The 55,715-nt window shown below is 67.8% G+C and carries 64 protein-coding genes and 2 riboswitches (1 of these 66 running past the window's edge); of the genes, 59 read left to right on the top strand and 5 right to left on the bottom strand.

Annotated elements, in window-relative coordinates; translation table 11 throughout:
• The 46 genes from rplA to truA form a co-directional block, all read left to right on the top strand.
• Positions 1-324, top strand: partial view of a 50S ribosomal protein L1 gene (rplA, locus tag ACFQV6_RS17525; protein WP_378028547.1) — the final stretch only. The gene continues 396 nt to the left of window position 1, outside the view; the window shows 324 of its 720 coding nt (coding positions 397-720); its start codon lies off the left edge, out of view; its stop codon occupies positions 322-324.
• Between the two features lie 71 nt (positions 325-395).
• Positions 396-1,208, top strand: coding sequence for an ATP-binding cassette domain-containing protein (locus ACFQV6_RS17520; protein WP_378028546.1), 813 nt, complete (start codon positions 396-398; stop codon positions 1,206-1,208).
• Complete coding sequence (locus ACFQV6_RS17515; RefSeq protein WP_378028545.1) at positions 1,205-1,876, top strand: hypothetical protein; 672 nt, start codon at positions 1,205-1,207, stop codon at positions 1,874-1,876. Before ACFQV6_RS17520 ends, ACFQV6_RS17515 begins: the two co-directional genes overlap by 4 nt.
• A 276-nt stretch (positions 1,877-2,152) precedes the next feature.
• Entirely contained in the window at positions 2,153-2,701 is a 549-nt protein-coding gene (rplJ, locus tag ACFQV6_RS17510; protein ID WP_378028544.1) for a 50S ribosomal protein L10, read from the top strand.
• Between the two features lie 54 nt (positions 2,702-2,755).
• Positions 2,756-3,139 carry a 50S ribosomal protein L7/L12 gene (gene rplL / locus ACFQV6_RS17505; protein WP_378028543.1) on the top strand — a complete coding sequence of 128 codons (384 nt, stop codon included), beginning with the start codon at positions 2,756-2,758 and terminating at the stop codon, positions 3,137-3,139.
• Positions 3,140-3,746: 607 nt separating this feature from the next.
• Complete coding sequence (locus ACFQV6_RS17500) at positions 3,747-7,187, top strand: DNA-directed RNA polymerase subunit beta (protein ID WP_378028542.1); 3,441 nt, start codon at positions 3,747-3,749, stop codon at positions 7,185-7,187.
• A gap of 90 nt (positions 7,188-7,277) precedes the next feature.
• A complete protein-coding gene (locus tag ACFQV6_RS17495) occupies positions 7,278-11,171 on the top strand; it encodes a DNA-directed RNA polymerase subunit beta' (protein ID WP_378028541.1) in 3,894 nt (1,297 codons plus the stop codon).
• Between the two features lie 99 nt (positions 11,172-11,270).
• Positions 11,271-11,585, top strand: a complete 315-nt coding sequence (locus ACFQV6_RS17490; protein ID WP_378028685.1) for a hypothetical protein — start codon at positions 11,271-11,273, stop codon at positions 11,583-11,585.
• A gap of 67 nt (positions 11,586-11,652) precedes the next feature.
• Positions 11,653-12,312 carry a hypothetical protein gene (locus ACFQV6_RS17485; protein WP_378028540.1) on the top strand — a complete coding sequence of 220 codons (660 nt, stop codon included), beginning with the start codon at positions 11,653-11,655 and terminating at the stop codon, positions 12,310-12,312.
• Between the two features lie 466 nt (positions 12,313-12,778).
• Positions 12,779-13,153, top strand: a complete 375-nt coding sequence (gene rpsL, locus ACFQV6_RS17480; RefSeq protein ID WP_014440718.1) for a 30S ribosomal protein S12 — start codon at positions 12,779-12,781, stop codon at positions 13,151-13,153.
• Position 13,154: 1 nt separating this feature from the next.
• Positions 13,155-13,625, top strand: coding sequence for a 30S ribosomal protein S7 (rpsG, locus tag ACFQV6_RS17475; RefSeq protein ID WP_045745030.1), 471 nt, complete (start codon positions 13,155-13,157; stop codon positions 13,623-13,625).
• A gap of 84 nt (positions 13,626-13,709) precedes the next feature.
• Positions 13,710-15,806 (top strand): elongation factor G, encoded by a 2,097-nt coding sequence (gene fusA / locus ACFQV6_RS17470; protein ID WP_378028539.1) that lies wholly within the window; start codon positions 13,710-13,712, stop codon positions 15,804-15,806.
• 131 nt (positions 15,807-15,937) lie between these two features.
• On the top strand, positions 15,938-17,131 hold the full coding sequence (gene tuf / locus ACFQV6_RS17465; protein WP_378028538.1) for an elongation factor Tu: 1,194 nt from the start codon (positions 15,938-15,940) through the stop codon (positions 17,129-17,131).
• 421 nt (positions 17,132-17,552) lie between these two features.
• On the top strand, positions 17,553-17,861 hold the full coding sequence (rpsJ, locus tag ACFQV6_RS17460) for a 30S ribosomal protein S10 (protein ID WP_007073037.1): 309 nt from the start codon (positions 17,553-17,555) through the stop codon (positions 17,859-17,861).
• 10 nt (positions 17,862-17,871) lie between these two features.
• Positions 17,872-18,525, top strand: coding sequence for a 50S ribosomal protein L3 (gene rplC, locus ACFQV6_RS17455; protein ID WP_378028537.1), 654 nt, complete (start codon positions 17,872-17,874; stop codon positions 18,523-18,525).
• Entirely contained in the window at positions 18,522-19,169 is a 648-nt protein-coding gene (gene rplD / locus ACFQV6_RS17450; RefSeq protein ID WP_378028536.1) for a 50S ribosomal protein L4, read from the top strand. Before rplC ends, rplD begins: the two co-directional genes overlap by 4 nt.
• On the top strand, positions 19,166-19,468 hold the full coding sequence (rplW, locus tag ACFQV6_RS17445; RefSeq protein ID WP_378028535.1) for a 50S ribosomal protein L23: 303 nt from the start codon (positions 19,166-19,168) through the stop codon (positions 19,466-19,468). Before rplD ends, rplW begins: the two co-directional genes overlap by 4 nt.
• 14 nt (positions 19,469-19,482) lie before the next feature.
• Positions 19,483-20,322: a 50S ribosomal protein L2 gene (gene rplB, locus ACFQV6_RS17440; RefSeq protein ID WP_378028534.1), complete on the top strand. Its 840-nt coding sequence runs from the start codon at positions 19,483-19,485 to the stop codon at positions 20,320-20,322.
• A 12-nt stretch (positions 20,323-20,334) separates the two neighbouring features.
• Positions 20,335-20,616 (top strand): 30S ribosomal protein S19, encoded by a 282-nt coding sequence (gene rpsS, locus ACFQV6_RS17435; RefSeq protein WP_014440726.1) that lies wholly within the window; start codon positions 20,335-20,337, stop codon positions 20,614-20,616.
• A 37-nt stretch (positions 20,617-20,653) separates the two neighbouring features.
• Entirely contained in the window at positions 20,654-21,124 is a 471-nt protein-coding gene (gene rplV, locus ACFQV6_RS17430) for a 50S ribosomal protein L22 (protein ID WP_378028533.1), read from the top strand.
• Positions 21,124-21,981 (top strand): 30S ribosomal protein S3, encoded by an 858-nt coding sequence (gene rpsC / locus ACFQV6_RS17425; protein ID WP_378028532.1) that lies wholly within the window; start codon positions 21,124-21,126, stop codon positions 21,979-21,981. Before rplV ends, rpsC begins: the two co-directional genes overlap by 1 nt.
• A gap of 3 nt (positions 21,982-21,984) precedes the next feature.
• A complete protein-coding gene (rplP, locus tag ACFQV6_RS17420) occupies positions 21,985-22,410 on the top strand; it encodes a 50S ribosomal protein L16 (RefSeq protein WP_378028531.1) in 426 nt (141 codons plus the stop codon).
• Complete coding sequence (rpmC, locus tag ACFQV6_RS17415) at positions 22,410-22,643, top strand: 50S ribosomal protein L29 (RefSeq protein WP_378028530.1); 234 nt, start codon at positions 22,410-22,412, stop codon at positions 22,641-22,643. The genes rplP and rpmC overlap by 1 nt, the downstream gene beginning before the upstream one ends.
• Entirely contained in the window at positions 22,640-22,915 is a 276-nt protein-coding gene (rpsQ, locus tag ACFQV6_RS17410; protein ID WP_378028529.1) for a 30S ribosomal protein S17, read from the top strand. The genes rpmC and rpsQ overlap by 4 nt, the downstream gene beginning before the upstream one ends.
• 94 nt (positions 22,916-23,009) lie before the next feature.
• Positions 23,010-23,378, top strand: coding sequence for a 50S ribosomal protein L14 (gene rplN, locus ACFQV6_RS17405; protein ID WP_023358185.1), 369 nt, complete (start codon positions 23,010-23,012; stop codon positions 23,376-23,378).
• Entirely contained in the window at positions 23,375-23,695 is a 321-nt protein-coding gene (gene rplX / locus ACFQV6_RS17400) for a 50S ribosomal protein L24 (protein ID WP_157441595.1), read from the top strand. Before rplN ends, rplX begins: the two co-directional genes overlap by 4 nt.
• The gene (gene rplE, locus ACFQV6_RS17395; protein ID WP_378028528.1) at positions 23,695-24,264 is read left to right on the top strand and encodes a 50S ribosomal protein L5; all 570 of its coding nucleotides are present in this window, start codon (positions 23,695-23,697) and stop codon (positions 24,262-24,264) included. Before rplX ends, rplE begins: the two co-directional genes overlap by 1 nt.
• 2 nt (positions 24,265-24,266) lie before the next feature.
• Positions 24,267-24,452 carry a type Z 30S ribosomal protein S14 gene (locus tag ACFQV6_RS17390; RefSeq protein WP_014440734.1) on the top strand — a complete coding sequence of 62 codons (186 nt, stop codon included), beginning with the start codon at positions 24,267-24,269 and terminating at the stop codon, positions 24,450-24,452.
• A 121-nt stretch (positions 24,453-24,573) separates the two neighbouring features.
• The gene (gene rpsH / locus ACFQV6_RS17385) at positions 24,574-24,981 is read left to right on the top strand and encodes a 30S ribosomal protein S8 (protein WP_364223289.1); all 408 of its coding nucleotides are present in this window, start codon (positions 24,574-24,576) and stop codon (positions 24,979-24,981) included.
• Positions 24,982-24,995: 14 nt separating this feature from the next.
• On the top strand, positions 24,996-25,535 hold the full coding sequence (gene rplF, locus ACFQV6_RS17380) for a 50S ribosomal protein L6 (RefSeq protein WP_378028527.1): 540 nt from the start codon (positions 24,996-24,998) through the stop codon (positions 25,533-25,535).
• Between the two features lie 8 nt (positions 25,536-25,543).
• Positions 25,544-25,927, top strand: a complete 384-nt coding sequence (gene rplR / locus ACFQV6_RS17375; RefSeq protein ID WP_378028684.1) for a 50S ribosomal protein L18 — start codon at positions 25,544-25,546, stop codon at positions 25,925-25,927.
• A 13-nt stretch (positions 25,928-25,940) separates the two neighbouring features.
• Positions 25,941-26,564, top strand: coding sequence for a 30S ribosomal protein S5 (gene rpsE, locus ACFQV6_RS17370; protein ID WP_378028526.1), 624 nt, complete (start codon positions 25,941-25,943; stop codon positions 26,562-26,564).
• The gene (gene rpmD, locus ACFQV6_RS17365; RefSeq protein ID WP_014687772.1) at positions 26,564-26,746 is read left to right on the top strand and encodes a 50S ribosomal protein L30; all 183 of its coding nucleotides are present in this window, start codon (positions 26,564-26,566) and stop codon (positions 26,744-26,746) included. The genes rpsE and rpmD overlap by 1 nt, the downstream gene beginning before the upstream one ends.
• On the top strand, positions 26,747-27,196 hold the full coding sequence (gene rplO, locus ACFQV6_RS17360; RefSeq protein ID WP_378028525.1) for a 50S ribosomal protein L15: 450 nt from the start codon (positions 26,747-26,749) through the stop codon (positions 27,194-27,196).
• Positions 27,197-27,834: 638 nt separating this feature from the next.
• A complete protein-coding gene (gene secY / locus ACFQV6_RS17355) occupies positions 27,835-29,175 on the top strand; it encodes a preprotein translocase subunit SecY (RefSeq protein ID WP_378028524.1) in 1,341 nt (446 codons plus the stop codon).
• Between the two features lie 74 nt (positions 29,176-29,249).
• A complete protein-coding gene (locus ACFQV6_RS17350; protein WP_378028523.1) occupies positions 29,250-29,903 on the top strand; it encodes an adenylate kinase in 654 nt (217 codons plus the stop codon).
• 1 nt (position 29,904) lies between these two features.
• Positions 29,905-30,735: a type I methionyl aminopeptidase gene (gene map, locus ACFQV6_RS17345; protein ID WP_378028522.1), complete on the top strand. Its 831-nt coding sequence runs from the start codon at positions 29,905-29,907 to the stop codon at positions 30,733-30,735.
• 33 nt (positions 30,736-30,768) lie between these two features.
• On the top strand, positions 30,769-31,206 hold the full coding sequence (locus ACFQV6_RS17340; protein WP_378028521.1) for a DUF1707 domain-containing protein: 438 nt from the start codon (positions 30,769-30,771) through the stop codon (positions 31,204-31,206).
• 236 nt (positions 31,207-31,442) lie between these two features.
• Positions 31,443-31,664 carry a translation initiation factor IF-1 gene (gene infA / locus ACFQV6_RS17335; RefSeq protein ID WP_007073013.1) on the top strand — a complete coding sequence of 74 codons (222 nt, stop codon included), beginning with the start codon at positions 31,443-31,445 and terminating at the stop codon, positions 31,662-31,664.
• Between the two features lie 112 nt (positions 31,665-31,776).
• Positions 31,777-31,893: a 50S ribosomal protein L36 gene (gene rpmJ / locus ACFQV6_RS17330; protein ID WP_014440745.1), complete on the top strand. Its 117-nt coding sequence runs from the start codon at positions 31,777-31,779 to the stop codon at positions 31,891-31,893.
• A 172-nt stretch (positions 31,894-32,065) separates the two neighbouring features.
• Complete coding sequence (gene rpsM / locus ACFQV6_RS17325) at positions 32,066-32,446, top strand: 30S ribosomal protein S13 (RefSeq protein WP_378028520.1); 381 nt, start codon at positions 32,066-32,068, stop codon at positions 32,444-32,446.
• Positions 32,447-32,463: 17 nt separating this feature from the next.
• Positions 32,464-32,871 carry a 30S ribosomal protein S11 gene (gene rpsK / locus ACFQV6_RS17320; protein ID WP_014440747.1) on the top strand — a complete coding sequence of 136 codons (408 nt, stop codon included), beginning with the start codon at positions 32,464-32,466 and terminating at the stop codon, positions 32,869-32,871.
• A gap of 13 nt (positions 32,872-32,884) precedes the next feature.
• Positions 32,885-33,511 carry a 30S ribosomal protein S4 gene (rpsD, locus tag ACFQV6_RS17315; RefSeq protein ID WP_378028519.1) on the top strand — a complete coding sequence of 209 codons (627 nt, stop codon included), beginning with the start codon at positions 32,885-32,887 and terminating at the stop codon, positions 33,509-33,511.
• Between the two features lie 95 nt (positions 33,512-33,606).
• A complete protein-coding gene (locus tag ACFQV6_RS17310; protein ID WP_014440749.1) occupies positions 33,607-34,629 on the top strand; it encodes a DNA-directed RNA polymerase subunit alpha in 1,023 nt (340 codons plus the stop codon).
• Positions 34,630-34,665: 36 nt separating this feature from the next.
• Positions 34,666-35,262 (top strand): 50S ribosomal protein L17, encoded by a 597-nt coding sequence (gene rplQ / locus ACFQV6_RS17305; protein ID WP_378028518.1) that lies wholly within the window; start codon positions 34,666-34,668, stop codon positions 35,260-35,262.
• Between the two features lie 92 nt (positions 35,263-35,354).
• A complete protein-coding gene (gene truA / locus ACFQV6_RS17300) occupies positions 35,355-36,170 on the top strand; it encodes a tRNA pseudouridine(38-40) synthase TruA (protein WP_378028517.1) in 816 nt (271 codons plus the stop codon).
• Positions 36,171-36,237: 67 nt separating this feature from the next.
• On the opposite strand, the gene ACFQV6_RS17295 is transcribed toward truA, so the two are convergent.
• Positions 36,238-37,029, bottom strand: coding sequence for a hypothetical protein (locus ACFQV6_RS17295; RefSeq protein ID WP_378028516.1), 792 nt, complete (start codon positions 37,027-37,029; stop codon positions 36,238-36,240).
• Between the two features lie 96 nt (positions 37,030-37,125).
• Here ACFQV6_RS17295 and ACFQV6_RS17290 point away from each other — a divergent pair, with 96 nt between their 5' ends.
• The 9 genes from ACFQV6_RS17290 (at position 37,126) to thiC (ending at position 45,133) form a co-directional block, all read left to right on the top strand.
• On the top strand, positions 37,126-37,743 hold the full coding sequence (locus ACFQV6_RS17290) for a class I SAM-dependent methyltransferase (RefSeq protein WP_378028515.1): 618 nt from the start codon (positions 37,126-37,128) through the stop codon (positions 37,741-37,743).
• A gap of 29 nt (positions 37,744-37,772) precedes the next feature.
• On the top strand, positions 37,773-39,419 hold the full coding sequence (locus tag ACFQV6_RS17285; RefSeq protein ID WP_378028514.1) for an ABC-F family ATP-binding cassette domain-containing protein: 1,647 nt from the start codon (positions 37,773-37,775) through the stop codon (positions 39,417-39,419).
• Between the two features lie 34 nt (positions 39,420-39,453).
• Positions 39,454-39,564, top strand: a riboswitch (TPP riboswitch).
• Complete coding sequence (locus ACFQV6_RS17280; RefSeq protein ID WP_378028513.1) at positions 39,551-40,132, top strand: thiamine phosphate synthase; 582 nt, start codon at positions 39,551-39,553, stop codon at positions 40,130-40,132. (Overlaps the previous riboswitch by 14 nt.)
• Complete coding sequence (thiO, locus tag ACFQV6_RS17275; protein ID WP_378028512.1) at positions 40,129-41,154, top strand: glycine oxidase ThiO; 1,026 nt, start codon at positions 40,129-40,131, stop codon at positions 41,152-41,154. The genes ACFQV6_RS17280 and thiO overlap by 4 nt, the downstream gene beginning before the upstream one ends.
• Positions 41,145-41,345, top strand: a complete 201-nt coding sequence (gene thiS / locus ACFQV6_RS17270; RefSeq protein ID WP_378028511.1) for a sulfur carrier protein ThiS — start codon at positions 41,145-41,147, stop codon at positions 41,343-41,345. Before thiO ends, thiS begins: the two co-directional genes overlap by 10 nt.
• Positions 41,342-42,091 carry a thiazole synthase gene (locus ACFQV6_RS17265; RefSeq protein ID WP_378028510.1) on the top strand — a complete coding sequence of 250 codons (750 nt, stop codon included), beginning with the start codon at positions 41,342-41,344 and terminating at the stop codon, positions 42,089-42,091. Before thiS ends, ACFQV6_RS17265 begins: the two co-directional genes overlap by 4 nt.
• The gene (locus tag ACFQV6_RS17260) at positions 42,085-42,789 is read left to right on the top strand and encodes a thiamine phosphate synthase (RefSeq protein WP_378028509.1); all 705 of its coding nucleotides are present in this window, start codon (positions 42,085-42,087) and stop codon (positions 42,787-42,789) included. The genes ACFQV6_RS17265 and ACFQV6_RS17260 overlap by 7 nt, the downstream gene beginning before the upstream one ends.
• Positions 42,786-43,553 (top strand): bifunctional hydroxymethylpyrimidine kinase/phosphomethylpyrimidine kinase, encoded by a 768-nt coding sequence (gene thiD, locus ACFQV6_RS17255; RefSeq protein ID WP_378028508.1) that lies wholly within the window; start codon positions 42,786-42,788, stop codon positions 43,551-43,553. Before ACFQV6_RS17260 ends, thiD begins: the two co-directional genes overlap by 4 nt.
• 77 nt (positions 43,554-43,630) lie before the next feature.
• Positions 43,631-45,133 (top strand): phosphomethylpyrimidine synthase ThiC, encoded by a 1,503-nt coding sequence (gene thiC, locus ACFQV6_RS17250; protein ID WP_378028683.1) that lies wholly within the window; start codon positions 43,631-43,633, stop codon positions 45,131-45,133.
• 8 nt (positions 45,134-45,141) lie between these two features.
• On the opposite strand, the gene ACFQV6_RS17245 is transcribed toward thiC, so the two are convergent.
• From ACFQV6_RS17245 to ACFQV6_RS17230, 4 genes are all read right to left on the bottom strand, one after another.
• The gene (locus ACFQV6_RS17245; protein WP_378028507.1) at positions 45,142-47,685 is read right to left on the bottom strand and encodes a hypothetical protein; all 2,544 of its coding nucleotides are present in this window, start codon (positions 47,683-47,685) and stop codon (positions 45,142-45,144) included.
• 92 nt (positions 47,686-47,777) lie between these two features.
• Complete coding sequence (locus ACFQV6_RS17240; protein WP_378028506.1) at positions 47,778-48,203, bottom strand: hypothetical protein; 426 nt, start codon at positions 48,201-48,203, stop codon at positions 47,778-47,780.
• A gap of 29 nt (positions 48,204-48,232) precedes the next feature.
• Positions 48,233-48,307, bottom strand: a riboswitch (cyclic di-GMP riboswitch).
• Positions 48,308-48,517: 210 nt separating this feature from the next.
• Complete coding sequence (locus ACFQV6_RS17235; protein ID WP_378028505.1) at positions 48,518-48,937, bottom strand: ribonuclease domain-containing protein; 420 nt, start codon at positions 48,935-48,937, stop codon at positions 48,518-48,520.
• Positions 48,938-49,052: 115 nt separating this feature from the next.
• Positions 49,053-50,483 carry a hypothetical protein gene (locus ACFQV6_RS17230; RefSeq protein ID WP_378028504.1) on the bottom strand — a complete coding sequence of 477 codons (1,431 nt, stop codon included), beginning with the start codon at positions 50,481-50,483 and terminating at the stop codon, positions 49,053-49,055.
• Positions 50,484-51,059: 576 nt separating this feature from the next.
• Between ACFQV6_RS17230 and ACFQV6_RS17225 the strand changes: the two genes are divergently transcribed.
• From ACFQV6_RS17225 to ACFQV6_RS17210, 4 genes are read left to right on the top strand one after another with little or no spacing between them, the layout of a single operon-like run.
• Positions 51,060-54,107 (top strand): nitrate- and nitrite sensing domain-containing protein, encoded by a 3,048-nt coding sequence (locus tag ACFQV6_RS17225; protein WP_378028503.1) that lies wholly within the window; start codon positions 51,060-51,062, stop codon positions 54,105-54,107.
• Positions 54,104-54,511: a roadblock/LC7 domain-containing protein gene (locus tag ACFQV6_RS17220; RefSeq protein ID WP_378028502.1), complete on the top strand. Its 408-nt coding sequence runs from the start codon at positions 54,104-54,106 to the stop codon at positions 54,509-54,511. The genes ACFQV6_RS17225 and ACFQV6_RS17220 overlap by 4 nt, the downstream gene beginning before the upstream one ends.
• 43 nt (positions 54,512-54,554) lie before the next feature.
• Positions 54,555-54,917, top strand: coding sequence for a DUF742 domain-containing protein (locus ACFQV6_RS17215; protein WP_378028501.1), 363 nt, complete (start codon positions 54,555-54,557; stop codon positions 54,915-54,917).
• On the top strand, positions 54,898-55,530 hold the full coding sequence (locus ACFQV6_RS17210) for an ATP/GTP-binding protein (protein WP_378028500.1): 633 nt from the start codon (positions 54,898-54,900) through the stop codon (positions 55,528-55,530). Before ACFQV6_RS17215 ends, ACFQV6_RS17210 begins: the two co-directional genes overlap by 20 nt.
• Positions 55,531-55,715: the final 185 nt, after the last annotated feature.

Genomic DNA, 55,715 nt, shown 5'->3' with positions numbered 1-55,715 from the left:
CCGCGTGGCCTCATGCCGAACCCGAAGACCGGCACCGTCACCATGGACGTGACGAAGGCGATCAACGAGATCAAGGGCGGCAAGATCACCTTCCGGGTGGACAAGCACTCCAACCTGCACCTGATCATCGGCAAGGCGTCCTTCTCGCCGGAGCAGCTGCTCGACAACTACGCCTCGGTGCTCGACGAGGTCCTCCGGGCCAAGCCGTCCGCCGCCAAGGGCAAGTACCTCAAGAAGGTCACCATCGCCACCACGATGGGCCCCGGCGTCCAGGTCGACCCGAACGCCATCAAGAACCTCCGCACCGAGAACGCCGACGCCTGACGGTCCGGCACAGCAGCGATCGAAGCCCCCGGGGATTCCCCCGGGGGCTTTCGCATGGAAGGCTTCCGGCCGTGCGTTTGGATGCGATCTGGTTCCGGTACGCCCGCCGCGCCCCCTGGACCCTGCGCGGCGTCGACGCCGTCGCCGAACCCGGGCAGACCGTCGTGGTGCTCGGCCCCAACGGTGCCGGCAAGTCCACCCTGCTGCAGGTGGCCGCCGGAATCCTGCGGCCGGTCCGCGGCGCGGTCCGGGACCGTCCGGCCGTCGTCGGCTGGGTTCCGGAACGCTTCCCGGCCGCGCAGCCGTTCACCGCGAGCGGCTATCTGAGGTCCATGGCGGCTCTGCGCGGTCTTCCCGAGAGCAGCGCCGACCGCTGGATCGAGCGACTCGGCCTCGCCGGGCACGCCGGCACCCCGCTCGGCGATCTCTCCAAGGGCACCGCGCAGAAGGTCGGCCTCGCCCAGGCCCTGCTCGTGCCGCCCGGCCTGCTGGTCCTCGACGAGCCCTGGGAGGGTCTGGACGCGGCCTCCCGCAGCCTGATCCCGGAGATCGTCGCCGAGGTCACCGAGGCCGGGGGAGTGGTCCTGGTGAGCGATCACCGCGGCGAGATCGCCAACCTGCCGGGCGCGCTGCACTGGACCGTCACCGCCGGCGAGCTCCAGGTCGCCGAGCCGTCGCTGGTCACCGCCGGCGAGTTCGAGGTCGCCGAGCCGTCGCTGGTCACCGCCGCGGCTGCGCCGCATCCACCGGGAGCGGACGAAGTGATCGTGGAGGTCGCGGTGCGACGGCAGGAGGCCGAGGCGGCGGTGGTCCGGCTGCGTGCCTCCGGTCACCGTGTTTTGGGGGTACGCGAGAAGCGCGCCCGCGTTGAGGAGGGCCGATGACCGCGCTGGTCCGGATGCGGCTCGCCGGCTTCGTCCGCAGCGGCCGTGCGCTGGCGCCCTTGGTCGCGTTCCTGGCCATCCTCGGCATCCTGCACGGCGGCGGCGTCTCCCCGGCCGCCCCCGCGTTCGGATACTCGGCTGTGGCGCTGTTCGCGGTGCTGGCGTGGCTCACCAAGCTCGTGCTGGACACCGAGCCCGACGTGCAGCGGGGTCTGGCCCGGCTGGCGGTCGGCCCGGTGCGGGAGGCGTCGGCCGGCTTGCTCGCCGCCGGTGCGCTGGGCGCCGGAGTGTGCCTGCTGGCCATGATCGCGCCGCTGGCGATCGGCGCCGTCCAGGCCTCGGTCCCCGGCATCCTGCTCGGCCTTCTGGCGCATCTGCTGTCGCTGCTGGGCGCCCTGGCGCTGGGTGCGGTGGCCGCCCGTGCCGTGACCCGGCGGGTGCTCACCGGCGTAGCGGTCCTGGTGTCCGGCTCGGTGCTGGCGATCGTGCTGGGGCTGAGCGGCTCGATCGCGCCGTGGCTGGTACCGCCGGTGATGGCGACCGCCCGGGCACTGAGCGGGCGTACCGCACCGGACCTCGAGACCCTGCTCCGGCTGAGCGGCTGGACCCTGCTGTGGTGCACGGTGGTGTTCGCTCTCTACGGCCGGCTCCGGCGGGACCGGGCCTGAGGCGTGTCTCACAGCGGCCGATTTGGATTCGGCGGCAGGTACCCCGTACCCTTTCGTCTTGAAGTTCCACCCATAGACCGCTGGTCGCCGCAGTGACCGTCACCACGACGGACGCCGCGGCCGAAGGTCTCGCACAAGCGGGCGACCTGCGCAGGGAGAACGGTTTGTGATCTCGGCGCCCTCGCGCGTGCCGAAAGTCGCCCCGTGCCCCTGCGCCGGGGCGTTTTGCTTGTCCGGACCTCTCGACCAGTGGCTGAGCACTGAGAGAGGAGGGACATGGCGGACAAGCCGGTCCGGGCCGACAAGGCTACGGCCGTTGCGGAGCTCACGGATTACTTCCGTGGCTCGGCGGCCACCGTGTTGACCGAATACCGCGGCCTCACCGTGAAGGAGCTCACTGAGCTCCGTCGCTCGCTGGGCAGCGAGGCCAAGTACGCGGTCGCGAAGAACACTCTCGCGAAGCGTGCGGCAACCGACGCGGGCATCGAGGGTCTCGACGCGCTGTTCACCGGTCCTACCGCGCTCGCCTTCGTGAAGGGCGATGTGGTCGAGGCGGCCAAGGGCCTTCGTGCCTTCGCCAAGGCCCACCCCGTTCTCGTCATCAAGGGCGGTGTCTTCGAGGGCAAGGCTCTCACGGCGGACGAGGTCAACAAGCTTGCTGACCTCGAGTCCCGTGAGGTGCTGCTGGCCAAGCTGGCCGGCGCCATGAAGGGCAACCTGACCAAGGCGGCCGGTCTGTTCCAGGCCCCGCTCACGCAGGTGGCTCGCCTCGGGGCAGCCCTGCAGGAGAAGCGCGAAAAGGAAGGTTCCGCAGAGGCCGCCTGAGCGGCCTCGGAACCACGCACGTTCTAGTTCAGAAGCTACGAAAGGTTGCCAGACATGGCGAAGCTCAGCACCGACGAGCTGCTCGACGCGTTCAAGGAAATGACCCTCATCGAGCTCTCCGAGTTCGTGAAGCAGTTCGAGGAGACCTTCGAGGTCACCGCCGCTGCCCCGGTCGCCATCGCGGCCGCCGGTGGCGCTGCTGCCCCGGCCGAGGCCGAGGCTGAGAAGGACTCCTTCGACGTCGTCCTCGAGAACGACGGCGGCAAGAAGATCCAGGTCATCAAGGTCGTGCGTGAGCTGACCGGCCTGGGCCTCAAGGAGGCCAAGGACACCGTCGAGAGCGCCCCGAAGGCGATCCTCGAGGGCGTCAACAAGGAGAAGGCCGAGGCCGCCAAGGCCAAGCTCGAGGGCGAGGGCGCCAAGGTCACCCTCAAGTGACCTGACGCTTTTCAGCACTTCCCGTCGATGGCGGGGACCCGTACCGGGTCCCCGCCATCGGTGTTCCCGCAGGTCATGTCGGCGTGATTGCTGGGCCGGCAAAGCACGCCAAAGCCCGTTATTCATGCGTTAAGGTCCCTGTGGTGAGTCGGGCGGATGACCGCGGAAGTCCGACCCGCGGCACAGCCCTTGACTGTGTGTCCGGGGACAGGCACGCTGACATCAGCAAGTTTCCGCGCTTGCGACAGCCGCGCTGTGGGTATCGGGCTTTTCAGGTAACTGAGTCTTTCAGGTAACTGAACGGTCACCGGTTCCCGCGGACCGGCACCCGAGGGAGAGTTGCCGCGTTTCCGAGCGGCCCCGCCACCGGCGCTGACCATGAATGCGCAGGTCAGCAGCGGCGGGGATGCGTTCCGCGAGCCACCCGAAGGTGTGGGCTGGACAGCGGTTAGCCGAGCGGCTACACTGCTAGTTTGCGCTGCCTTCTGTCATGATGCCTGTCGGGATATCCATGAGGATAATTCTCGGGGGCTCATTGGAGTGCACGCAGACCAGTTGCATCAGCAACTCAGCCGCATAGCAGCACCGGTCCTCGGAAGGACGCATCTTGGCAGCTTCCCGCCCTGCGAAGACCAGCCGTACGTCGAGCGCTTACGCACCCCGCCGGGTCTCTTTCGGCCGGATCACCGAGCAGCTAGAGGTCCCCAACCTCCTCGCCCTCCAGACGGATTCGTTCGACTGGCTGGTCGGCAACGAGGCTTGGCAGGCCCGGACGACGGACGACCCGCACGCCCACTCGGGCCTCGCAGAGATCCTCGAAGAGATCAGTCCCATTGAGGACTTCTCCGGCACCATGTCGCTGTCCTTCTCGGCTCCCCGATTCGACGAGGTCAAGGCCTCCATCGAGGAGTGCAAGGAGAAGGACCTGACCTACTGTGCCCCGCTGTTCGTGACCGCGGAGTTCACCAACAACACCACTGGCGAGATCAAGAGCCAGACCGTGTTCATGGGTGACTTCCCGATGATGACCCCCAAGGGGACGTTCGTCATCAACGGCACCGAGCGGGTCGTGGTGAGCCAGCTCGTCCGCTCACCGGGCGTGTACTTCACCAAGGAGCCGGACAAGACCTCCGACCGTGACCTCACCAGCGTCAAGGTCATCCCGAGCCGGGGTGCCTGGCTGGAGTTCGACATCGACAAGCGCGACACCGTCGGTGTGCGTATCGACCGTAAGCGCCGGCAGGCCGTCACCGTCCTGCTCAAGGCGATCGGCTGGTCGGCGGACCAGATCCGCGAGCGGTTCGGCTGGTCCGAGCTGCTCATGACCACGCTGGAAAAGGACCACATCGCGGGGCAGGACGAGGCCCTGCTAGACATCTACCGCAAGCTGCGCCCTGGCGAGCCCCCCACCCGGGAGAACGCGCAGACCCTGCTCGACAACCTCTTCTTCAACCCGAAGAGGTATGACGTCGCCAAGGTCGGCCGGTACAAGTTCAACAAGAAGCTCGAGATCGACGTCCCGATCGTCCGGGGCACGCTGTCCGAGGAAGACATCGTCAAGACCGTGGACTACCTCTGCCGGCTGCACGCCGGTGAGGAAGGCTACGAGGCCGACGACATCGACCACTTCGGCAACCGCCGTCTGCGGACGGTCGGCGAGCTCATCCAGAACCAGGTCCGTGTCGGCCTGTCCCGGATGGAGCGCGTCGTCCGCGAGCGGATGACGACCCAGGACGTCGAGGCGATCACGCCGCAGACCCTGATCAACATTCGGCCCGTCGTGGCCGCGATCAAGGAGTTCTTCGGTACGTCGCAGCTGTCGCAGTTCATGGACCAGACCAACCCGCTGGCGGGCCTGACCCACCGGCGCCGGCTGAGCGCGCTCGGCCCGGGTGGTCTGAGCCGTGAGCGGGCCGGCTTCGAGGTCCGTGACGTGCACCCGTCCCACTACGGCCGGATGTGCCCGATCGAGACGCCGGAAGGCCCGAACATCGGTCTGATCGGTGCGCTCTCGACGTTCGCGCGGGTCAACCCGTTCGGCTTCATCGAGACGCCGTACCGCAAGGTCGAGAACGGCATCGTCACCGACGAGGTGCACTACCTCACGGCCGACGAAGAAGACCGGTTCATCAAGGCGCAGGCGAATGCCGTTCTGTCGAGCGACAACACCTTCGCCGAGGACCGCGTCCTGGTTCGCCGTAAGGGCGGTGAGGTCGACTACGTGCCTGGCACGGAGGTCGACTACATGGACGTGTCGCCGCGGCAGATGACCTCGGTCGCCACCGCGATGATCCCGTTCCTCGAGCACGACGACGCGAACCGTGCCCTCATGGGCGCGAACATGCAGCGTCAGGCCGTGCCGCTGGTCAAGGCCGAGGCTCCGCTCGTCGGCACGGGTATGGAGTACCGCGCCGCTGTCGACGCCGGTGACGTTGTCGTCGCCGAGGTCGCCGGTGTGGTCGAGGACCTGTGCGCCGACTACGTGACGGTGCACCAGGACGACGGCCACCGCCGGACCTACCTGCTGCACAAGTTCCGCCGCAGCAACGCCGGCTCCTGCGTCAACCAGAAGCCCGTCGTCTTCGAGGGTGACCGGATCGAGGCCGGCCAGGTCATCGCCGACGGTCCCTGCACCGACGAGGGCGAGATGGCCCTCGGGCGCAACCTGCTCGTGGCCTTCATGTGCTGGGAAGGCCACAACTACGAGGACGCGATCATCTTGTCGCAGCGCCTCGTGCAGCAGGACGTCCTCACCTCGATCCACATCGAGGAGCACGAGGTCGACGCCCGCGACACCAAGCTGGGCCCGGAAGAGATCACCCGCGACATCCCCAACGTCAGCGAGGAAATGCTCGCCGACCTGGACGAGCGCGGCATCATCCGGATCGGTGCGGAGGTCGTCCCCGGCGACATCCTGGTCGGCAAGGTCACGCCGAAGGGCGAGACCGAGCTGACCCCCGAGGAGCGGCTGCTGCGCGCGATCTTCGGTGAGAAGGCCCGGGAGGTCCGGGACACCTCGCTGAAGGTTCCGCACGGCGAGACCGGCACCGTCATCGGTGTCCGCACGTTCTCCCGCGAGGACGGCGACGAGCTGCCCCCGGGTGTCAACGAGCTGGTCCGGGTCTACGTGGCGCAGAAGCGGAAGATCCAGGACGGTGACAAGCTCGCCGGTCGTCACGGCAACAAGGGCGTCATCTCCAAGATCCTGCCGGTCGAGGACATGCCGTTCCTGGAGGACGGCACCCCGGTCGACATCGTGCTCAACCCGCTCGGTGTGCCCTCGCGTATGAACATCGGTCAGGTCCTGGAGACCCACCTCGGGTGGATCGCCAAGACCGGCTGGTCGGTCGAGGGCGACGACCAGGACTGGAAGCGTCAGCTCCGCGCGATCGAGGCGCACGAGTCCTCCGCCGACAGCAACGTCGCGACTCCGGTCTTCGACGGTGCTCAGGAAGCGGAGATCAAGGGCCTGCTCGAGTCGACGCTGGTCAACCGCGACGGTAAGCGGCTGGTCAACGGCGACGGCAAGGCGCAGCTCTTCGACGGTCGCTCCGGTGAGCCTCTGCCGGACCCGATCTCGGTCGGCTACGTCTACATCCTGAAGTTGAACCACCTGGTCGACGACAAGATCCACGCTCGGTCGACCGGCCCGTACTCGATGATCACGCAGCAGCCGCTGGGTGGTAAGGCGCAGTTCGGTGGCCAGCGGTTCGGCGAGATGGAGTGCTGGGCCATGCAGGCCTACGGGGCGGCATATGCCCTGCAGGAGCTGCTGACCATCAAGTCCGACGACGTCCTGGGCCGAGTGAAGGTCTACGAGGCCATCGTCAAGGGCGAGAACATCCCGGAGCCGGGAATCCCGGAGTCCTTCAAGGTGCTCCTCAAGGAGCTGCAGTCGCTGTGCCTGAACGTCGAGGTGCTTTCCAGCGACGGCGTTGCTCTTGAGATGCGTGAGACGGACGACGAGGTTTTCCGGGCCGCGGAAGAACTCGGCATCGACCTGTCGCGTCGCCCGAACGAGGGCGTCAGCAGCGTCGAAGAGATCTGACGGAGCGCGTCCCCGGTGCTGCTACAGCACCGGGGACGCCACCGCCGGCCTTGAATTCACCCGAGCAACGAAACACGAGGGACAGACCAAGTGCTCGACGTCAACTTCTTCGACGAGTTGCGTATCGGCCTTGCTACCGCTGACGACATCCGGCAGTGGTCGCACGGCGAGGTCAAGAAGCCCGAGACGATCAACTACCGCACGCTCAAGCCCGAGAAGGACGGACTCTTCTGCGAGAAGATCTTCGGTCCGCAGCGGGACTGGGAGTGCTACTGCGGCAAGTACAAGCGGGTCCGGTTCAAGGGCATCATCTGTGAGCGCTGCGGCGTCGAGGTGACCCGGTCCAAGGTCCGTCGCGAGCGGATGGGCCACATCGAGCTCGCCGCGTCGGTCACGCACATCTGGTACTTCAAGGGTGTGCCGAGCCGGCTCGGTTATCTGCTCGACCTTGCCCCCAAGGACCTCGAGAAGATCATCTACTTCGCCTCGTACGTGATCACGAGCGTTGACGCCGAGTCGCGTCACCGCGACATGTCCACCATCGAGAACGAGATCTTCGCGGAGAAGCGCCAGTCCGAGAACAGCCGGGACTCCGAGATCGAGAAGCGCGCCGCCAAGCTCGAGCAGGACCTTGCCGAGCTCGAGGCGGAGGGCGCCAAGGCGGACGTGCGCCGCAAGGTCAAGGAAGCCGGCGAGCGCGAGATGCGCCAGATCCGGGACAAGGCCCAGCGCGAGATCGACCGTCTCGACGAGGTGCTCGACACCTTCCGCAAGCTCGACAGCAAGCAGCTGGTCACCGACGAGCTGCTCTACCGCGAGCTGCGCGACCGCTTCGGTGAGTACTTCACCGGTGGCATGGGTGCCGAGGCCATCAAGGCGCTGCTCCAGAACATGGACCTGGACGCCGAGGCCGAGCACCTGCGCGAGATCATTCGCACCGGTAAGGGCCAGCGGAAGATCCGGGCGCTCAAGCGGCTGAAGGTCGTCGCGGCGTTCCTGAACACCCGCAACTCGCCGCTCGGCATGGTCCTGGACTGCGTCCCGGTCATCCCGCCGGACCTGCGCCCGATGGTGCAGCTCGACGGTGGCCGTTTCGCCACGTCCGACCTGAACGACCTGTACCGCCGGGTCATCAACCGCAACAACCGCCTCAAGCGACTGATCGACCTCGGCGCGCCCGAGATCATCGTCAACAACGAGAAGCGGATGCTGCAGGAGGCCGTCGACGCGCTGTTCGACAACGGCCGCCGTGGCCGGCCGGTCACCGGTCCGGGTAACCGCCCGCTGAAGTCGCTCTCCGACATGCTCAAGGGCAAGCAGGGCCGGTTCCGTCAGAACCTGCTCGGCAAGCGGGTCGACTACTCCGGTCGTTCCGTCATCGTCGTCGGCCCCCGGCTCAAGCTGCACCAGTGCGGCCTGCCGAAGCAGATGGCGCTCGAGCTGTTCAAGCCGTTCGTGATGAAGCGCCTGGTCGACCTGAACCACGCGCAGAACATCAAGTCCGCCAAGCGGATGGTCGAGCGGCAGCGACCGGTCGTGTGGGACGTCCTCGAAGAGGTCATCAGCGAGCACCCGGTGCTGCTGAACCGCGCGCCGACCCTGCACCGTCTGGGCATCCAGGCCTTCGAACCGCAGCTGGTCGAGGGCAAGGCCATCCAGATCCACCCGCTCGTCTGCACGGCGTTCAACGCCGACTTCGACGGTGACCAGATGGCGGTCCACGTGCCGCTGTCGGCCGAGGCGCAGGCCGAGGCCCGGATCCTGATGCTGTCCTCGAACAACATCCTCAAGCCGGCCGACGGCAAGCCGGTCACCATGCCCACCCAGGACATGGTCATCGGTCTGTACTACCTGACCCACATGACGTCCGGTGCCAAGGGCGAGGGCCGGGTGTTCAGCTCGGACGCCGAGGCTCGGATGGCGTTCGACAACGGCGAGCTGCACCTGCAGGCTCCGGTGAGGATCCGGCTGAAGGAAATCGTCGGTGTCGACAACGGCGCCAAGGGCGAGGCCTGGGTCGCGCCGGAGGAGTGGGTCGAGGGCGGCTCGGTCCTGGTCGAGACCACGCTGGGCCGCGTCATCTTCAACGAGACGCTGCCCCCGGGCTACCGCTACGTCAACTACGAGATCCGCAAGGGTCAGCTGTCGGCGATCGTCAACGACCTCGCCGAGCGCTTCCCGAAGGTCGCGCTGGCCGCGACCCTGGACGCGCTCAAGGAGGCCGGCTTCCACTGGGCCACCTGGTCCGGTGTGACGATCGGCATGGGCGACGTCATCGCGCCGCCGCGCAAGCCGGAGATCCTCGCCAAGTACCAGGCCGAGGCCGACCGGATCGACAAGCAGTACCAGCGTGGCCTGATGACCGGTGAGGAGCGCCGCGGCGAGCTCATCGAGATCTGGACCAAGGCGACCAACGAGATCTCCAAGGAGATGGAGTCCGCGCTGCCGCAGGAGAACCCGCTCTGGGTGATGATCAACTCCGGCGCCCGCGGTAACCTGCTCCAGCTCCGGCAGATCGCCGCGATCCGTGGTCTGGTGGCCAACCCCAAGGGTGAGATCATCCCGCGGCCGATCACGTCGTCGTACCGTGAAGGTCTGACCGTCCTGGAGTACTTCATCTCCACGCACGGTGCCCGTAAGGGCCTGGCGGACACCGCCCTGCGTACCGCCGACTCGGGTTACCTGACCCGGCGTCTGGTGGACGTCTCGCAGGACGTCATCATCCGCGAGGAGGACTGCGGCACCGACCGCGCGATCCCGATGGCGGTCACCGACCCCGAGCGGATCGACGGCAGCCTGGTCGTGCACACGCACGCCGAGACCGGCGTGCACGCCCGGACGCTGGCCGACGACATCACGGACGCCAACGGCAACCTGGTGGTCGCCCGCGGCTCGGACCTCAACTCGATCCTGGTCGACAAGCTTGTCGCCGCGGGTGTCGAGAACGTCCGGGTGCGCAGCGTCCTGACCTGCGAGTCGAAGCTCGGTGTGTGCGCGGCCTGCTACGGCCGCTCGCTGCCGACCGGCAAGTCGGTCGACATCGGTGAGGCGGTCGGCATCATCGCCGCCCAGTCCATCGGTGAGCCCGGAACGCAGCTCACCATGCGTACCTTCCACACCGGTGGTGTCGCGGGTGAGGACATCACCCAGGGTCTGCCGCGTGTGCAGGAGATCTTCGAGGCCCGCGTGCCCAAGGGCAAGGCGCCCATCGCCGACACCCCGGGTCGCGTCCGCATCGAGGACGGCGAGCGCTCGCGCAAGATCATCGTGGTGCCGGACGACGGCAGCGAAGAGATCGTGTACGACAAGATCTCGAAGCGCGTCAAGCTGCGGATCCCGGACGGCGGCCACGTCGGCGTCGGGGAGAAGCTCACCGAGGGCACCATCGACCCGCACGAGCTCCTGCGCATCATGGGTCCGCGCGCGGTCCAGGTCCACCTGACCAGTGAGGTCCAGGAGGTCTACCGCTCGCAGGGTGTGCTCATCCACGACAAGCACATCGAGATCATCATCCGCCAGATGCTCAAGCGGGTGACGGTCATCGACTCCGGCGCGACCGAGTTCCTGCCGGGCGTGCTGGTCGACCGGGCGCTCTTCGAGTCGGAGAACCGCCGGCTCGTGGGCGAGGGTGGCGAGCCCGCCGCCGGTCGTCCGGTGCTGATGGGTATCACCAAGGCCTCGCTGGCGACCGACTCCTGGCTCTCGGCGGCCTCCTTCCAGGAGACCACCCGGGTGCTCACCGACGCTGCGATCAACTCGCGCAGCGACTCGCTGGTGGGCCTCAAGGAGAACGTCATCATCGGCAAGCTCATCCCGGCCGGTACCGGTATCAGCAAGTACCGGAACATCCGGGTCGAGCCGACCGAGGAGGCCAAGGCCAAGGTGTACTCGATGACCGGGTACCCGGAAACCGACTACGGCTTCGGGCCGGCCAGCGGGCAGGCTGTGCCGCTGGACGACTTCGACTTCGGGTCGTACCGCTAAGGGTTTCTCCACATGGGGTGGTCGCGCACTGCGCGGCCACCCCATGTGCCTTTCTAAGATGGTCTGGTGACGCTGCCCGTGGTGCCCACCCGCCACCCCATGGATCCGGAGCCGGTCCCCGCAACGAAAGCCCGCGCGGTCTTCGCGCTGGGGCTGACCGGGCTGTTGCTGGGTCCGTTCGTGGGCGGGGTGATTCCCGCCACGATCGCGTTGCTGCTGGCCCGGCAGACCCACCGGCAGGCGTTCGCCGCGGGCGGCTATCTGACCGGCTCAGCGTGGATCCAGCGGGGCCGCCGGCTGGCCTGGGCCGGGCTGATGCTCGCCCTGACGTCGCTGGTGGTGGCCGTGATCGCCGGGCTGCTGCACCTGGCCACCGTTCCCGGCGGCCAGGACTTCGCACCCGGCACCAACTGATCCGGACCGCGCTGTCACGCTCCGGCCGGGCTGCGCACCGGCTCGTACGGGTGACATGCTTCTCCCTATGACGCAGCACCCCGGGTCCGCCTATCCGCCGCCCCCTCAACAGCCCGGCGGCCATCCCGGTCCGGTGTCGCCCCAGTACGGCCCGCCTCCCCAGCCCCAGTACGGCCCTCCCCAACAGCAGTACGGCCCTGCTCAGCCTCAGTACGGGCCTCCCCAGCAGCAGTACGGCCCTCCGCAGCCTCAGTTCGGGCCTCCCCAGCAGCAGTACGGCGCTCCTCAGCCGCATTTCGCGCCGCCCGTGCCGCCGCCCTCGGCCGGCTGGGAGCTGGAGCGGGTCGACGTGGTGGGTGGGACCGAGTTCGGGCTGGCCCAGTTGCGTGTGCCGCCGATCACGTCCGGGCTGGCGATCGGCGCGCTGATCGCCGGTATCGGCGCGATCCTCGTCTCAGTCGTGGCCGCCTGCTTCGGCATCGTCGAGGCCAGCGAGGACTGGGGCGCCTGGGTGACCGGTGCGTTCACCCTGCTCACCGTGCTCGCCGGTGGGGGAGCGATCGGCGCCGGGATGATCGCGCTCCGCCAGATCAGGCGCTCCGGGCACACCGGCCAGGTGCGATTCACCGGGCGCGGTGTCGCGATCTCCGGGATCGTGTGCGGCGTGGTGGCCGCGGGAATAGGCGTGCTGGCGTTGGCGCTGGGTCTCCTGTCACAAGTGTCCTGATCGGCCTGCCCGGCGGCGGCCGGCGGCGGATCCGGCACCGCGGCGATGCCGCGCCGGACCACCCGGTACACTGGTATACGGAGATGTCCATCGTGGGAGCCCGGTCATCAATGAGCCAGCATTAGCATGGCCTCATTTTGACCTGGGTGCTTGTGGTGGGTAGTCTTTCCCCTCGTGCCCGGGCTCGCCCGGGCAACTCGTGCGTGCACCCGAATCGGAACGTACGACGGGTAATTGCAGCACGACGGGCTCAGGGCCGGACCGCGTCCTTGAGGCAAGGATCTGAGCCCTGACAAAGACAAGATCCGATGCGCGTGAACCTTCACGCGCTGAGGGACCGTGAGCCGGACGACACGCCCGACCGCGGGTGTCGGACCTTCCCCGCCGGGGCAGGACCGCCACACAGAGGCAGAAACAAACGGTGCGGCCGTGAACAGGAAACGGCCGAAGGGAGCGGAGAAACCCGGTGCCCACGATCCAGCAGCTGGTCCGCAAGGGCCGCCAGGCGAAGACGAGCAAGACGAAGACGCCGGCGCTGAAGGGAAGCCCCCAGCGGCGCGGCGTGTGCACGCGCGTGTACACCACTACCCCCAAGAAGCCGAACTCTGCGCTGCGCAAGGTCGCTCGTGTGAAGCTGAGCAGCCAGATCGAGGTCACGGCGTACATCCCCGGCGTTGGTCACAACCTCCAGGAGCACTCCATCGTGCTCGTGCGTGGCGGTCGTGTGAAGGACCTGCCGGGCGTTCGCTACAAGATCGTTCGCGGTTCGCTCGACACCCAGGGTGTCCGTAACCGCAAGCAGGCCCGCAGCCGTTACGGCGCGAAGAAGGAGAAGAGCTGACATGCCGCGTAAGGGACCCGCTCCGCGCCACCCTGTGGTCGCTGACCCGGTGTACAACTCCCCGCTGGTAACTCAGCTGGTCAACAAGATCCTGGTCGCCGGCAAGCGTCAGCTCGCCGAGCGCATCGTGTACGGCGCCCTCGAGGGTGCACGCGAGAAGAGCGGCACCGACCCGGTGGTCATCCTCAAGCGCGCGATGGACAATGTGAAGCCGACCCTCGAGGTCCGCAGCCGCCGCGTCGGTGGCGCGACCTACCAGGTGCCGGTCGAGGTCCGTACCCCGCGGCAGACCACTCTCGGTCTGCGCTGGCTGGTCCAGTACTCCAAGGCCCGCCGCGAGAAGACCATGATCGAGCGCCTGCAGAACGAGCTGCTCGACGCCAGCAACGGCCTCGGTGCCGCCGTCAAGCGGCGCGAGGACACCCACAAGATGGCGGAGTCCAACAAGGCCTTCGCGCACTACCGCTGGTAGGACCCTGCTGAGGCCCGGCAACTCGCCGGGCCATAGCAGTCGTACCGGTCCACGAGACGACGACGAAGAAAAGTAGGGATGGAAGTGGCCGCCGCAGACGCGCTCGCCAAGGTTCGCAACATTGGCATCATGGCGCACATCGACGCTGGTAAGACCACGACGACCGAGCGGATCCTGTTCTACACCGGCATCACGTACAAGATCGGTGAGGTCCACGAGGGCGCTGCCGTCATGGACTGGATGGAGCAGGAGCAGGAACGCGGTATCACCATCACCTCCGCCGCCACGAAGTGCGAGTGGAAGGGCTACACGATTCAGATCATCGACACGCCCGGCCACGTCGACTTCACGGTCGAGGTCGAGCGGTCGCTGCGTGTGCTCGACGGTGCGGTGGCGGTCTACGACGGCGTTGCCGGCGTGGAGCCGCAGACCGAGAACGTCTGGCGCCAGGCGGACAAGTACCACGTCCCCCGGATGTGCTTCGTCAACAAGCTCGACCGGACCGGAGCGGACTTCTTCCGCTGCGTGCAGATGATGATCGACCGGCTGAACGCCACGCCGCTCGTTCTGCAGATCCCGATCGGCCTCGAGGGCGACCACATCGGCGTCGTCGATCTGATCAACATGAAGGCGCTCACCTGGCGTGGGGAGACCCAGAAGGGTGACGACTACGCGATCGAGGAGATCCCGGCCGACCTGGCCGACTCCGCGGCCGAGTGGCGCGAGAAGCTCATCGAGACCCTCGCCGACGTCGACGACGCGGTGATGGAGAAGTACCTCGAGGGTGAGGAACTCTCGATCGACGAGATCAAGGCCGCCATCCGGCGTTCCACGATCGCCAGCAAGGCCAACCCGGTCCTGTGTGGCTCGGCGTTCAAGAACAAGGGCGTTCAGCCCATGCTCGACGCCGTCGTCGACTACCTGCCGTCGCCGCTGGACGTCCCCGCTATCGAGGGCACGGCCACCGACGGCGAGACGGTGATGCTGCGCAAGCCGTCGAACAGCGAGCCGTTCTCCGGCCTGGCTTTCAAGATCCAGACCGACAAGCACCTCGGCAAGCTGACTTACGTACGGGTCTACTCCGGCACGCTCGACTCCGGTTCCCAGGTGGTCAACTCCACCAAGGACCGCAAGGAGCGGATCGGCAAGATCTACCAGATGCACGCGAACAAGCGTGAGGAGCGCGCCACCGCGCAGGCCGGCGACATCATCGCCGTCCAGGGTCTCAAGCAGACCACCACCGGTGACACGCTCAGCGACCCGGCGAACCCGGTCATCCTCGAGTCGATGACCTTCCCGGAGCCGGTCATCCAGGTCGCCATCGAGCCGAAGACCAAGTCGGACCAGGAGAAGCTGGGCACCGCGATCCAGCGTCTGGCCGAGGAGGACCCCACCTTCCGCGTCTTCAACGACGAGGAGACCGGGCAGACCATCATCGCCGGCATGGGCGAGCTCCACCTCGACATCCTCGTCGACCGCATGCGGCGCGAGTTCAACGTCGAGGCGAACATCGGTAAGCCGCAGGTGGCGTACCGCGAGACGATCCGCGGCAAGGTGGAGAAGCTCACGTACGTCCACAAGAAGCAGACCGGTGGCTCGGGCCAGTACGCGAAGGTCGTCGTCACCGTCGAGCCGTTGTCGCTCGACGCCGACGGCCCGACCTACGAGTTCGTGAACGCCGTCACGGGTGGTCGCATCCCCAAGGAGTTCATTCCTTCGGTGGACGCGGGCGCGCAGGACTCCCTGCAGTACGGCGTGCTCGCCGGCTACCCGCTCGTCGGTGTCAAGTTCACCCTGGTGGACGGCCAGTACCACGAGGTCGACTCCTCCGAGATGGCATTCAAGATCGCCGGCTCGATGGCGATGAAGGAGGCGGCCCGCAAGGCCGACCCCGCGCTGCTCGAGCCGATGATGGCCGTTGAGGTCACCACCCCTGAGGACAACATGGGTGACGTCATCGGCGACCTCAACTCCCGCCGCGGCCTGATCCAGTCGATGGAGGAGCGTTCCGGCGCCCGCGTCGTCAAGGCTCTGGTCCCGCTCTCGGAGATGTTCGGCTACGTCGGCGACCTGCGGTCGAAGACTGCGGGCCGGGCGAGCTACAGCATGCTGTTCGACTCCTACGCCGAGGTTCCCGGGAACGTGGCTAAGGAGATCATCGCTAAGGCTACGGGCGCTTAATCACCCGCCGGAAGCGTTGAGGCACGTGCGGCCCGTCGAGGGCCGCACGTGCACTAGCAGTCGACAGAGTCCTGAGGCGCCTTGTCGGGCGTGCCGGGCGAAAAGAAGAAACACAGTCCACAGGAGGACACGTGGCGAAGGCTAAGTTCGAGCGGACTAAGCCGCACGTCAACATCGGCACCATTGGTCACATCGACCACGGTAAGACGACGCTGACTGCGGCCATCACGAAGGTCCTGCACGACGAGTTCCCCGAGCTGAACCCGTACACCCCGTTCGACGAGATCGACAAGGCGCCGGAGGAGAAGGCCCGCGGCATCACGATCTCGATCGCACACGTCGAGTACCAGACCGCGGCGCGTCACTACGCGCACGTGGACTGCCCCGGCCACGCCGACTACATCAAGAACATGATCACCGGTGCGGCTCAGATGGACGGCGCGATCCTGGTCGTGGCCGCCACCGACGGCCCGATGCCGCAGACCAAGGAGCACGTCCTCCTGGCCCGCCAGGTCGGCGTCCCCTACATCGTCGTCGCCCTGAACAAGAGCGACATGGTCGAGGACGAGGAGCTCCTGGAGCTCGTCGAGCTCGAGGTCCGCGAGCTGCTCAGCACCTACGAGTTCCCGGGCGACGACCTGCCGGTCGTTCGCGTGTCGGCGCTCAAGGCCCTCGAGGGTGACCCGGAGTGGACCGGCAAGCTCCTCGAGCTGATGAACGCCGTCGACACCGCGATCCCGCAGCCCGAGCGCGAGACCGAGAAGCCGTTCCTCATGCCGATCGAGGACGTCTTCACGATCACCGGTCGTGGCACCGTGGTGACCGGTCGCGCCGAGCGCGGCATCCTCAAGCCGAACGAGGAGGTCGAGATCGTGGGTATCCGCGAGAAGTCGACCAAGACCGTTTGCACCGGCATCGAGATGTTCCGCAAGCTGCTCGACGAGGCCCGCGCGGGTGAGAACGTCGGTCTGCTGCTTCGTGGCATCAAGCGCGAGGACGTCGAGCGCGGCATGGTCGTCGTGAAGCCGGGCACCTCGACTCCTCACACGGAGTTCGAGGGCCAGGTCTACATCCTCTCAAAGGAGGAGGGTGGCCGGCACACCCCGTTCTTCCAGAACTACCGGCCCCAGTTCTACTTCCGCACCACGGACGTCACCGGCGTCGTCACGCTGCCCGAGGGCACCGAGATGGTCATGCCGGGCGACTCCACCTCCATGTCCGTGAAGCTGATCCAGCCGATCGCCATGGAGCAGGGCCTGAAGTTCGCGATCCGGGAGGGTGGCCGCACCGTCGGCGCCGGAACGGTCACGAAGATCACCGTCTAGTTGAGGTGGCTCACTGACGTGAGCCGGCCCTCATTGGTGACCCCGATTGGTGTTGCCGGATCGCATCCGGCATACTAGTCAGGTTGCGTCCGCGCGGGGTGGGTGGCTGCCCAAGGGTTGTGCTGCTCCGAGAGCTTTATTGCTCCAGGAGTTGTGCAGCTCAGGCAGTTGCCCACCCTCGCCGGGTGTCCGGGTGTGGTTCGTCTGCCGCCCGACACCCTTTGATCCCCGCGATCGATTCGCTTCAGGCAACTGAGTTATCAGAGGCCGGGGGCGAAATCAGAGTGCCCAGCACTCTGAGACAACGCGCGACACGCCCGACCGCGGGGGTCGGACAACGCAGGATCAACGGTCCTGCGGGCATGCGGAGGCCACCCGCTTCCGCACGTAGCGGCATCGAGAGAAGGAAACAGAAGCCACCATGGCGGGACAGAAGATCCGCATCCGGCTCAAGGCCTATGACCACGAGGTCGTCGACTCCTCGGCGCGGAAAATCGTCGAGACGGTGACGCGTACCGGGGCGCAGGTCGCAGGCCCGGTGCCGCTGCCCACGGAGATCAACCGTTTCTGCGTGATCCGTTCGCCGCACAAGTACAAGGACTCGCGCGAGCACTTCGAGATGCGCACGCACAAGCGTCTGATCGACATCATCGACCCGACTCCGAAGACGGTCGACTCGCTCATGCGCCTCGACCTGCCGGCTGGCGTCGACATCGAGATCAAGCTGTAGGGACCGGACAATGGACAGGCAAGTAAAGGGGATCCTGGGCGCCAAGCTCGGCATGACCCAGGTCTGGGACAACAACAAAGTCGTCCCGGTAACCGTGGTGCAGGCCGGCCCTTGCGTCGTGACCCAGGTCCGTACCGATGAGAAGGACGGCTACGCGGCTGTCCAGCTGGCTTACGGCGCGATTGACCCGCGAAAGGTCAACAAGCCGGAAAGCGGCCACTACTCGAAGGCCGGTGTCTCGCCGCGGCGTCACCTCGTGGAGCTGCGCACCACCGACGCCGGTGAGTACGAGCTCGGCCAGGAAGTCACCGTTGAGGCGTTCGCGGCGGGTACGCCGATCGACGTCACCGGTAAGACCAAGGGCAAGGGCTACGCCGGCGTCATGAAGCGGCACGGCTTCCACGGTCTGCGTGCCAGCCACGGTGTCGAGCGTAAGCACCGCTCGCCCGGTTCGATCGGCGCCTGCGCGACCCCTGGTCGCGTGTTCAAGGGCATGAAGATGGCCGGTCGCATGGGTGGCAAGCGGTTCACCGTGCAGAACCTGGTCATCCAGGCCGTCGACACCGAGCGCAACCTGATCCTGGTCAGGGGCGCGGTGCCCGGTCCCAAGGGCGCGCTGATCCTGGTCCGTACCGCGGCGAAGAAGAAGGGCGGTGCCAAGTGAGCTCGGTTGACGTGATCAACGCCGAGGGCGCCAAGTCCGGCTCTGTCGACCTGCCCGGCAACGTCTTCGACGTCCAGGCGAACATCCCGCTGATGCACCAGGTCGTCGTGGCGCAGCTGGCCGCGGCCCGTCAGGGCACGCACAAGGCCAAGAACCGTGGCGAGGTCGCCGGCGGCGGCAAGAAGCCGTACAAGCAGAAGGGCACCGGTCGCGCCCGTCAGGGCTCGATCCGCGCGCCTCAGTTCACCGGTGGTGGCGTCGTGCACGGTCCCGTGCCGCGTGACTACAGCCAGCGGACCCCGAAGAAGATGAAGGCCGCCGCTCTGCGTGGCGCCCTGTCGGACCGGGCCCGTGACGGCCGCGTGTTCGTGGTCGAGGGCTTCGTCACCGGCGAGAAGCCGTCGACCAAGGCCGCCGTCACCACGCTGCGCAAGGTCGCTCAGACCACCAAGGTTCTCGTCGTGCTGGACAGCCAGGACGAGCTGAACTGGGTGTCGCTGCGCAACGAGCCGACCGTGCACCTCATCGAGGCCGGCCAGCTGAACACCTACGACGTGCTGGTCGCCGACGAGGTGGTCTTCACCAAGGTCGCGCTCGACGAGTTCCTGGGCGGCTCCGAGAAGTCCGAGGAGGGCGACAAGTGAGCACGATCGCCGACCCGCGCGACATCATCGTCGCCCCGGTGGTCTCCGAGAAGAGCTACAGCGTTCTCGACCAGAACTGGTACACGTTCGAGGTGAACCCGGCCGCGAACAAGACCCAGATCAAGATCGCGATCCAGCAGATCTTCAACGTCCGCGTGCTGACCGTGAACACGGCCAACCGCGAGGGCAAGCGCAAGCGCACCAAGACCGGTTGGGGTCAGCGCAAGGCGACCAAGCGCGCGATGGTGAAGCTGGCTGACGGTGACCGTATCGAGGCCTTCGGCGGCCCGGTCAGCTAAGGGGTTTGTGAATCATGGCAATCCGTAAGTACAAGCCGACCACGCCGGGCCGTCGCGGCTCGAGCGTCGCCGACTTCGCCGAGATCACCCGGTCGACGCCGGAGAAGTCTCTGCTGGTACCGCTGCCCAAAAAGGGTGGTCGCAACGTCCACGGCCGCATCACCACGCGGCACCAGGGCGGTGGCCACAAGCGCCAGTACCGGCTGATCGACTTCAAGCGCAACGACAGGGACGGCGTGCCGGCCAAGGTCGCTCACATCGAGTACGACCCCAACCGCACCGCGCGTATCGCGCTGCTGCACTACGCCGACGGCACCAAGCGCTACATCGTGGCGCCGAAGGACCTGAAGCAGGGCGACCGCGTCGAGTCCGGCGTGGGCGCTGACATCAAGCCGGGCAACAACCTGCCCCTGCGCAACATCCCGGTCGGTACGACGATCCACAACGTGGAACTTCGTCCCGGCGGTGGCGCCAAGCTTGCCCGTTCGGCCGGCGTCGGCATCCAGCTCCTCGGCCGTGAGGGTGTCTACGCCACGCTGCGTATGCCCTCCGGCGAGATCCGTCGCGTCGACGTGCGCTGCCGCGCCACCGTCGGCGAGATCGGCAACGCCGACCAGTCGAACATCAACTGGGGCAAGGCTGGTCGTATGCGGTGGAAGGGCAAGCGCCCGACCGTCCGTGGTGTCGCCATGAACCCCGTCGACCACCCGCATGGTGGTGGCGAGGGCAAGACCTCGGGTGGTCGTCACCCGGTGAACCCGGCGGGTAAGCCTGAGGGCCGTACTCGTCGCAAGGGCCAGCCGAGCGACAAGCTGATCGTTCGCCGCCGCTACGCGACCCGCAAGCGCGGGTAACGGGAGTAGAAGATGCCTCGCAGCCTCAAGAAGGGCCCGTTCGTCGACGACCACCTGATCAAGAAGGTGGAAGTCCAGAACGAGAAGAACTCGAAGAACGTCATCAAGACCTGGTCGCGACGCTCGACGATCATTCCCGACATGCTCGGGCACACGATCGCCGTGCACGACGGGCGCAAGCACGTCCCGGTGTTCATCACCGAGGCCATGGTCGGGCACAAGCTCGGCGAGTTCGCTCTGACCCGCACGTTCAAGGGTCACGAGAAGGACGACCGCAAGAGCCGTCGTCGCTAAGCAGATACACGGATCAGAGGAATTAGGAGCTACAGCGATGCCAGTTAAGGGCGACGCTCCGGTGCTTCCGGGCGCGCGGGCGGTTGCGCGGCACGTGCGCATCTCGCCGAACAAGGCGCGCCGGGTGGTCAACCTCGTCCGCGGTCTGCCCGCGAAGGAGGCGCTCACCGTCCTGCAGTTCGCGCCGCAGGCCGCCAGCGAGCAGGTCTACAAGGTGCTCGCGAGCGCCATCGCGAACGCGGAGAACAACGAGCGGCTCGACCCCGACGCTCTCCTCGTCAGCGAAGCGTTCGTGGACGAGGGTCCGACGCTCAAGCGGTTCCGTCCGCGGGCGCAGGGCCGGGCGTACCGGATCCGCAAGCGCACTTGTCACATCACTATCGCGGTCGAGGCGGTCCAGACGGTCCGCCCGGCGAAGAAGGCCACGGCGAAGAAGGCCACCAAGGCCGCTGAGCCGAAGGCTGCCGAGTCGCAGCGCACTGAGGCCGAGAAGGAAGGCGCCGAGTAATGGGTCAGAAAGTTCACCCCACCGGGTTCCGCCTCGGCATCTCCACCGACTGGAAGAGCCGCTGGTTCGCGGACAAGCTCTACAAGGACTACATCGGCGAGGACGTCAAGATCCGCCGCATGATGTCCAAGGGCCTCGAGCGCGCCGGCATCTCCAAGGTGGACATCGAGCGGACCCGTGACCGGGTCCGGGTCGACATCCACACCGCCCGGCCGGGCATCGTCATCGGCCGTAAGGGTGCGGAGGCCGACCGGATCCGCGGCGAGCTCGAGAAGCTCACCGGCAAGCAGGTCCAGCTGAACATCCTCGAGGTGAAAAGCCCCGAGTCGGACGCTCAGCTCGTGGCGCAGGGCGTCGCCGAGCAGCTGTCCAGCCGGGTCAGCTTCCGCCGGGCGATGCGCAAGGCCATGCAGTCGGCCATGAAGAACCCGGTCTGCAAGGGCATCCGGGTTCAGGTCTCCGGCCGTCTCGGCGGCGCGGAGATGAGCCGCACGGAGTTCTACCGTGAGGGTCGTGTTCCGCTGCACACGCTGCGGGCCAACATCGAGTACGGCTTCTTCGAGGCCCGTACCACGTTCGGCCGTATCGGCGTGAAGGTCTGGATCTACAAGGGCGACGCCGTTCCGGGTCGCGAGGTCGCCGCCGAGGCTCCCGCGCGTCCGCGCCGGGACCGCGCCGACCGTCCCGAGCGTCCGCGTCGTGGCCGTTCCGGTTCGTCCGGTACGACCGCGGGTGGAACTGAGGCCGGCCGCGCGGCCGCGCAGTCCCGGAGTGGTGACACTCCGGCCGGCGAGAACCTCAACGACGCCGCGGTCGCCGCGGCTCCGGCTCAGGCCGAAACGCAGCAGGAGGGCTGACACATGCTGATGCCGCGTAAGCCCCCGAAGGGCTTCCGCAAGCCGCACCATCCGGGCCGCAGTGGCGCGTCCAAGGGCGGCAACCGGGTGGTCTTCGGTGAGTTCGGTATCCAGGCGCTGGAGCCCGCGTACGTGACGAACCGGCAGATCGAGTCGGCGCGTATCGCGATGACCCGCCACATCAAGCGTGGTGGCAAGGTCTGGATCTCGATTTTCCCGGACCAGGCACTGACGAAGAAGCCGGCCGAAACCCGGATGGGTTCCGGTAAGGGTTCTCCCGAGTGGTGGGTGGCGAACGTCAAGCCGGGACGCATTCTCTTCGAGATGTCGTTCCCGAACGAGACGGTCGCGCGTGAGGCGATGCGCCGCGCGATCCACAAGCTCCCGATGAAGTGCCGCATCGTGACGCGCGAAGTGGGTGAAAGCTGATGGCAGCCGGCGTTAAGGCAGCTGAGCTCCGCGAACTCTCCGACGAGGAGCTTGTTTCGCGGCTGCGGGAGGCCAAGGCGGAGCTGTTCAACCTTCGTGTGCAGCGCGCGACCGGGCAGCTCGACAATCACCGTCGACTGCAGGTCGTCCGCAAGGACATCGCGAAGGTCTACACGATCATGCGTGAGCGCGAGCTGGGGCTCTCGGTTGCGCCGGATGAGGTGACAGCATGAGTGAGAACAGCACTGTTGCACCGCGTGCCCAGCGCAAGGTGCGTGACGGTCTCGTGGTCAGCGACAAGATGGACAAGACCGTGGTGGTCGAGGTCGAGGACCGCGTCAAGCACGCGCTGTACGGCAAGGTCATCCGCCGTACCCGCAAGCTGAAGGTGCACGACGAGCAGAACGCATGCGGCGTCGGCGACCGGGTTTCGATCATGGAGACTCGTCCGCTCTCCGCCACCAAGCGGTGGCGTGTCGTGGAGATCCTCGAAAAGGCCAAGTGAGTGCGCTGGGCCGGCTCCGGCCGGCCCAGCGGACCATCGTTCCGCCAAGCTTCGGAGAAGTCATCCGGAGAACTGGCAGACATAGGAGACAGACGTGATCCAGCAGGAGTCGCGACTGCGCGTCGCCGACAACACGGGTGCACGGGAGATTCTTTGCATCCGCGTGCTCGGCGGCTCCGGTCGCCGTTACGCGAGCATCGGCGACGTCATCGTGGCCACGGTCAAGGACGCCATCCCCGGCGCCGGTGTGAAGAAGGGTGACGTCGTCAAGGCTGTCATCGTTCGCACCGCCAAGGAGAGGCGTCGCCCGGACGGCTCGTACATCCGTTTCGACGAGAACGCCGCCGTCATCATCAAGGACGGCGGGGACCCCCGCGGTACCCGCATCTTCGGCCCGGTCGGGCGCGAGCTGCGCGACAAGCGGTTCATGAAGATCATCAGCCTGGCGCCGGAGGTGCTCTGACCGTGAAGATCAAGAAGGGCGACACGGTCGTCGTCATCGCCGGCAAGGACAAGGGTGCCAAGGGCAAGGTCATCGCGGCCTTCCCGCGGCAGGACAAGGTCCTGGTCGAGGGCGTCAACCGCGTCAAGAAGCACGAACGCATCCGCACGAACCAGCGCGGATCGAAGACCGGTGGCATCGTGACTCAGGAAGCCCCCGTTCACATCTCGAACGTGCAGGTGCTGGACGACCAGGGCAAGCCGACGCGGATCGGCTACCGGATCGACGATAACGGCACCAAGGTCCGTATCGCGCGTACGACCGGTAAGGAACTCTGATGACTGCCGCCACCGAGACCAAGACGCTGCCGCGCCTCAAGCAGAAGTACCGCTCCGAGGTCGCGCCGGCCATCAACGAGCAGTTCAAGTACGGCAACCCCATGCAGATCCCCGGCCTGGTCAAGGTCGTCGTGAACATGGGTGTCGGCGAGGCTGCCCGGGACGCCAAGCTGATCGACGGCGCGGTCCGCGACCTGACCACCATCACGGGTCAGAAGCCGCTGGTTCGCCGGGCGACGAAGTCGATCGCGCAGTTCAAGCTGCGTGAGGGCATGCCGATCGGCGCGAAGGTCACCCTTCGTGGCGACCGGATGTGGGAGTTCCTGGACCGGCTGCTGTCCATCGCGCTGCCGCGTATCCGTGACTTCCGCGGGCTCGACGGCAAGAAGCTGGACGGCCACGGCAACTACACCTTCGGTCTGACCGAGCAGTCGGTGTTCCACGAGATCGATCAGGACAAGATCGATCGGCCGCGGGGCATGGACATCACCGTGGTCACCACCGCCTCGACTGACGACGAGGGCCGGGCGCTGCTCAAGCTCCTGGGCTTCCCGTTCAAGGAGAACTGAGCATGGCTAAGAAGGCGCTGATCATCAAGGCGGCCGCGAAGCCGAAGTTCGCCGTGCGTGCTTACACCCGTTGCCAGAAGTGCGGTCGCCCGCACTCGGTCTACCGCAAGTTCGGCCTCTGCCGGGTCTGCGTGCGGGACATGGCGCACCGTGGTGAACTGCCCGGCGTGTCCAAGGCTTCCTGGTAACCATCCGACCGCCCCACCCCGCCGCCCTTGAGCGGACTGAGGGCTGGTTCAAAAGTAATACCGCTTCGCCGTAGGCCTGAGCCTGCTCGGGAACCCCGGCGAGAAAGGTTGACGAATACCCATGACGATGACGGACCCGATCGCAGACATGCTCACGCGTCTGCGTAACGCCAACCAGGCGTACCACGACAAGGTGACGATGCCCTACTCGAAGATCAAGGCGAGCATCGCCGAGGTCCTCAAGGCCGAGGGTTACATCGCTTCGTGGACGTCTGAGGAGCCCGAGGAGGGCGCGGTCGGCAAGCGTCTGGTCGTTGAGCTCAAGTACGGCCAGAACCGCGAGCGCAGCCTCGCCGGCATCAAGCGCGTCTCGAAGCCCGGCCTGCGGGTGTATGCCAAGTCCGACGAGCTGCCGCGCGTACTCGGTGGCCTCGGTGTTGCGATCATTTCGACGTCCCAGGGACTGCTGACCGACAAGCAGGCCCGCAAGCGGAGTGTTGGCGGGGAAGTCCTCGCCTTCGTCTGGTAACTGGAGACTTTGACATGTCGCGAATCGGACGTAAGTCGATCCCGGTCCCGGCCGGCGTCGATGTCACCATCACGGGGCAGACCGTCAAGGTCAAGGGCCCCAAGGGCGAGCTCTCGCACACCGTCGCCGAGCCGATCACTGTCGAGAAGGACGGCGGCGAGTTGCACGTCAACCGCCCCAGCGACGAGCGCCGGGCCAAGGAGCTGCACGGCCTCTCTCGTACCCTTGTCGCCAACATGATCATCGGCGTGACCGAGGGCTACAAGAAGACGCTCGAGATCAACGGCACTGGTTACCGCGTCACGGCAAAGGGCAAGGACCTGGAGTTCGCTCTCGGTTTCTCGCACCCCGTGAACGTGGTCCCGCCGGCTGGCATCACCTTCTCGGTGGAGCGGCCGACGCAGTTCACCGTGACCGGCATCGACAAGCAGCTGGTCGGTGAGGTTGCCGCGAACATCCGCAAGATCCGCCCGCCGGAGCCCTACAAGGGCAAGGGTGTCAAGTACCAGGGCGAGGTCATCCGCCGCAAGGCTGGAAAGGCAGGTAAGAAGTGACCGCCACGCTGCTCAAGCGCCGCAACGGCGGCGGCGTCGCCGCCAAGCGTGCCGTCGGCAAGGCGCGTCGGCACTTCCGGGTCCGCAAGAACGTCCGTGGTACGGCCGAGCGTCCTCGCCTGGTCGTCACCCGGTCCGCGCGGCACATCACCGCGCAGATCATCGACGATCTCAAGGGACACACCCTGGCTTCGGCCTCGACGCTCGACACCTCGATCCGGGGTGGCGAGGGCGACAAGAGCGCCATGGCCGGCAAGGTCGGTGCGCTTCTCGCGGAGCGGGCCAAGGCCGCGGGCATTTCCCAGGTCGTCTTCGACCGCGGTGGCAACAAGTACGCGGGGCGGATCGCCGCGCTTGCGGACGCCGCCCGCGAAGCCGGACTCGAGTTCTAGGAGGAATTGACCAATGCCTGGTCAGCAGCGCCGAGGCGGCGGGTCCGGCGGTAACACCGAGGGTGGCAACCGCAGGGACAACCGCCGTGAGGGCGGCCGCGGCAACGCGCCCGTCGACAAGACACCGCACCTTGAGCGGGTCGTCGCGATCAACCGTGTCGCGAAGGTCGTCAAGGGTGGTCGTCGCTTCAGCTTCACCGCTCTGGTGATCGTCGGCGACGGCGACGGCACCGTGGGTATCGGCTACGGAAAGGCCAAGGAGGTGCCCGCGGCGATCGCCAAGGGCGTCGAGGAGGCCAAGAAGCACTTCTTCAAGGTGCCGCGTATCGGTGCGACCATTCCGCACCCGATCACCGGTGAGGCTGCCGCGGGCGTCGTCCTGCTCAAGCCGGCGTCGGCCGGTACCGGCGTCATCGCCGGTGGCCCGGTGCGTGCCGTGCTGGAGTGCGCCGGTATCCACGACATCCTGTCGAAGAGCCTCGGCTCGTCGAACCCGATCAACATCGTGCACGCGACCGTGGCCGCACTGAAGGGCCTCGAGTCGCCGGAGGCCGTCGCGGCTCGCCGTGGCCTGCCGGTCGAAGACGTGGCGCCGGCAGCGATGCTGGCGGCGCGCGCGGAAGCGGCGGTGCACTGATGGCTCGTTTGAAGGTCACCCAGATCCGGTCCGAGATCGGCCGTAAGCAGAACCAGCGGGACTCCCTGCGGTCGCTCGGCCTCAAGCGGATCAACGATGTGGTGGTCAAGGAGGACCGCCCCGAGATTCGGGGCATGATCTTCGCCGTGAACCACCTCGTCACTGTCGAGGAGGTCGAGTAAATGGCGATCAAGGTCCACCACCTCCGCCCGGCGCCCGGCGCCAAGACCGCGAAGACCCGTGTCGGTCGCGGTGAGGGCTCCAAGGGCAAGACCGCCGGTCGGGGCACCAAGGGCACCGGAGCACGCAAGAACGTCGGTGCGGCGTTCGAGGGTGGTCAGATGCCCATCCACATGCGCCTGCCGAAGATCAAGGGCCTCAAGAACCGGCCCCGCAACAAGGTCGTCTTCCAGGTTGTGAACCTGGACCGGCTCGCCGAACTGTTCCCGAACGGTGGCGAGGTCGGCCCGGCGCAGCTGGTCGAGGCCGGCGCTGTCCGCAAGGGCCAGCCGGTCAAGGTGCTGGGCTCCGGCGAGCTGGGAAGCGTTGCGCTGACCATCTCGGCGCACGCGTTCAGCGAGTCCGCCAAGGAAAAGATCGCCGCAGCCGGTGGCTCGGTCACCGAGCTGTAGGACGTAAGCGGTCAAAGGGCCGCGGCACCGGGATTCGTCCCGGGGGCCGCGGCCCTTTGCTGTCCCTCCACATGGTGTTCGCTTCGCGAGGAATCCCTCCACATGGCGTTCGCTTCGCGAGGAATCCCTCCACATGGTGTTCGCTCCGCGAGTAGGGCGACCGTGAGCGAACCGGGGGGCGATGTCACGGGCACGCAATGTGGGACGCCTGATACGGAAACGGTCCTGTGCGCCGCGTGAGGCCCCGATTGCACTTCGGACCGACCTGGGGAGTACCCATGGGACACCGAAGCCGTCAGGGGCCGTACAGGCGGTCTCGGTGCGATTAACTTCGATCCGGGGCATCGGGTGACCGGGAGTCGCCCGGTCGTACCGTATTGTGAGTTCCGGCTCGGGCGCGGGGGGTGACCGGGCTCAGTGGAGCACGGCCTACCGATCGTGGCGTAAGCACATGGTTCAGCCACGAAGCCGGACAGTTGTGCTGTACTGGGGCATCGGCCGTACCGGTGCCGGTGGTTGCGCACTCGGCCTTGCTGATACAGTGCTCCGCTGGCGGCCTCTACGGCTGCTCATTAGTGTGTGCCCGAAGTTTTCCGGGATACCGCAACCAGAGTGTGGCGACCACGCAGGAGGATCAGTTGTTGTCCGCCTTCTCGAGCGCGCTTCGGACGCCTGACCTGCGGAAGAAGCTACTCTTCACGGTAGCGATTATCGCGATCTATCGTCTCGGTGCCACATTGCCCAGCCCTGGTGTGTCTTACTCCAACGTAAAGGCATGCCTCGCTCTCACCGAGCAGGCGGGCAACGGCGTTCTTAACTTGTTGAACCTCTTCTCCGGCGGTGCGCTGCTTCAGCTCTCCGTCTTCGCGCTGGGCATCATGCCGTACATCACGGCGTCGATCATCCTCCAGCTGCTCACCGTCGTGATTCCGCGACTGGAGCAGCTCCGCAAGGAGGGCCAGTCCGGCCAGGCGAAGATCACGCAGTACACCCGGTACCTGACGCTCGGCCTCGCCGTTCTGCAGGCCTCCGCCTTCGTTGCCCTCGCCCGCACGGGCCAGCTCTTCGGCAACATGTGCGACCAGGACAACCCGGCTTACCAGATCATCCCGGAGAACACCGGTCTGCCGATGTGGCTGACCCTCACCGTGCTGGTGATGACGATGACCGCCGGTACCGGTGTGGTCATGTGGCTCGGCGAGCTGATCACCGACCGTGGTGTCGGCAACGGCATGTCCGTGCTGATCTTCACCTCGATCGCGGCCCGCCTCCCCGGCGAGGGCTGGACGATCAAGACCTCGAGCGGCACCGGCAAGTTCCTGCTGGTGATCGGCCTGGTCCTGGTCATCATCGCCCTGGTCGTCTTCATCGAGCAGGCACAGCGCCGCATCCCGGTGCAGTACGCGAAGCGCATGATCGGCCGGCGGATGTACGGCGGTACCTCCACCTACATCCCGCTGAAGGTCAACCAGGCGGGTGTCGTCCCGGTCATCTTCGGCTCCTCGCTGCTCTACCTGCCGCAGCTGTACCTGCAGTTCTTCGACCAGAACAACCTGGCGCCCTACCAGATCTGGATCCAGAACAACCTCGCGGATCCGACCAGCCCGATCTACATCGGCCTGTACTTCCTGCTGATCATCTTCTTCACGTACTTCTACGTGTCGATCACGTTCAACCCGACCGAGGTCGCGGAGAACATGAAGAAGTACGGTGGGTTCGTTCCGGGTATCCGCCCGGGCAAGCCGACGGCCGACTACCTGGACTTCATCCTCAGCCGGATCACCCTGCCGGGCGCGCTGTATCTGGCTCTGATCTCGGTGCTGCCGAACTTCTTCTTCATCTGGCTGAACCAGAACCAGTATCAGAACTTCCCCTTCGGCGGCACCGCGGTGCTGATCATGGTGGGTGTGGGTCTGGAGACGGTGAAGCAGATCGAGAGCCAACTCATGCAGCGGAACTACGAAGGGTTCCTCCGGTAGTGGGTACGCGGGGCCGGGGGGCTCTGGCGTCGACGGTAGGCGTGGTCTCTCCTGACCGAAGCGAGGCGATGTAGGTGCGGCTGGTACTGGTGGGCCCTCCCGGGGCCGGCAAGGGGACCCAGGCTGAGTTCATCGCTGCCCATCTCGCCGTACCGAAGATTTCGACCGGGGACATCTTCCGGGCCAACGTCTCGCAGGGCACGCCGCTCGGCGTCGAGGCCAAGCGCTACATGGACGCCGGGCAGCTCGTACCCGACGAGGTCACGATCAACATGGTGCGCGACCGGCTCGCTGAGCCGGACGCCAGCGACGGCTTCCTGCTGGACGGTTTCCCCCGAACCGTCCCGCAGGCCTCCGCGCTGGACAAGCTCCTGGCCGACCTCGGCACCGCACTGGACATCGTGATGGAACTCGTGGTTGACGACGACGAGGTCATCCGGCGGCTCTCGGGCCGCCGGACCTGTCGTGGTTGCGGCAAGATCTGGCACGTCGAGTTCGACCCGACGAGCAAGGACAACATCTGCGACCGCTGTGGCAGCGAGCTGTTCCAGCGTGACGACGACAAGGCCGACACGATCGCGAACCGGCTCGTCGAGTACGCGGACAAGACCGCTCCGCTCGTCGACTTCTTCGGCGCTCAGGGCAAGCTGGTGGGCATCGACGCGACGGGCCCGGTGGAAGACGTCACCGTGCGCGCTATCGACGCCCTGCGGTCCTACGGCGGCTGAAATGGCTCGTCAGCAGGATGTTCAGATCAAGACACCGGAGCAGATCGAGCTGATGCGTGCCGCCGGCCTGGTGGTGGCGGCCGCACTCGACGCGATGCGGGACGCGGTCGCGCCCGGTGTGTCGACGGGTGACCTGGACGCGATCGCCGAGAAGGTGATCCGCGGTGCCGGGGCGGTCCCGTCGTTCAAGGGCTATCACGGCTTCCCGGCCTCGATCTGCGCCTCGGTGAACGAGCAGGTCGTGCACGGCATCCCGAGTACGGAGCAGATCCTGCGCGAGGGTGACCTGATCTCGCTGGACTGCGGCGCGATCCTGGAGGGCTGGCACGGCGACTCGGCGATCACCGTCGGCGTCGGCGAGACCGATCCCGCCCTGCTGAGGATGGCGGAGGTCGCGGAGGACGCGATGTGGGCCGGCATCGCCGCGGCGGCGCGGGGTGTCGCCAACGGCCGGGGCCGGCTGACGGACATCTCGTTCAACATCGAGAAGGTGATCCGCAAGGCCGGCCGGTACGGGATCGTGGACGGCTACGGCGGCCACGGCATCGGTACCGAGATGCACCAGGACCCGCACGTGCTCAACCACGGCAAGCCCGGGCGCGGCATCCGTGTGGTACCCGGCATGGCTCTGGCCATCGAGCCGATGATCACCATGGGCTCACCGCGGACCGTGGAGCTCGACGACGGCTGGACCGTGGTGACGCGGGACAACTCCCGTGCCGCGCACGTCGAGCACACCATGGCGCTGTTGGCGGACGGGGTCTGGGTGACGACCGCCCACGACGGCGGCCGGGCCCGTCTCGGCGATCTGGTGACCGCTCGCCAGGCATAGCCGAGGTGGTCTTCGGCTGCCATGCTGTGACGCATGGTGCACGAGGGGATGCGGGCCGGTGACGCCGATCGGCAGAGGGTCGCGGATCAGCTGAAGACAGCGCTGGACGAGGGCCGGCTGGATCTGGGCGAGTATGACGAGCGTCTCCAGAGGACCTACGCGGCGAAGACGTTCAAGGACCTGGACGGCCTGCTCGACGATCTGCCCGGCACTGTCCCGGTGCGCAAGTCACAGGTCGAGCCGCACCACGCGGCTCCGGTGCACCACGGTGCGCCGTCCGGGCACGAGGACGGTGGCCGGAGCAAGGGGCTGGGCGGCATGGTCGGTGTCTTCCTGGTCTGCACGCTGGTCTGGGCGATGACAAGTCTCTCGTCGGGCCACGTGCAGTATTTCTGGCCGGGCTGGGTGCTGATCCCCGTGGTCCTCGCGCTCGTGGCGCATCTGGGAGACCGGAACAAGCGCCGCCACTGAGACGATATCGTCAGGTATGTCCGGCACAGACACGCCCGACTCCGGGGTACGGAACCCTCGGTTTGGTGTCCCTGTGGTGGGCGCGTAGACTGGCTTGCTGGCGCACAGCGTCCACTCTTTCATGTCCTCAGCGCTTCGAGGACGAGGGAGCCGCGGCTGGTCCGAGCTGAAATTTCCGGCTCGGGTAAGACGTTGTGAACGCCTGCCCACGAACCCGATGTCAGGTAGCGGAGGACATGCCCAAAAAAGACGGAGCCATCGAGATTGAAGGCCGAGTGATCGAGCCCCTGCCGAACGCAATGTTCCGCGTTGAGCTCGCCAATGGTCACAAGGTCCTGGCACACATCTCTGGGAAGATGCGCCAGCACTACATCCGCATCCTTCCCGAGGACAGGGTCGTCGTCGAGCTTTCGCCGTACGACCTGACCCGTGGGCGCATCGTCTACCGCTACAAGTGAACTGTTCTCAACGTGGCAAGGGCCTGCGGCCCGGCGCCGGGTTGAGGGCGGTGCATCAACGGGTCTCGCGGGTCTCTCCACATCCCGTCCTGACTGAGAGTTAAGGCAAACCGTGAAGGTCAAGCCGAGCGTCAAGCGGATCTGCAACAACTGCCGGGTCATCCGGCGGCACGGCCGGGTCATGGTCATCTGCAGCACCGACCCGCGCCACAAGCAGCGCCAGGGCTGATACAGCCGCAACGCAGGATCCGCACCACAGCACAAGCTCGTCCCAGCCGCGTCGCCGCCCGTGAACATGGGTGGCAGGCGGCCAACCCCCGGTCGGAGGCCGGGGCCCGCCCGGGCAGGCGGGGTGGGTCGGGCACAGACCTCCGTGAGACACCTGAGGAGTACGCCCACTTATGGCTCGACTCGTCGGCGTGGATCTCCCCCGCGAAAAGCGGATGGAGATCGCGCTCACCTACGTCTTCGGCATCGGTCGTACCCGTGCCGTCGAGGCACTGACTGCTACCGCGATTGACCTGAACAAGCGCGCCAAGGACCTCAGTGAAGAGGAGCTGGTTCAGCTCCGGAACTACATCGAGGCCAACTTCAAGGTTGAGGGCGACCTGCGCCGCGAGGTCGCCGCGGACATCCGCCGCAAGGTTGAGATCGGCTGCTACGCCGGCATCCGCCACCGCAAGGGCCTGCCCGTGCGTGGACAGCGGACCCGGACCAACGCTCGTACCCGCAAGGGTCCGAAGCGCACGGTCGCCGGTAAGAAGAAGCCCGGTCGGAAGTAATAGGAGCGCACTGACTAATGCCACCGAAGGCACGCGCTGGAGCCGCTGTAAAGAAGGTTCGGCGCAAGGAACGCAAGAACGTCGCCCACGGGCAGGCGCACATCAAGAGCACCTTCAACAACACCATCGTGTCGATCACCGACCCGACCGGTGCTGTCATCTCCTGGGCCTCGTCCGGCCAGGTGGGCTTCAAGGGCTCCCGCAAGTCGACCCCGTTCGCCGCGCAGCTCGCTGCCGAGGCGGCCGCCCGTCGTGCCATGGAGCACGGCATGCGCAAGGTCGACGTGTTCGTCAAGGGACCCGGCTCCGGCCGGGAGACCGCGATCCGCTCGCTGCAGGCCGCCGGCCTCGAGGTCGGACAGATTTCCGACGTCACGCCGCAGCCGCACAACGGTTGCCGGCCGCCGAAGCGTCGCCGGGTCTGAGGGAGAACTAGACATGGCTCGTTACACCGGACCGGACTGCAAGCGGTGCCGCCGCGAAAAGATGAAGCTGTTCCTCAAGGGCAGCAAGTGCGACGGGCCGAAGTGCCCGTTCGAGTCGCGTCCCTTCCCGCCCGGCCAGCACGGCCGCGGCCGGACCAAGGAGACCGAGTACCTGCTCCAGCACCGCGAGAAGCAGAAGGCCCGCCGCGCGTACGGCGTGCTCGAGAAGCAGTTCCGCGGTTACTACGAAGAGGCTGTCACCAAGCCCGGCAAGACCGGTGAGGTGCTGCTGCAGATCCTCGAGACCCGTCTCGACAACGTCGTCTACCGGGCCGGCTACGCGCCGTCCCGCGACGCCGCCCGGCAGCTGGTCAAGCACGGCCACTTCCTGGTCAACGGTGTCAAGGTCGACATCCCGTCGTACCGGGTGAAGGAGCACGACATCGTCACGGTCCGCGAGAAGTCGAAGGAAATGACTCCCTTCGTCATCGCGCAGGCCCAGGCGGGCTCCCGGCCGGTTCCGGCGTGGCTGGAGCCGATCCCGAGCGAGATGAAGATCCTGATCCACACGCTCCCGGCTCGCGCTGTCATCGACACGCAGGTCCAGGAGCAGCTGATCGTCGAGCTCTACTCGAAGTAAGTGCTTGGGAAAGTGCCGGCCTTCGGGCCGGCACTTTTCGAAAGGCAGACAGACGGCCATCAAATAGCGGGTGGCCTGACAGAAAGAAGAACAGCGTGCTCATCAGCCAGCGGCCGACCCTCTCGGAGGAGTCGCTCAGCGAGACCCGCTCCAGGTTCACCATCGAGCCTCTGGAGCCGGGCTTCGGCTACACCCTCGGTAACTCCCTGCGCCGGACCCTGCTCTCGTCCATCCCGGGCGCGGCGGTCACCAGCATCAAGATCGACGGCGTGCTGCACGAGTTCACCACGATCCCCGGTGTCAAGGAGGACGTGGTCGAGCTCGTCATGAACGTCAAGGAGCTCACCGTCAGCTCCGAGCACGACGAGCCGGTCAGCATGTACCTGCGCAAGCAGGGGCCGGGCGACGTGACCGCCGGCGACATCCAGCCCCCGGCCGGTGTCTCCGTGCACAACCCCGACCTGAAGCTGGCGACGCTGAACAGCAAGGGCCGGCTCGACATGGAGCTGACCGTCGAGCGTGGCCGTGGCTACGTCACGGCGGCGCAGAACAAGAGCGCCGGCGCTGAGATCGGCCGCATCCCGGTCGACTCCATCTACTCGCCAGTTCTCAAGGTCACCTACCGCGTCGAGGCGACCCGTGTCGAGCAGCGGACCGACTTCGACCGCCTGATCATCGACGTCGAGTCGAAGGCGTCGATCTCCCCGCGGACCGCGCTGGCCTCGGCCGGCTCGACCCTCGTGGAGCTGTTCGGCCTGTGCCGTGAGCTCGACGAGACCGCCGAGGGCATCGACATCGGCCCGTCGCCCCAGGACGCGCAGCTCGCTGCCGACCTGGCCCTTCCGATTGAGGAGCTGGACCTCACCGTCCGGTCGTACAACTGCCTCAAGCGTGAAGGCATCAATAGCGTGGGCGAGTTGATAGGGCGTACGGAGGCTGACCTTCTGGACATCCGGAACTTCGGCCAGAAGTCGATCGACGAGGTCAAGATGAAGCTCGCCGGAATGGGCCTGGGCCTGAAGGACAGCGCGCCGTCCTTCGACCCCGCGCACGTGGTCGACTCGTTCGGCGACGTGGACTACGACACCGACGACTACCGCGAGACCGAGCAGCTCTAAAGCTCGGCTGCGCCATTTCCTCAAGGAGCATCTGAAATGCCCACGCCCACCAAGGGTGCCCGCCTCGGCGGTAGCCCGGCACACGAGAAGCTCATCCTGGCCAACCTGGCCACCGAGCTCTTCCGGCACGGGAAGATCAAGACCACCGAGTCGAAGGCCAAGCGGCTGCGCCCGCTGGCTGAGCAGCTCGTCACGAAGGCCAAGCGCGGCGACCTGCACGCCCGTCGTCGCGTCCTGACCGTCGTGAAGGACAAGGACGTCGTGTACGCCCTGTTCGAGCAGATCGCTCCGCGGTACAGCAACCGTCCCGGTGGCTACACCCGGATCACCAAGATCGGCCCGCGTAAGGGTGACGCCGCTCCGATGGCGGTCATCGAGCTGGTCGAGGAGCTCCAGGTCGCGGCCACCACCGGCCCGTCGAAGGAGTCCCGCAAGGCCGCCGCGCAGCAGGCCAAGGTCGAGGCGCTCGCGCCCGAGGAGGAGGCGCCGAAGACGGCCGCCGCCGACAAGGACGCGGAGCAGGTCGCCGACCAGGCAGCCGACCAGGACGCTGAGGCTCCGGTCAACGCGTCCGGCGACAAGGGCGCCGAAGGCCCCGGCTCTCAGGCCGAGGGCGACGACGTCAAGGCCTGATCTTCAGGTAGCAAAGACCCGGCACCCTTTCTGGGTGCCGGGTCTTTTCCGTTCAAGAACAACCATTTTGTACGCGAGGAGCGCTCCGCCGTATGCCGGATTCCATTCGTCTCCGACTGGACGTGTCGTATGACGGCGCCGATTTCTCGGGCTGGGCCGCGCAACCCGCACGGCGGACGGTCGCCGGCGTCCTCACCGAGGCGTTCGGGCGCCTGGTCGGTGCGGAGACTCCGCTCGGTCTGACCGTCGCCGGGCGTACCGATGCCGGGGTGCACGCCACCGGTCAGGTCTGCCATGTCGACCTGCCGGTGGAGGACTGGGAGCGGCTGGCGGACTCGCTGTTGCGGCGGCTGGCCGCGCTGATGCCGCCGGACGCACGGGTCCGATCGGTCACCCCGGTACCGGCCGACTTCGACGCACGGTTCTCCGCGACCTTCCGCCGGTACGAGTACCGCGTCTCGGACGACCCCTGGGGCCCGGAGCCGTTGCGCCGCCACGACACCCTCGGCTGGTTGCGGCGCCTCGACCTGGACCGGCTCAACGCCGCCGCTGCCGGGCTGGTCGGCGAGCACGACTTCGCCGCCTTCTGCAAGCGCAAGGAGCACGCCACCACGATCCGGGCGATCACCCGGCTCCAGTGGCGGCGTGACGCGGACCGGATCTGCGTGGCGACCGTGCAGGCGGACGCGTTCTGCCAGGCCATGGTCCGCAGCCTGGTCGGCGCGATGCTCACGGTCGGCGACGGGCGCCGCGAGCCGGACTGGCCGGCCCGCCTGCTGACCCTGCGCGAGCGTTCCAGCGAGGTGACCGTGGCACCCGCGCACGGCCTCACGCTGATCGCCGTCGGCTATCCCGAGCAGACTGAGTACGCCGCCCGAGCCGAAGCCACCCGCCGCCTCCGCGCGTAACACCGGCTGGTCCCCGGTGCTGTGTCAGGTGCGTTGAGACGGCACTGGGAGCCAGCCGTGGGTGGGGTCAGGTTGCTCGGCGGGGGAGGACGGTCTCGGCGAGGTGGACGTCGACCAGGTCGTGGGTGATCTGCTGGACACGGGGGTCGTCGGCGGGCAGGAGTTCGCCGTTCGGGCCGGTGATCACGCAGTACATCAGGTAGTGGCCACGGGTGCGCCAGACGATCGGCGTGCCCGGTCCGGGCTCCTCGCCACTCATCCCGGAGAACCCGCCGTCAGCCGTCACGACCTGCTCGCGGATCTGGGTGCCGAGGGCCGTGGCGGCCGCGGTGTCCGGCAGGTTCAGCACTCCGGCGGTGATGCGGTAGTCGGCGTACGGCACGGTCAGAGCGGCACGAACTGCTTGCGTGCACCCGTACCGCTGCAGTGTGGAGCGCAACGTGCCGGTGACCGCGACCGTGCAGTCGGCCGTGAGGCCGGTTTTGCCCAGCGCGTAGGACGCGGAGCCGGCGGGAAAGACCTCGGTCTCCGACAACGGCGCCGGATCAACGGCGCGCGATGCGAGGAGACGGTCGATCTCCGCGGTGGTGTGGCCCGCGGACGTGGTGGGGTGACGTTCGTCGGCGACGATGAGGACGGCCAGCATCACGAAGATGCCGGCGACGATGAGGGCGGCCAGGCCGCGGGTGAGCAGGTGGGCGGTCTGGTGCGGGTTCCGCCGGACGTGCCGGTGCGGCCGGGTCCGGACCCCTGGGTGGTAGCGATGCTGACCGATGGGACCCGGGTGCCTCACCAGCAGGGCGAGGCTACCGGCCGGGATGGCGCGGTGGGCGGAGCGCGTTGGGGTGGCGTACCGCATGGACCCCAAGCTAGGCGCGCACGCTGATCTATGAACGCACAGCTTGTCCGCCACCCCGCCGGGTGACCCGTAACCTGGCGGCGGGAGACTTGGCGGGTGAGCGCCGACCACTACTTCACCGCCGAGCCCGAAGCGCCGTTCCGGCGGGGCGAGATCGAGTTCAGCGTCGCCGGCCGAAACTACCGGCTGGCTGTCGCCTCCGGGGTGTTCTCGGCCGGGCGGCTGGACTCCGGCACCGCCGTACTGCTGCGCAAGGCCGGCCTTCCCGGTCCCGCCACCGAAGGCACCCTGCTGGACCTCGGCTGCGGCTACGGTCCGATCGCGTGCGTCCTCGCCAGCGAGGCACCCGCGACGACCGTCTACGCCGTCGACGTGAACTCGCGGGCCCGGGAGCTGACCGCGGAGAACGCGGCGAAACTCGAGCTGGGCGACCGGATCCGGGTCGCCGCGCCGGACGAGGTGCCCGGCGACGTGACGTTCGCGCAGATCTGGAGCAACCCGCCGACCCACGTCGGCAAGGCGGAGCTGCACGCCATCATGGAGCGCTGGCTGCCCCGCCTGGCGCCCGGCGGCACCGCCTGGCTGGTGATCAACCGCAACCTCGGTGGTGACTCGCTGCACAGCTGGCTCGTCGGGAACGGCTGGACGGTCGAGCGGGTGGCCAGCCAGAAGGGCTTCCGGGTGCTCCGGGTCACCGGAAATTCGGCTGACTAGTCGCGCGCCCACGAGGGAGGATGCCGGGCATGGGTTACGTGGATGTCGCCGGTGCCGGGTTCGTGCTTCCGGACGGGCGTGAGCTTTTCGCCGACGTGTCGTTCCGGATCGGCGAAGGGGCGAAGGTGGCTCTCGTCGGGCCGAACGGTGCCGGCAAGACCACGCTGATGCGGATGGTGGCCGGGGACATCCCGACACAGTCCGGCACCATCGCGCGGGCCGGCGGGCTGGGCGTGATGCGCCAGTTCATCGGCATGATCGGCGATGACCGTACCCTCGAAGATCTTGCATTGTCGTTGGTGACCCCCGCCCTCAGCGCGGCCGGTGAACGGTTGCGGCGCGCGGCCGAGGCCCTCGACGAGACCGAGAAGAGCCAGATCGCCTACGCGAACGCGCTCGCACACTGGGGCGAGACCGGCGGTTACGAGGCGGAGGTGCTCTTCGACACGGTGGCCGTGGCGATCCTCGGCAAGCCGTGGGAGGAGACCAAGAGCCGCGTCGTGCGGACGCTCTCCGGTGGTGAGCAGAAACGGTTCGCCCTGGACCTGCTGCTGCGCGGCACCGACGAGGTGCTGCTGCTCGACGAGCCGGACAACTTTCTCGACGTGCCCGCCAAACGCTGGCTGGAGCAGCGCATGCGGGAGTCGCAGAAATCGGTGCTCTACGTCTCGCACGACCGGGAGTTGCTGGCGCAGACCGCGGACCGGGTGGTCGCGGTGGAGGGCGGCAGCGCCTGGACGCATCCGGGCGGATTCGCCTCCTGGCACGAGGCCCGGCTGCACCGGCACGACCGCATGGAGGAGAACCGGCGCCGCTGGGACGAGGAGCACGAGAAGCTCAAGGAACTGGTCTTCACGCTGAAGAACAAGGCCGCCTACAACGACGGGCTGGCCTCGCGCTATCAGGCCGCGCAGACGCGGTTGCGCAAGTTCGAGGAGGCGGGGCCGCCGCCGCTGCCGCCGAAGGAGCAGTCGCTGCGGATGAACCTGCGGGGCGGGCGTACCGGCAAGCGGGCGGTGATCTGCGAGGGCGTCGAACTGGAGAACCTGACTTTCCCCTTCGACCTGGAGATCTGGTACGGCGATCGGGTGGCAGTCCTCGGCGCGAACGGCACCGGCAAGTCGCACTTCCTGCGGCTGCTCGCCGCCGGCGGCAGTGAGCCCGACCTGGAGCACAAACCGGTCGACGGTGCGCCGCTGTCGCACGTCGCTCACGAGGGCCGCGCCAGGCTCGGCGCCCGGGTCCGCCCCGGGCACTTCTCGCAGACCCACGACCGGCCTGAGCTGCTGCAGAAGACGCTCGTCGAGATTCTGTGGCGAGGTGACGAGCACCGGTCCGGAATGGACCGTGCGGGTGCGATGAAGGCCCTCAACCGGTACGAACTGGCCGCACAGGGTGATCAGCGGTTCGGGACCCTCTCGGGTGGACAGCAGGCTCGGTTCCTGGTGCTGCTGCTGGAACTCTCGGGGGCTACCGTGCTGCTGCTCGACGAGCCCACGGACAACCTGGACCTGGCGTCGGCGGAGGCTCTGGAGGAGGGGTTGAAGGCGTTCGACGGCACGGTGATAGCGGTCACCCACGACCGGTGGTTCACGCGTTCCTTCGATCGCTTCGTGCTGTTCAGGAGCGACGGCGAGGTGGTCGAGGTGCCGGAGCCGGTCTGGGACGTCCGCTAGTTTTCTCGTCACGGACCGGTTATGGTCCGGTTACAAACAACCCCACGGGAGTCCGGGCAACGGGCTGAGAGGGGGGCTGACGCCGCCCCCGACCGTCGAACCTGATCCGGGTAATGCCGGCGCAGGGAGGAGTGTCGATGTTTCCTCGCATCCACGTCATCACCGATTCCATCGATGTCGTTCGTGGTGTGGCAGGGCTCCCCGACGTGGCGGTCCAGATTCGGGTCAAGAGCACCGACGCTTCGGCCTATGCGCTGACTGTGGAGGCGGTTGCGCTCTGCCGGCCGGCCGGGACGATGGTGCTGGTCAACGACCGAGTTGGCGTGGCGCTGGCGGCCGGAGCGGACGGCGTGCACGTGGGCGCGGACGATCTGCCGGTCTCGGCCGTTCGCCGGGTACTGGGTCCGGATGCGGTCGTGGGCGCCACCTGTCGTACCCCCGCGGCAGCCCGCGCGGCGGTGGCCGATGGGGCGAGCTATCTCGGTGTCGGGCCGGCTTTCGAGACGTCCACCAAGGACGGGTTGCCGCCGCCGCTCGGACCGGCAGCGATCGCGGCTGTCGCCGAGGCGGTTCCGGGTACGCCGGTCCTGGCGATCGGCGGTATCACCGCGGAACGGGTGCCGCTGCTCGCGGTGCACGGTGTTGCGGCGGTCTCCGCCTTCGTGGGGGATCCGAAGGGGGCGGTTGCGGAGTTCTCGGCGGTCCTGCGATGAGCCGCGTCGCTGTTGTCGGCGGCGGGATCATCGGGCTTGCGATCGCGGCGGAGTTGCTGCGGCGCGGGGCGGATGTGACCGTCTACGACCCGTCGCCGGACGGTACGGATGGTGCCTGGCACGTCGCGGCCGGGATGCTGGCGCCCGGAGGGGAGTCGGCCTTCGAATATCCGCACCTCATCCGGCTGCTGGAGGCGTCGAACGAGCTGTGGCCGGCGTTCGCCGACGGGCTCGGTGACGTCGGCTACGACGATGCCGGGACGCTCGGTGTGGCTCTGACCGCGGATGATGTCGCGGAATCGGCCCGGGAGTGGAAGCACCAGAAACTGACCCCGCTGACCGGAAGCCAGCTGCGTGATCGGGAGCCGGCGCTGTCACCCCGGATTCGGGCGGGTGTCTTCGCGCCGGCTGAGCGGCAGGTCGATCCGCGGAAGGTGGTCGCGGCGCTGCGGATCCGCCTCGCCGGGCGGGTTCTGACGCGGCGCGTCACCGACCTGTCCGAACTGGACGAGGAGCGGTGCGTGGTCGCGGCGGGCTGCGGCACGGCGGCGCTCACCGGGCTGCCGGTCCGGCCGGTGAAAGGCCAGATGGTGCGCCTGCGCGGAGAGCCCGGCGTGCTGCGGCACGTGATCGACGGTACGGCCGACGGGCGGCACGTCTACCTCGTTCCGCGCGCTGACGGTGAGGTGGTCGTCGGAGCCACCCAGGAGGAACGGACCGACCGGGCGCTCACCGCCGGTGGCGTGCACGACCTGCTCCGGGCCGCGCTCGATCTCGTACCGGGGCTCGCCGAGCACGAGATCACCGAGTTCACCGTGGGGCATCGGCCCGGAACGCCGGACAACGCGCCGCTGCTCGGACATCTCGACGACAGCCGCAAGACGGTGGTAGCGGCCGGCCATCACCGCAACGGCGTGCTGCTGGCGCCGATCACGGCCCGGCTCATCGCCGATCTGGTTCTGACCGGATCGGCCGACCCCCTGCTGGAATCCTTCGAACCCGGGAGGTTCGGATGCGCCTGACGGTCAACGGGAAGCCGCGTAGTCGGCCCGACATCTGCTCGGTTGCGGCGCTGGTCGCCGAGATCACCTCGGCGAACCGCGGTGTGGCGGTCGCTGTCAACGGGACGGTCGTGCCGCGATCGACGTGGTCCGCGGTCGACCTGGCCGACGGCGACAAGGTCGAGGTGCTCACCGCCGCACAGGGAGGATGATCATGTTTCTACCGGAGAACGGGCTGATCCTCGGCACCGGTGGTGCGAACAGCCTCTCCGCACTCGAAGACGCCATCCGGGCCTCGGAGACGACGCTGGTCACGGTGGCGCTGCGCCGGGTCGAGGCGGCCGGGCCGGGACTGCTGCCGATGCTGGACCGCCTCGGCGTACAGGTGCTGCCGAACACCGCGGGCTGCTACACGGCCGGTGACGCGGTCAAGGCGGCGCAGATGGCGCGGGAGGCGTTCGAGACCGAACTGATCAAGCTCGAGGTGATCGGGGACGAGCGGACCCTGCTGCCGGACGGCGTGGAGTTGCTGCGGGCCGCGGAGATCCTTGTCGCGGATGGTTTCACGGTTCTGCCGTACACCAGTGATGATCCGATTCTGGCCCGCCGTCTCGCGGACGCCGGATGTGCCGCGGTGATGCCGGCCGGTTCGCCGATCGGTTCCGGTCTCGGGATCTCCAACCCGCACCACATCGAACTGATCCGGCAGAGCGTCGACGTGCCGGTGGTCCTGGACGCCGGAATCGGGACGGCCTCGGACGCGGCGCTCGCCATGGAACTGGGCTGCGACGCGGTGCTGATCGCCAGCGCGATCACCCGGGCCGAGGATCCGGCGGCGATGGCAGCGGCGATGCGGCACGCGGTCCGGGCCGGTCGTCTGGCCAGGGCCGCCGGGCGCATTCCGCGCCGTTTCCACGCGGTCGCGTCCACCGCCGACGAGGGGATTCCGGTGTGGTGACGCCGGGCGGGCTCGTTGTGCTCACCGATCGGAGATCCGCCGCCGGGCCGCTCGTCGAGGTGGTCCGGGCGGCGGTCCGCGGCGGCGCCGGGTGGGTCGTTCTGCGGGAGAAGGATCTGGGGTACGCCGAACGCGCGACCCTCGCCCGGATACTCCGGCCGGTGGTACCGCCGGGGCGGTTGATCGTGGCGGGGCCGGATCCGCTCGGCGGCTCGGCGGTGCACCTCGCGGGGACGGACCCGAGGCCCGCGTCGGTCGCGCTGGTGGGGCGCTCGTGGCACGGATCCGAGGACCTGTCCGGTGTGGACTATGTGACGGTGTCGCCGGTCTATCCGACCTCGTCGAAGCCGGGGTACGGGCCGGCGCTCGGGGTCACGGGTGCCGCTGAGATGCGGGCACCGGTGCCGTGGCTGGCGCTCGGTGGGATCGACTCGGGTGCGCGGGCGGGGGAGTGCGCCGCGGGCGGGGCAGCGGGAATCGCGGTGATGGGTGCGGTGATGCGGTCCCCTGATCCCGAGCGGACAGCCCGTGAGTTGTCCGCTGCCTTCACGGCCGCCCGCCCAGCTGGCTTCCAGGGCTGTGTCGCGGCGTCCGAGACGGCTCCCACGGCCAGCCGGGTTGGGGTGGCTGGCTTCCAGCGCGGTGTCGCGCGGGTTGAGGCAGCACCCACGGCCAGCCGGGTTGGGGGGACGGGGTGACGCCTCGGGTGGTGTTGACGATTGCGGGGTCGGATTCGGGTGGGGGCGCCGGGATTCAGGCGGATCTGAAGACGTTCGCGGCGCTGGGTGCGTTCGGGACTTCGGTGATCACGGCGGTCACGGCGCAGAACACGCTGGGTGTGACGGCGATCCATCCGGTGCCGGCCGAGAACGTGGCGGCGCAGCTGGACGCGGTGCTCGCCGACCTGCCGGTGGCGGCGGTGAAGGTCGGGATGGTGTCCGATCCGGCGGTGGCGAAGGTGATCGCCTCACGGGCCGGGGACCTGCCGAACCTTGTCGTGGACCCGGTTCTGGTTGCCACAGCGGGTAGCAGGCTCGGTGAAGTATCGGTAGTCAGCGCGCTTTGCTCGTACCCCTGCGTTCTGACACCGAACCGGCACGAAGCCGGCGCCCTCCTCGGCAGGCCCGTCGAGACGGCCGAGGAAATGATCGTGGCGGCGGGCGAGCTTGCGGAGCTCGGGCCGCGCGCGGTGGTGGTGACCGGAAGTGATCTGGCGCTGGACGTCCTGCACTTTGCCGGTGAGACGGTGCTGCTGCGCGGCGAGCCGGTGTCCACGGTGAACAACCACGGGTCCGGGTGCACGTTCTCGTCGGCGATCGCGGTGCGGCTGGCCGAGGGTGACTCGGTGCCGGCGGCGGTGGTGGCGGCGAAGGAGTACGTGCGGCGCGGGTTGCTCGGTGGCAGCGCATGGCGGCTGGGGAACGGGCCTGGGCCGCTGGATCACTTCGGCTGGTCCGTCTAGGAGTCCCGGTGGCGCGGCATCGTGTGTCCTCGCTGCCGTTCGATGCCGGGTTTATCACTATATGGGAGGTATGGATCGTGCGACGTAAGGTCTATGTGGAGGGTGTTCCGTTCACCGAAGTGGTGCTGAGCGGCGGCCACGCGCCGGTGCGGCTCTATGACACGTCCGGTCCCGGCAGCGATCCGGAGGTGGGGCTGCCGCCGCTGCGGAAACCGTGGCGAACCGGGCGTACCCAATTGGCCTCCGCCCGGGCCGGAATCGTCACGCCGGAGATGGAGTTCGTCGCGGTGCGCGAGGGTGTCTCGTCGTCGCTGGTCAGGGACGAGATCGCGGCGGGGCGCGCGGTGCTGCCGGCCAACGTCAACCATCCCGAGTCCGAGCCGATGATCATCGGGTCCCGGTTCCTGGTGAAGGTCAACGCGAACATCGGCACCTCGGCGGTGACCTCGTCGGTCGCCGAGGAGGTGGAAAAACTGACGTGGGCCACACGGTGGGGCGCCGACACCGTGATGGATCTCTCGACCGGGCCGCGAATTCACGAGACAAGAGAGGCGATCGTACGGAACTCGCCCGTGCCGATCGGGACAGTTCCCATCTATCAGGCCCTCGAAAAGGTCAACGGGGACCCGCTTCGCCTGTCTTGGGAACTGTTCCGGGAGACCGTTATTGAACAGGCCGAGCAGGGCGTGGACTACATGACCATCCACGCGGGGGTGCTGCTGGAGCACGTACCACTGGCGGCGGCACGGGTGACCGGAATCGTGTCCCGCGGTGGGGCGATCATGGCGGCCTGGTGTCTCGCGGAGCACCGGCAGAACTTCCTCTACACGCACTTCCGGGAACTGTGCGAGATCTTCCGGGAGTACGACATCACGTTCTCGCTCGGGGACGGGCTGCGCCCGGGATCGATCGCCGACGCCAACGACGAGGCCCAGTTCGCCGAGTTGCGGACGCTGGGGGAGCTGACGCACATCGCATGGGAGTACGACGTGCAGGTCATGGTCGAGGGGCCCGGCCACGTACCCATGCACAAGATCAAGGAGAACGTGGATCTGCAGGTTGAGCTGTGCGGCGGGGCGCCGTTCTACACGCTGGGGCCGCTGGCTACCGACATCGCGCCCGCGTACGACCACATCACGTCGGCGATCGGGGCGGCGATGATCGGATGGTTCGGTACGGCGATGCTCTGCTACGTGACACCCAAGGAGCACCTGGGTCTTCCGAACAAGGAGGATGTCAAGGCGGGGATGATCGCGTACAAGATCGCGGCGCATGCGGCTGACGTGGCCAAAGGGCATCCCGGGGCGCAGGAGTGGGACGACGCGCTGTCGCGGGCGCGATTCGACTTCCGGTGGGAGGACCAGTTCGAGCTGGCACTGGATCCCGATACGGCGCGGGCCTATCACGATGAGACGTTGCCCGCGGCGCCGGCGAAGACCGCGCATTTCTGCTCGATGTGCGGGCCGAAGTTCTGCTCGATGAAGATCAGCCACGAGCTGCGGGCGGCGGGGATGAAGGCGAAGTCGTCCGAGTTCGTGGAGGCTGGTGGACGGGTCTATCTGCCGGTTACGCCTGCTTGAGGTTGTTGTCAGCGGTTGTGGGGTGGGCGCTTCGAGGGCGGTAGGAAGTCGTAGATCGACTCTCGGGGGTCGTCGGTTGGTCCGGGCTCGGGTTCGGGTTTCGGTTCGGGCTCGGGTTCGGCCCTTGATTCGGGTTCGGGTTGGGGTTCGGCGGCCTCTGCCTTCGGGGCGTCGTTGTGGGGCTGGGGTGTTTCGGCTCTGAGGGCCTCGTTGCGTTCGGCCAGGTCCTGCAGGGCTTGACGTTCGGATTCCAGGATTGCGGTCAGGGCGGCTTCATTGCGGAAGGGCGTGGGTTCGGGGGCGGGCTCAGGGATTGGCTTGCGGGGGCTGGGTTTGCGGGCAGTGCGCTTCTTAGGGGCTTTTACCGGCGGCTGTTGCGGGAGGGTGATGGCTTCCGCCGGCTCGGTGGAAGGCTCGGCCGGGTCGGGTTGGGCTCGGTGTCTGCCTTCGCCTTCCGTGCGAGTGTCTTCGCCTTCGGGAGCCGACTTGGGTCTGGGGCGGCGGGCTCGCTTGGCGGGAGTTCTTGCGGGGGTGGCTTTAGCGGGCTCGGGCTGCTTCTCCGAATCCGGCTTCTCCGACTGGTCAGCCTCAGCCTCAGCCTCGGCCCTGGCTGGCTGTGGCTCGGCTGGTTGTGGCTCGGCTGGTTGTGGCTCGGCCTTGTCAGCCTCGTCCGGCTGCGGATCGGCCGTCTTGGCGTCCGTCTCGGTTGGCTGAGGGTCGGCGCTTTCCGCATCAGTCGGCTGAGGGTTGGTGCCTTCGGCCTCGGTCGGTTGCGGGGCGGCTTCGTCGGCCGGAGCGGTTTCGGGCTCGGTCGGTGCGGCTGGTTGTTGGTCCGCTTCGTCGGCTGGGGCTGTCTTGGACTCCGCAGGCTCGGCAGGCTCGGCAGGCTCAGCCGGCTCAGCCGGCTCGGTCGGCTCGGCTGGCTCGGGTTGAGTCGGCGCGGCGGGTAGGGCGGCGGCGGGGGCCGGGCCTGAGACGGGAGTGGCTTTCCGGGCGCGGGGACTCTTCGCGGGAGTGGGCGGGGCGGGCTCGGCGGGGAGCGGCTGGGCTTCGGGTTCAGGTGTTTCGGAGAGGATCCGATACCGGTAGGTGATCCCCTCATCCCGAACTATGAAGTCGTCGGAGCCGTCGGGCCGGGTCCAGGTCAGGATCATCTGGCCGTAGCGTTCCGCGAGCTTCACCAGCGCGGGAAAAGTGTCCACGAGGACCACCGGTTTGCCCGGGGGACTGGCCATCGGCTCGATCGGAACGATCAGGTGGGGATAGCGGCGCTCGATCTGAGCTCGGGTGCGCAGGGGGACGTGGCGCATGGCCATCATCGCGATCAAAACGGCGCCGACGATCGCAATGAGCAGCAGGTAGACGGCATAGCGGCGAGCATCCGCGGCCGTGAGAACGTCGTAGCCGAAGGCACCGATCTGCCGGTCTTGGATCGAACTGCCGGCGCCCGCACTGGACCGATCGACGACCAGGGTCTCCGGGCCGCTCGCCAGGGTGAGTTGGAGCGGCGCAAGGTTGAGCGCGAGCTTCGGTTCGAAGGTCGTACCGTCGTTGTGCTGAACCGGGACGGTGATGGCGATCGTGATCGCGCCCATGTCGGCACCGATCGCCTTGCCGGCTTCCGTGGCACGCTGCTCCAGCGCACTCAGGTCAAGGAGAACAGTGTCGGTGTAACGGCCGGCGGTGAAGGGTTTCTCCTGTGACAGCTGAAGGGTGCCGTGCCAGCCGTTCTGGGCGGAAAGCCGGGCGTTGACCGCGACGCGGCCTGGCTTGCCCGTGTAATCCATGCGCAGTTTCACGACGCTGGCGAGCTTGCGAAAGATCGGGTCGGGAGAGTTGACCGTGGTGCCGTCGTACGCGGCGGATCGGGGGACGTCGGCGGTGTAGGAGAAGGTCATCGACTCGCCGGCCATGCCCGCGCCCGTGATGATTTCCGTGGCTGGCTTCATCCATCCGAGTACACCCGCGGTGACTCCGAGGACACCGCAGAGCGCGGTCATGACGGCTAGCGCACGAAGCGCTGGATGCAGGCGGCTGACCGCTTTGAACACGGCCGCCGCAGTCGCCAAGGAGCCGCCTCCGCCAGACATGCCCTTCACTTTCTTCTTCCGGCGACCGCGCGGGATGTCGCGCCGGGTCCTGACCGCCGTCGCGCCCCCGCTGATGATCAGGAAGCCGATCATCCCGAGGCCGGTTGGGCTGAGCATCGGCTTCAGCCAGGTGCCACCGTTCGGTATGTGCAGAACGGCCTGGCCGATTATCTGATCTGCCGTAGGCCTCTCGGCATCGGGGGATGGATTGTTGTCTCCTTTGAAGAGGAAACCCCTGGTCGCGTCGCCGCCGATGATGCGATGCAGAACCTCGACGCGTCCACCTGCCCCATGGTAAGCGGCGATCTGACCCGTTTGATAGGAATCGGACTTGACGAGGACGACCAGATCGTTGGCATGATATTGCGGTTGCATGCTGACGCCATGAGTGACCACATATCCGACCTGGTCCGTGTTCACGGCCCACGCGCCGATGGCCGCCATCGCGAGGATGGCGGCCATGGTCAGGCGTCTAACATGCGGCTGTATAGCGACTCCGTCAGACAGGTCTGCCTGAGATCTGAGGGCTGACTTCGCAGCTCAGCCTAGGGTGACTAGACGTCGCCGTTCGTGACTTCAACCTTGAGGGCCGTGATGGCCGTCCACTCGTCGGTCGCGTCCGAGCAGTTCCACACGCCACCGGATCCCGAGTAGAGGCACGGTACGGCGTTGCCGATGAGGGCGTCGGATCCAGTGCTGGTACCGGCGGTGACGGTGACAGTCACGGTGCCGGAGACGATCGGAGCGGTACCGGTGACGGACTTGACCGTCACCTGGATCTCCTCGTACTGGCCCGGCGTGGCGGTGGAGTTGGTGATCGTTACGTTGTCGAGCGTCGCTCCGTCGACAGCGACGCTGCCCGAGATACCACCCGAGATGGCGTTGGTCGCACCGGCACCGCGCAGCAGGCCGGGGGCAGTGAAGGCGGTGGCGCCGGTGGCCACGACACCGGCGACAGCGACGCCAGCCAGAAGCTGCATGATGTTACGCATATTAGGATCTCCCCTTGGTCGGTAGCCCAGCCGGCCCGGTGGGCCCTGTGGCTTTGCGTCCCCGGCTTGCGCCGGGTTTGCGTTTTACGGCCTGAGCGGATGCTCGATTTCGTTCTGCGCTTGCGCCAGGTTGTTCGGCGGAAGCGGGGGGTGGCTAAGGCTTAGGGGGAGAGTTTTCTGCTGTTTCCGCACCTGAGGCCGTGGGGGGTGCTATCGGGTTGCGGAGAGGGCTGGGAAATCGGGCAGACGTCAACGCAGCGGCCGTCAGGAGACGACCGCTGCGGGCGTACGCAAGAAGTGTTTTAGAGCTTGTAGAAGGTCACGTAGTGATCCGGGGTGAAATACGCGGCCCGGGTGCTGCGGTTGACGACGATCCGGTACGCGTCGCGGGCGGCGCCGCGGTTGCGGGAGTAGACGTCGTATTCGCCGTAGGTGGCTGAGGGCAGCTGTCCCTCGCGGTTGTAGAAGCGGCCGCCGGTGTAGTTGTAGTTGCCGTAGGGCCACGAGTACCAGCCGGCGGTGGTCGGCCAGCCCAGCGACGCCCAGCCGGTGAAGGCGGTTCGTGCGGCTGAGCAGCGGCTGATGGTGCAGGAGTTGTAGACGGCCGCCTGTGCCGCGTCGGTGTGTGTTGGCGCCACCACGGCGGGGGCGACGAGCGCTGTTCCGGAGAGGGCTAGGACCAGGGCTAGGCCGGAGAGGAGCCGGCCGATGCGGGACATCATGCTGATCTGACTCCGATGCCGTCGGGGAAGAGACCGGGACATCGACAATCGTCAACGTTTTGCGGGCTTCGCGGTACCTCTCGGTCCGGTCATTCCATTGGCGTTCAGCGAGTTTTCAGGCGCTGCCCAGGCCGTTCACCCAGTTGACGTATTCGGACTCCTTCACGCCCGGGGGCGGCGGGGAGATCGAGTCGGGGACGAGCGGTGCGCGCTGGGCGGGCTGCGTGGGCTGGGCCGTGGTGAAGCCGTTGAACGACGGCGTGTGGGCGGGCGGGTTGTCGTTGGCGGGGCGGCGGGTGCGCCAGCCGCGGCGGGCGCTGGGTGCCGGGTTGGGTTGCGGGGCCTGCTGGCCGGAGAAGCGGGGTTCGGGCGTTCCGGGAACGTGAGGGGCGGGCGCCCGCGAGACGTGGGGAGCGGGCTTGGCCGTACCGGAGAAAGAGGGTGACGTGGCCGCGTTGGCCGGGGTGTTGTTGGCCAGGTCCGCCAGCGGATGCGGGCGGTCGGCCGTCAGCACGCCGGTGTCGGAGGGGCGCAGCTGTGCTTCCGGGCGCTGGGCGGCGGTGGCCGCGGCCACCGCGATCGCCGACTGGTTCGGTGCGTTGCGCTGGGGCAGCGGCGGGTGGTCGGCGGCGGGCTCGGGTGACGTGCTCGACGGGGTGCCGCCGGGCTGGTCCGATGCCTCGGCGGGTGTGGTCGCGGGGGCGCCGCGCCCGATCGCGGCCAGGACGGAGCCGAGGACGCCGGCGCCGCTGGCGATCATCGCTGCCCAGTACGGGCTCAGGGTGAAACCGGTCGCGCCGCCGCCGGGACCGGCGATCAGGTAGGCGACGGTGAGCACCGCGGGGCCGGTGAGGCCGGTGAGGGCCACGGCGATGGTGGATTTCCGGCGGCCGCGGGCGACCCAGCCGAGCACCAGGCCGGCGAGCAGGGCGAGGACCGGCATGGTGACGAACGGCGTCCGCTCGGCGATCGCGTCCGGGATGAGGCTGCCTTCCAGGACGCCGAGGCGCGGCGCGGTGGGGGTGCGGCCGGGCAGCAGTGACGGTGCGACGGAGACCAGGCCGACGACCCAGATCAGGATGGTCAGGGTGGCCAGGTTCCAGCGGGCCACCGCCTTGGCCGCGACGGCCCAGGCGGCGAAGACGCCCACCGCCGCGGCGAGGCCGGCACACACGCCGATGACGAACACCGGCCGTACGCCGTCGATCTGCGCGGCTCGTGCGGGCTGCATGGTGAGCGGGAGGACGGCGAGCGCCCCGAAGCTCGCGGCGATGCCCATCGCGAGCGCCCCGCCGATGCCCACCGGCTGGGGCCGCCAGCGGGGCCGGATGCCGGTGCCGACGATGGTGCCGATGGCCGCGGCGGTCATCGTGATCCAGGCGACCCAGGCCAGCTGAGCGGTCCATTGATCACGCAGCGTCACGTCGAGGTTCAGATCGAGACGCACCATACCGAGCCCGTAGGCGATGCCGAGTTGGCCGGCTCCGACCACCGCTGCCGCCAAGGCGGTCGTGGCCAACAGCTTCACCCAGCTCCGAAATGCCATGCCGGGCACGTTACGGAATGTTCCGCGCGACGCGCCAGTCCGGTACTCGCTTCTTAAGGCAGCCTAAAGTCACGATCTTCAAACATCGATTAACGTCGTTTAAATTCGGCCACGCAGGGTGACTTCTGGTTGACGTACTGGAATTTGCCAGCACGACCGTCCGGAGTGGACACTGCACGACACGGACAGGTGGTCCGTCGCCTCTCGTCAATCTTTGCGAACGTGAGACGCAGTCGAAAATCGAGGCCGCGGGACAGATTTCCCACATAGTGGTTGGAATGGCGAAGGTGTTCGGTGACGGTGTCGTTACGGATGGTTGCGTGTGACGTATTCGTGCACGTCAACGCCGGGAACGCGACCAAGATCAGCCTCCGCGCGCGCTTATCACCAGGACGGCCAAGCGTTTTCCGGGAGGATCCAGGCTTCCCAAAGGGTCCGGCGTTCTGATGAAATCGCCGCCGTGCCGAAAACGGCGCGGGCCCTGCTGCGGGCATCGGACGGGGCCGGACCGCAGCCTCTGACGGGCCTCCTGCTCCGACGTCCGATCGGGGCGGGGACGATCGCTAAGGAGATGTCGTGAGCACGGGATCCTCGGCCCTGGCTGCGCGACGTGGGGGCTTCCCGCGCCTGCGGGACGCGGGGCTTCGGTCCAAGCTCGCCGCGCTGCTCGTTCTGCCGCTGGCCGCGGTGCTGGCGCTCGCGACCGTACGGCTCGTCGACGTCAGCGACCGTGCCAGCGACGCGGCCCGGGTGGCCTACCTCGCCGAACTGGGCATCGACCTCTCCAGCCTGACCCGCCTGCTGCACGACGAGCGGATGGCCGCCATCACCTACCTGGCCGTGCCGGCAACGGCGGCGACCGGGTTCCGTGAGGCCGTCAAGGCAGTCGACGCGCAGGTCGACATCTTCCGCGCCAACCGCTCCGGGCTGACCGAGGTCCCGGGCCGGGTGAACGACCGGCTGAACCTGATCGACGAGCAGCTCAAGACCCTGGACGGAGCCCGTGAGGGTGTCAACGAGCGGGAGGCCGACGTCGCCGACGTCGCCCGGCGCTACAGCGACGCCCTTTCCGGGCTCACCGGATACGAGGCCGCGGTCAGCCAGGTCACCGAGCCCGGCGCCGCCGCCGACAACCTGAAGGCACTGGCCTTCTACACCAAGGCCGCGGCCGCCGCGGCCGACCAGGCGGCAGTGACCTATGTGGCCCGGTTGACCAACGACTTCAACGCGGACCGGCGGAACGCCCTCGCCGGCGCCCGGGCCATCCGTACCGACGCTCTCAACGACTTCCGGGCCGTCGCCGGCCGTCAGCAGGTCGCCCTGGTCGACTCGGTCATCGAGAACGAGGCGCTTGCCGTCGCCGACAACCTCGCGACCAGGTTGACCGGCCCGTCCGCCGCCACGCCGTTCGAGATCAGCGAAGCCTTCACCGACGTGACCGAGCTGTTCCGCGGTGCCGAGCGGCAGCTCGAGGGCTACGTGGTGACCGTCGCCGAGGACGAGAGCGAGTCCAGTTCCCAGCGCGCGACGATCGAGTTCATCGTGGTGCTGCTGGTCCTGATCGCGGCCATCGCCATCGCCTTCTACCTCGGCCGCGCGCTGCACCTCTCGGTCCGCCGCCTGCGGGAGGGCGCCCTGGCGGTGGCCAACCGTGACCTGCCCGATGCGGTGCACCGCCTGCAGGATGCCGACAACCTGGGCGAGGGCGGCGTCGACCGGATTCTCGAGCAGACCCGGGACCCGATCCGGGTCACCGAGAGCGACGAGTTCGGCCAGGTCGCCGAGGCGTTCAACATGGTGCACCGGGAGGCCATCCGGGTCGCCGCCGAACAGGCGGCGCTGCGGACCAGCGTCTCGGCGATGTTCCTCAGCCTGGCCCGGCGCAGCCAGGCGCTCGTCGACCGGATGATCGGCGAGCTCGACCAGATCGAGCGGCTGGAGGAGGACCCGAAGCGGCTGGCCCGCCTCTTCGAACTCGACCACCTCGCCACCCGCATGCGCCGCAACGACGAGAACCTGCTGGTGCTGGCGGGCGCCGACGTGGGTGCGCCGCGCCGCGAGGACGCGCTGCTGATCGACGCGCTGCGCGCCGCGCAGTCCGAGGTCGAGCTTTACCACCGGATCGAGTTCGGCTCACTGGACACCGACATCCTGATCGGTGCGGCCGCCGTCAACGACGTCGTACGCCTGATCGCCGAACTGCTCGACAACGCCACCCGCTTCTCCCCGCCGAACACCGTGGTGGTGGCGCACGGCGGGCGTACCGGGGATCACGCCGTGGTGCAGGTCGAGGACCGTGGTCTCGGCATCTCCGCCGAGCAGATGGAGCAGATCAACCGGCGGCTCGCCGAACCGACCGAGGTCAACGTCTCGGTCTTCCGGCTGATGGGCTTCGCGGTGATCGGGCGACTCGCCGCCCGGCACGGCATCGGCGTCGAGCTGCGACCCGGCTATGACGGCGGCACCATCGCCGAGGTCAGCCTCCCCTCCGACATCGTGGTGATGCCCGGGGTGCCCTCCGCGCCGGTACGAGCGGCCAGCTGGACCCGTCCCGGCCCGCCGCCCCAACTGACCGCCGGGCCGCCACCGCAGATGGCCGCCGGCCCGCCGCCCCATCTGAGTGCCGGACCGCCGCCGCAGCTGACTGCCGGGCCGCCCCGCATCCCCGAGCCACGGGCACCGATGCGGTCCGCCGCGGAGCCCTCCTTCCGCCCGCCGGTGATGCCGGTGCTCCCGGTGGTGCCGCAACCGTCCGATTTGGATCTGGCGCCCACCCCCGACCGGCCGCCGCTGCCCAGCCGCAGCCCGCAGCCGGCCGACGCCACCGGCCCGGCGATCCCCACCTCGCCCGCGAGGCCAAACTCTCCCGCCGTGCCGCCCGCCAGGCCCGTCTCGCCCGCGATGCCCGCCAGGCCCGTCTCGCCCGCGATGCCCGCGATGCCTGTCGCGCCGCCGATTCCGTTCGGGGCCGAGCCCGCCGGAGTCAGCGCACCGGGATGGGGAGCCGCGATGGCAGCGCTTCCGCCGCTGCCCGAGACCACGCCGATGCACCAGCCGATCCAGGTGGAGATGCAGCACAGCTGGTTCGCCGGCGGCGAGGACGTGGCCGGCCAGCGGGGCATGCCGACCGCTGGTTACGCGCCTCCGCCCGACACCGACCAGGTGCGTCAGGTGTCCGCGATGCCGGCACCGCAGACGAGTGCGCCGCCGGTCAGCGCCCCTCCGGTCAGTGCTCCTCCCGTCAGTGCTCCTCCCGTCAGTGCCCCCCCGGTGAGCGCACCGCCGGCCAGGTCGAACGGCAATGGCGCCGACATTCCCCGGCAGCCGCGCTCCGCCGAGGACCGCTGGCGCACGGCGGCCGACGAGGGCTGGCACCGGGCGATGGTCGCGGCCGTACCTCAGGACGCCGGCAGCACCCGGTCCGGGCTACCGAAGAGGATCCCGCAGGCGCAACTCGTACCCGGAGGGGTGCAAAACGCGCCGCGGGCGCAGAACCGTCGCAGTCCCGATGAGGTTCGCGGGCTACTTTCCGCGTATCACAGGGGAGTGCAACGAGGGCGGACGGACGGCGTTGCCGAATCCGGCGCCCCGGCCACACGGGTTCCTAAGGAGAACGAACAGTGACCAGGCCCCCCACCATGCATGACATGGGCTGGCTGCTCAGCAACTTCGCCGACAGCGTCGCCGGTATCGCACACGTCGTCGCGGTCTCGGCGGACGGCATCTTGCTGGCCTCGTCCCGCGATCTTCCAACCGACCGGGCCGAACAGCTGGCCGCCATCACCTGTGGGGTGGTCAGTCTCACTGACGGCGCGTCGCGAATGTTCAGTGCCGGTGAGGTGCAACAGACCATCATCGAAATGGAGAGCGGCTATCTTTTCCTGATGACCATCAGCGATGGCTCCTCGATGGCGGTGCTGGCGGCTCGCAGTTGCGACGTCGGCCAGGTCGGCTACGAGATGGCCCTGCTGGTGGAACGCGTCGGCGCCGCACTGTCGCCGGCGCCACGCGAGGCCGTCAGCCACTAGACGCCGGGGGTGCCACCCTTGGTGGAGACGAGGTGACCGCGACATGACAGAGCCGCACGATCCCCGGGGCAACCTGGTGCGGCCGTACGCGGTCACCCGCGGCCGGACCGAACCGATCAGGGACATCCCGATCGAGGCGGTCCTGATCGCCAGCCCGGAAGCCGTGCAAGAGGCGCGGTTCGCCGGACACGACAAGTACCGCCTCGCCGTGCTGTGTGAGCCGAAAGCACAATCGCTCGCCGAACTCGCGGCGCTCACCCGGATGCCACTGGGGGTTACCCGGGTGCTCGTCGCCGACATGGTCGCCGACGGGCTGCTACAGCTGCACAGTGCCGCTCCCAAGACTGGGTTCGTGGAGCGGATGGATCTGCTGGGAAGGGTGTTGAGTGGACTTCGAAAGCTCTGAACGGGCGGGGACGCGATCGGGGACGCATCCCACGGAGATCACCTCCGCGAAGATCGTCGTGGCGGGCGGTTTCGGCGTGGGCAAGACGACCCTCGTCGGTGCGGTCTCCGAGATCGAACCGCTGACCACCGAAGCGGTGATGACAGTGGCCGGTGCCGGCATCGACGACGCGTCGAAGGTGCCAGGCAAGGGCAGCACCACGGTGGCGATGGACTTCGGCCGCATCACCATGGCCGAGGATCTCATCCTCTATCTGTTCGGCACGCCAGGCCAGACACGGTTCTGGTTCATGTGGGACGAGCTCATCCGGGGCGCGGTCGGTGCGGCGGTACTCGTCGACACCCGGCGGCTCACCGACGCGTTCGCTCCGCTGGACTACTTCGAGAACCGGCACCTGCCGTACCTCGTCGCGGTCAACTGCTTCGACAACGCGCCGCGTTACGAACCGGAGGAGGTCCGTGAGGCCCTCGCCATCCCACAGCGTGTGCCGCTGATGATGTGCGACGCGCGGCACCGTGAGTCGGTCAAGGCGGTGCTGATCGGCGTGGTCGAGCACGCGATGGCCACCCTGGTCGCCGAACACGAGCAGGGCCACCCAGCAACGGTGGGCTGAATCGCGCGTCCGGCCGGCGCGGAAGGCCAACTTCAAGGTCAAGAGCTTGATGTCGACGTTCAAGGTCAAGAGCTTGATGTCGTGGCGGGGTGGTGCGTACGGACCGCTGCTCATTGGTGGAGCCTTGTTGTTGCCCGGCCCGTAGGGTCGGGTGGCATCTGGGCCGTCGGGTCACCGCCCACCGT

This window comes from Actinoplanes sp. GCM10030250, assembly GCF_042666575.1.
Taxonomy (GTDB): Bacteria; Actinomycetota; Actinomycetes; order Mycobacteriales; family Micromonosporaceae; genus Actinoplanes.
Note: the sequence above shows the minus strand (reverse complement) of the source record. Positions and strands in the feature narration are given on the sequence as shown.

Coding starts and splice junctions, on each gene's coding strand:
- ACFQV6_RS17515 (WP_378028545.1), top strand. CDS start 1,205: ATGACCGCGCTGGTCCGGATGCGGCTCGCCGGCTTCGTCCGCAGCGGC.
- rplJ (WP_378028544.1), top strand. CDS start 2,153: ATGGCGGACAAGCCGGTCCGGGCCGACAAGGCTACGGCCGTTGCGGAG.
- rplL (WP_378028543.1), top strand. CDS start 2,756: ATGGCGAAGCTCAGCACCGACGAGCTGCTCGACGCGTTCAAGGAAATG.
- ACFQV6_RS17490 (WP_378028685.1), top strand. CDS start 11,271: ATGGATCCGGAGCCGGTCCCCGCAACGAAAGCCCGCGCGGTCTTCGCG.
- ACFQV6_RS17485 (WP_378028540.1), top strand. CDS start 11,653: ATGACGCAGCACCCCGGGTCCGCCTATCCGCCGCCCCCTCAACAGCCC.
- rpsG (WP_045745030.1), top strand. CDS start 13,155: ATGCCGCGTAAGGGACCCGCTCCGCGCCACCCTGTGGTCGCTGACCCG.
- rpsJ (WP_007073037.1), top strand. CDS start 17,553: ATGGCGGGACAGAAGATCCGCATCCGGCTCAAGGCCTATGACCACGAG.
- rplC (WP_378028537.1), top strand. CDS start 17,872: ATGGACAGGCAAGTAAAGGGGATCCTGGGCGCCAAGCTCGGCATGACC.
- rplB (WP_378028534.1), top strand. CDS start 19,483: ATGGCAATCCGTAAGTACAAGCCGACCACGCCGGGCCGTCGCGGCTCG.
- rpsS (WP_014440726.1), top strand. CDS start 20,335: ATGCCTCGCAGCCTCAAGAAGGGCCCGTTCGTCGACGACCACCTGATC.
- rplV (WP_378028533.1), top strand. CDS start 20,654: ATGCCAGTTAAGGGCGACGCTCCGGTGCTTCCGGGCGCGCGGGCGGTT.
- rpsC (WP_378028532.1), top strand. CDS start 21,124: ATGGGTCAGAAAGTTCACCCCACCGGGTTCCGCCTCGGCATCTCCACC.
- rplP (WP_378028531.1), top strand. CDS start 21,985: ATGCTGATGCCGCGTAAGCCCCCGAAGGGCTTCCGCAAGCCGCACCAT.
- rpmC (WP_378028530.1), top strand. CDS start 22,410: ATGGCAGCCGGCGTTAAGGCAGCTGAGCTCCGCGAACTCTCCGACGAG.
- rpsQ (WP_378028529.1), top strand. CDS start 22,640: ATGAGTGAGAACAGCACTGTTGCACCGCGTGCCCAGCGCAAGGTGCGT.
- rplE (WP_378028528.1), top strand. CDS start 23,695: ATGACTGCCGCCACCGAGACCAAGACGCTGCCGCGCCTCAAGCAGAAG.
- ACFQV6_RS17390 (WP_014440734.1), top strand. CDS start 24,267: ATGGCTAAGAAGGCGCTGATCATCAAGGCGGCCGCGAAGCCGAAGTTC.
- rpsH (WP_364223289.1), top strand. CDS start 24,574: ATGACGATGACGGACCCGATCGCAGACATGCTCACGCGTCTGCGTAAC.
- rplF (WP_378028527.1), top strand. CDS start 24,996: ATGTCGCGAATCGGACGTAAGTCGATCCCGGTCCCGGCCGGCGTCGAT.
- rpsE (WP_378028526.1), top strand. CDS start 25,941: ATGCCTGGTCAGCAGCGCCGAGGCGGCGGGTCCGGCGGTAACACCGAG.
- rpmD (WP_014687772.1), top strand. CDS start 26,564: ATGGCTCGTTTGAAGGTCACCCAGATCCGGTCCGAGATCGGCCGTAAG.
- rplO (WP_378028525.1), top strand. CDS start 26,747: ATGGCGATCAAGGTCCACCACCTCCGCCCGGCGCCCGGCGCCAAGACC.
- map (WP_378028522.1), top strand. CDS start 29,905: ATGGCTCGTCAGCAGGATGTTCAGATCAAGACACCGGAGCAGATCGAG.
- ACFQV6_RS17340 (WP_378028521.1), top strand. CDS start 30,769: ATGGTGCACGAGGGGATGCGGGCCGGTGACGCCGATCGGCAGAGGGTC.
- infA (WP_007073013.1), top strand. CDS start 31,443: ATGCCCAAAAAAGACGGAGCCATCGAGATTGAAGGCCGAGTGATCGAG.
- rpsM (WP_378028520.1), top strand. CDS start 32,066: ATGGCTCGACTCGTCGGCGTGGATCTCCCCCGCGAAAAGCGGATGGAG.
- rpsK (WP_014440747.1), top strand. CDS start 32,464: ATGCCACCGAAGGCACGCGCTGGAGCCGCTGTAAAGAAGGTTCGGCGC.
- rpsD (WP_378028519.1), top strand. CDS start 32,885: ATGGCTCGTTACACCGGACCGGACTGCAAGCGGTGCCGCCGCGAAAAG.
- rplQ (WP_378028518.1), top strand. CDS start 34,666: ATGCCCACGCCCACCAAGGGTGCCCGCCTCGGCGGTAGCCCGGCACAC.
- truA (WP_378028517.1), top strand. CDS start 35,355: ATGCCGGATTCCATTCGTCTCCGACTGGACGTGTCGTATGACGGCGCC.
- ACFQV6_RS17295 (WP_378028516.1), bottom strand. CDS start 37,029: ATGCGGTACGCCACCCCAACGCGCTCCGCCCACCGCGCCATCCCGGCC.
- ACFQV6_RS17285 (WP_378028514.1), top strand. CDS start 37,773: ATGGGTTACGTGGATGTCGCCGGTGCCGGGTTCGTGCTTCCGGACGGG.
- thiO (WP_378028512.1), top strand. CDS start 40,129: ATGAGCCGCGTCGCTGTTGTCGGCGGCGGGATCATCGGGCTTGCGATC.
- thiS (WP_378028511.1), top strand. CDS start 41,145: ATGCGCCTGACGGTCAACGGGAAGCCGCGTAGTCGGCCCGACATCTGC.
- ACFQV6_RS17265 (WP_378028510.1), top strand. CDS start 41,342: ATGATCATGTTTCTACCGGAGAACGGGCTGATCCTCGGCACCGGTGGT.
- ACFQV6_RS17245 (WP_378028507.1), bottom strand. CDS start 47,685: ATGGCCGCCATCCTCGCGATGGCGGCCATCGGCGCGTGGGCCGTGAAC.
- ACFQV6_RS17240 (WP_378028506.1), bottom strand. CDS start 48,203: ATGCAGCTTCTGGCTGGCGTCGCTGTCGCCGGTGTCGTGGCCACCGGC.
- ACFQV6_RS17235 (WP_378028505.1), bottom strand. CDS start 48,937: ATGATGTCCCGCATCGGCCGGCTCCTCTCCGGCCTAGCCCTGGTCCTA.
- ACFQV6_RS17230 (WP_378028504.1), bottom strand. CDS start 50,483: ATGGCATTTCGGAGCTGGGTGAAGCTGTTGGCCACGACCGCCTTGGCG.
- ACFQV6_RS17215 (WP_378028501.1), top strand. CDS start 54,555: ATGACAGAGCCGCACGATCCCCGGGGCAACCTGGTGCGGCCGTACGCG.